General features: G+C 68.1%; 45 protein-coding genes (1 of these 45 running past the window's edge). 12 read left to right on the top strand and 33 right to left on the bottom strand.

Annotated elements, in window-relative coordinates:
* Positions 1-1,191: 1,191 nt before the first annotated feature.
* A complete protein-coding gene (locus HMPREF3014_RS27085) occupies positions 1,192-1,614 on the bottom strand; it encodes a hypothetical protein (protein ID WP_023087108.1) in 423 nt (140 codons plus the stop codon).
* Positions 1,615-1,712: 98 nt separating this feature from the next.
* Positions 1,713-2,243 carry a cytochrome b gene (locus HMPREF3014_RS27080; protein WP_003092155.1) on the bottom strand — a complete coding sequence of 177 codons (531 nt, stop codon included), beginning with the start codon at positions 2,241-2,243 and terminating at the stop codon, positions 1,713-1,715.
* 182 nt (positions 2,244-2,425) lie between these two features.
* Between HMPREF3014_RS27080 and HMPREF3014_RS27075 the strand changes: the two genes are divergently transcribed.
* The gene (locus HMPREF3014_RS27075; RefSeq protein WP_003092153.1) at positions 2,426-2,623 is read left to right on the top strand and encodes a heavy-metal-associated domain-containing protein; all 198 of its coding nucleotides are present in this window, start codon (positions 2,426-2,428) and stop codon (positions 2,621-2,623) included.
* On the opposite strand, the gene nalD is transcribed toward HMPREF3014_RS27075, so the two are convergent.
* On the bottom strand, positions 2,602-3,240 hold the full coding sequence (nalD, locus tag HMPREF3014_RS27070; protein WP_003092152.1) for an efflux system transcriptional repressor NalD: 639 nt from the start codon (positions 3,238-3,240) through the stop codon (positions 2,602-2,604). The genes HMPREF3014_RS27075 and nalD overlap by 22 nt on opposite strands.
* Positions 3,241-3,605: 365 nt before the next feature.
* On the opposite strand from nalD, the gene HMPREF3014_RS27065 reads away from it, so the two are divergent.
* Positions 3,606-4,784 carry a multidrug effflux MFS transporter gene (locus HMPREF3014_RS27065; protein WP_003092150.1) on the top strand — a complete coding sequence of 393 codons (1,179 nt, stop codon included), beginning with the start codon at positions 3,606-3,608 and terminating at the stop codon, positions 4,782-4,784.
* Between the two features lie 7 nt (positions 4,785-4,791).
* Here HMPREF3014_RS27065 and HMPREF3014_RS27060 read toward each other — a convergent pair whose 3' ends face one another.
* Both HMPREF3014_RS27060 and mmsR read right to left on the bottom strand, forming a co-directional pair.
* A complete protein-coding gene (locus HMPREF3014_RS27060; RefSeq protein WP_003104346.1) occupies positions 4,792-4,968 on the bottom strand; it encodes a hypothetical protein in 177 nt (58 codons plus the stop codon).
* A gap of 126 nt (positions 4,969-5,094) precedes the next feature.
* On the bottom strand, positions 5,095-6,018 hold the full coding sequence (gene mmsR, locus HMPREF3014_RS27055; RefSeq protein ID WP_003122160.1) for an MmsAB operon transcriptional regulator MmsR: 924 nt from the start codon (positions 6,016-6,018) through the stop codon (positions 5,095-5,097).
* A gap of 131 nt (positions 6,019-6,149) precedes the next feature.
* Between mmsR and mmsA the strand changes: the two genes are divergently transcribed.
* The 3 genes from mmsA to HMPREF3014_RS27040 all read left to right on the top strand — a co-directional run bounded on the left by mmsA (position 6,150) and on the right by HMPREF3014_RS27040 (position 10,543).
* On the top strand, positions 6,150-7,643 hold the full coding sequence (mmsA, locus tag HMPREF3014_RS27050) for a CoA-acylating methylmalonate-semialdehyde dehydrogenase (protein WP_009876901.1): 1,494 nt from the start codon (positions 6,150-6,152) through the stop codon (positions 7,641-7,643).
* A gap of 15 nt (positions 7,644-7,658) precedes the next feature.
* Entirely contained in the window at positions 7,659-8,555 is an 897-nt protein-coding gene (gene mmsB / locus HMPREF3014_RS27045; RefSeq protein WP_003113890.1) for a 3-hydroxyisobutyrate dehydrogenase, read from the top strand.
* Positions 8,556-8,656: 101 nt separating this feature from the next.
* Complete coding sequence (locus HMPREF3014_RS27040; RefSeq protein ID WP_003104354.1) at positions 8,657-10,543, top strand: propionyl-CoA synthetase; 1,887 nt, start codon at positions 8,657-8,659, stop codon at positions 10,541-10,543.
* A gap of 57 nt (positions 10,544-10,600) precedes the next feature.
* Here HMPREF3014_RS27040 and HMPREF3014_RS27035 read toward each other — a convergent pair whose 3' ends face one another.
* Together HMPREF3014_RS27035 and HMPREF3014_RS27030 are read right to left on the bottom strand one after the other, a co-directional pair.
* Positions 10,601-11,614: a zinc-binding alcohol dehydrogenase family protein gene (locus tag HMPREF3014_RS27035; protein ID WP_003104356.1), complete on the bottom strand. Its 1,014-nt coding sequence runs from the start codon at positions 11,612-11,614 to the stop codon at positions 10,601-10,603.
* A gap of 21 nt (positions 11,615-11,635) precedes the next feature.
* Complete coding sequence (locus tag HMPREF3014_RS27030) at positions 11,636-11,929, bottom strand: putative quinol monooxygenase (protein WP_003104358.1); 294 nt, start codon at positions 11,927-11,929, stop codon at positions 11,636-11,638.
* A gap of 95 nt (positions 11,930-12,024) precedes the next feature.
* On the opposite strand from HMPREF3014_RS27030, the gene HMPREF3014_RS27025 reads away from it, so the two are divergent.
* Both HMPREF3014_RS27025 and HMPREF3014_RS27020 read left to right on the top strand, forming a co-directional pair.
* Entirely contained in the window at positions 12,025-12,945 is a 921-nt protein-coding gene (locus HMPREF3014_RS27025; protein ID WP_003092132.1) for a LysR family transcriptional regulator, read from the top strand.
* A complete protein-coding gene (locus tag HMPREF3014_RS27020; RefSeq protein ID WP_003111769.1) occupies positions 12,930-13,232 on the top strand; it encodes a barstar family protein in 303 nt (100 codons plus the stop codon). Before HMPREF3014_RS27025 ends, HMPREF3014_RS27020 begins: the two co-directional genes overlap by 16 nt.
* Here the strand turns inward: HMPREF3014_RS27020 and HMPREF3014_RS27015 are convergent, their stop codons facing one another.
* Positions 13,233-14,012, bottom strand: coding sequence for a TatD family hydrolase (locus tag HMPREF3014_RS27015; protein WP_003104370.1), 780 nt, complete (start codon positions 14,010-14,012; stop codon positions 13,233-13,235).
* Positions 14,013-14,022: 10 nt separating this feature from the next.
* Positions 14,023-15,012 carry a catabolite repressor/activator gene (gene cra / locus HMPREF3014_RS27010; protein WP_003104372.1) on the bottom strand — a complete coding sequence of 330 codons (990 nt, stop codon included), beginning with the start codon at positions 15,010-15,012 and terminating at the stop codon, positions 14,023-14,025.
* Positions 15,013-15,339: 327 nt separating this feature from the next.
* Here cra and ptsP point away from each other — a divergent pair, with 327 nt between their 5' ends.
* Genes ptsP through HMPREF3014_RS26995 form a run of 3 tightly spaced genes read left to right on the top strand, consistent with a single transcriptional unit; the run spans position 15,340 to position 20,913 of the window.
* Positions 15,340-18,210, top strand: coding sequence for a phosphoenolpyruvate--protein phosphotransferase (gene ptsP, locus HMPREF3014_RS27005; protein ID WP_014602624.1), 2,871 nt, complete (start codon positions 15,340-15,342; stop codon positions 18,208-18,210).
* Positions 18,210-19,154 carry a 1-phosphofructokinase gene (gene pfkB / locus HMPREF3014_RS27000; protein WP_012613743.1) on the top strand — a complete coding sequence of 315 codons (945 nt, stop codon included), beginning with the start codon at positions 18,210-18,212 and terminating at the stop codon, positions 19,152-19,154. The genes ptsP and pfkB overlap by 1 nt, the downstream gene beginning before the upstream one ends.
* A 1-nt stretch (position 19,155) precedes the next feature.
* Complete coding sequence (locus HMPREF3014_RS26995; RefSeq protein ID WP_023081535.1) at positions 19,156-20,913, top strand: PTS fructose-like transporter subunit IIB; 1,758 nt, start codon at positions 19,156-19,158, stop codon at positions 20,911-20,913.
* Positions 20,914-21,066: 153 nt separating this feature from the next.
* Here the strand turns inward: HMPREF3014_RS26995 and HMPREF3014_RS26990 are convergent, their stop codons facing one another.
* The 23 genes from HMPREF3014_RS26990 to argF form a co-directional block, all read right to left on the bottom strand.
* Positions 21,067-22,461: a UDP-glucose 6-dehydrogenase gene (locus tag HMPREF3014_RS26990; protein WP_003110473.1), complete on the bottom strand. Its 1,395-nt coding sequence runs from the start codon at positions 22,459-22,461 to the stop codon at positions 21,067-21,069.
* Positions 22,458-22,871 carry a 4-amino-4-deoxy-L-arabinose-phosphoundecaprenol flippase subunit ArnF gene (arnF, locus tag HMPREF3014_RS26985; protein ID WP_003110472.1) on the bottom strand — a complete coding sequence of 138 codons (414 nt, stop codon included), beginning with the start codon at positions 22,869-22,871 and terminating at the stop codon, positions 22,458-22,460. Before arnF ends, HMPREF3014_RS26990 begins: the two co-directional genes overlap by 4 nt.
* Positions 22,868-23,215 carry an EamA family transporter gene (locus tag HMPREF3014_RS26980; protein WP_003112876.1) on the bottom strand — a complete coding sequence of 116 codons (348 nt, stop codon included), beginning with the start codon at positions 23,213-23,215 and terminating at the stop codon, positions 22,868-22,870. Before HMPREF3014_RS26980 ends, arnF begins: the two co-directional genes overlap by 4 nt.
* On the bottom strand, positions 23,212-24,861 hold the full coding sequence (arnT, locus tag HMPREF3014_RS26975) for a lipid IV(A) 4-amino-4-deoxy-L-arabinosyltransferase (protein ID WP_023087109.1): 1,650 nt from the start codon (positions 24,859-24,861) through the stop codon (positions 23,212-23,214). Before arnT ends, HMPREF3014_RS26980 begins: the two co-directional genes overlap by 4 nt.
* Entirely contained in the window at positions 24,858-25,745 is an 888-nt protein-coding gene (gene arnD, locus HMPREF3014_RS26970) for a 4-deoxy-4-formamido-L-arabinose-phosphoundecaprenol deformylase (protein ID WP_003112878.1), read from the bottom strand. Before arnD ends, arnT begins: the two co-directional genes overlap by 4 nt.
* A complete protein-coding gene (gene arnA, locus HMPREF3014_RS26965) occupies positions 25,742-27,730 on the bottom strand; it encodes a bifunctional UDP-4-amino-4-deoxy-L-arabinose formyltransferase/UDP-glucuronic acid oxidase ArnA (protein WP_003119539.1) in 1,989 nt (662 codons plus the stop codon). Before arnA ends, arnD begins: the two co-directional genes overlap by 4 nt.
* The gene (gene arnC / locus HMPREF3014_RS26960) at positions 27,727-28,746 is read right to left on the bottom strand and encodes an undecaprenyl-phosphate 4-deoxy-4-formamido-L-arabinose transferase (protein ID WP_003112880.1); all 1,020 of its coding nucleotides are present in this window, start codon (positions 28,744-28,746) and stop codon (positions 27,727-27,729) included. The genes arnA and arnC overlap by 4 nt, the downstream gene beginning before the upstream one ends.
* Positions 28,743-29,891, bottom strand: coding sequence for a UDP-4-amino-4-deoxy-L-arabinose aminotransferase (arnB, locus tag HMPREF3014_RS26955; protein ID WP_003110468.1), 1,149 nt, complete (start codon positions 29,889-29,891; stop codon positions 28,743-28,745). The genes arnC and arnB overlap by 4 nt, the downstream gene beginning before the upstream one ends.
* 387 nt (positions 29,892-30,278) lie before the next feature.
* Positions 30,279-31,724, bottom strand: a complete 1,446-nt coding sequence (locus HMPREF3014_RS26950) for a mannose-1-phosphate guanylyltransferase/mannose-6-phosphate isomerase (RefSeq protein WP_003092113.1) — start codon at positions 31,722-31,724, stop codon at positions 30,279-30,281.
* A 196-nt stretch (positions 31,725-31,920) separates the two neighbouring features.
* Entirely contained in the window at positions 31,921-32,571 is a 651-nt protein-coding gene (gene algF / locus HMPREF3014_RS26945; protein ID WP_003092112.1) for an alginate O-acetyltransferase AlgF, read from the bottom strand.
* A 72-nt stretch (positions 32,572-32,643) separates the two neighbouring features.
* Positions 32,644-33,819 carry an alginate O-acetyltransferase gene (algJ, locus tag HMPREF3014_RS26940; protein ID WP_003092111.1) on the bottom strand — a complete coding sequence of 392 codons (1,176 nt, stop codon included), beginning with the start codon at positions 33,817-33,819 and terminating at the stop codon, positions 32,644-32,646.
* 14 nt (positions 33,820-33,833) lie between these two features.
* Positions 33,834-35,396 carry an MBOAT family O-acyltransferase gene (locus HMPREF3014_RS26935; protein ID WP_003110467.1) on the bottom strand — a complete coding sequence of 521 codons (1,563 nt, stop codon included), beginning with the start codon at positions 35,394-35,396 and terminating at the stop codon, positions 33,834-33,836.
* A 229-nt stretch (positions 35,397-35,625) separates the two neighbouring features.
* Positions 35,626-36,729: an alginate biosynthesis protein AlgL gene (gene algL / locus HMPREF3014_RS26930; RefSeq protein WP_003092108.1), complete on the bottom strand. Its 1,104-nt coding sequence runs from the start codon at positions 36,727-36,729 to the stop codon at positions 35,626-35,628.
* 3 nt (positions 36,730-36,732) lie between these two features.
* Positions 36,733-38,157: an alginate biosynthesis protein AlgX gene (gene algX, locus HMPREF3014_RS26925; RefSeq protein WP_003092107.1), complete on the bottom strand. Its 1,425-nt coding sequence runs from the start codon at positions 38,155-38,157 to the stop codon at positions 36,733-36,735.
* A 12-nt stretch (positions 38,158-38,169) separates the two neighbouring features.
* Positions 38,170-39,801 (bottom strand): mannuronan 5-epimerase AlgG, encoded by a 1,632-nt coding sequence (gene algG / locus HMPREF3014_RS26920; RefSeq protein ID WP_003110465.1) that lies wholly within the window; start codon positions 39,799-39,801, stop codon positions 38,170-38,172.
* A 20-nt stretch (positions 39,802-39,821) separates the two neighbouring features.
* Positions 39,822-41,294 carry an outer membrane porin AlgE gene (gene algE / locus HMPREF3014_RS26915; protein WP_003092105.1) on the bottom strand — a complete coding sequence of 491 codons (1,473 nt, stop codon included), beginning with the start codon at positions 41,292-41,294 and terminating at the stop codon, positions 39,822-39,824.
* Entirely contained in the window at positions 41,291-42,718 is a 1,428-nt protein-coding gene (algK, locus tag HMPREF3014_RS26910) for an alginate biosynthesis TPR repeat lipoprotein AlgK (RefSeq protein ID WP_016263184.1), read from the bottom strand. Before algK ends, algE begins: the two co-directional genes overlap by 4 nt.
* Positions 42,719-42,731: 13 nt before the next feature.
* The gene (gene alg44, locus HMPREF3014_RS26905; protein ID WP_003092101.1) at positions 42,732-43,901 is read right to left on the bottom strand and encodes an alginate biosynthesis protein Alg44; all 1,170 of its coding nucleotides are present in this window, start codon (positions 43,899-43,901) and stop codon (positions 42,732-42,734) included.
* A gap of 82 nt (positions 43,902-43,983) precedes the next feature.
* Positions 43,984-45,468, bottom strand: a complete 1,485-nt coding sequence (gene alg8, locus HMPREF3014_RS26900) for a mannuronan synthase (protein WP_003119545.1) — start codon at positions 45,466-45,468, stop codon at positions 43,984-43,986.
* A 139-nt stretch (positions 45,469-45,607) separates the two neighbouring features.
* Positions 45,608-46,918 carry a GDP-mannose 6-dehydrogenase gene (gene algD / locus HMPREF3014_RS26895; protein WP_003110461.1) on the bottom strand — a complete coding sequence of 437 codons (1,311 nt, stop codon included), beginning with the start codon at positions 46,916-46,918 and terminating at the stop codon, positions 45,608-45,610.
* A gap of 901 nt (positions 46,919-47,819) precedes the next feature.
* Positions 47,820-48,599 carry a peroxide stress protein YaaA gene (yaaA, locus tag HMPREF3014_RS26890; protein WP_003092094.1) on the bottom strand — a complete coding sequence of 260 codons (780 nt, stop codon included), beginning with the start codon at positions 48,597-48,599 and terminating at the stop codon, positions 47,820-47,822.
* Between the two features lie 106 nt (positions 48,600-48,705).
* Positions 48,706-49,788, bottom strand: coding sequence for an ABC transporter ATP-binding protein (locus HMPREF3014_RS26885; RefSeq protein ID WP_003092092.1), 1,083 nt, complete (start codon positions 49,786-49,788; stop codon positions 48,706-48,708).
* 4 nt (positions 49,789-49,792) lie between these two features.
* The gene (gene argF / locus HMPREF3014_RS26880) at positions 49,793-50,710 is read right to left on the bottom strand and encodes an ornithine carbamoyltransferase (RefSeq protein ID WP_003092090.1); all 918 of its coding nucleotides are present in this window, start codon (positions 50,708-50,710) and stop codon (positions 49,793-49,795) included.
* A 314-nt stretch (positions 50,711-51,024) separates the two neighbouring features.
* Between argF and HMPREF3014_RS26875 the strand changes: the two genes are divergently transcribed.
* Positions 51,025-51,456 (top strand): hypothetical protein, encoded by a 432-nt coding sequence (locus HMPREF3014_RS26875; protein WP_003104261.1) that lies wholly within the window; start codon positions 51,025-51,027, stop codon positions 51,454-51,456.
* Positions 51,457-51,849: 393 nt separating this feature from the next.
* Here the strand turns inward: HMPREF3014_RS26875 and HMPREF3014_RS26870 are convergent, their stop codons facing one another.
* Positions 51,850-54,837 carry an autotransporter serine peptidase EprS gene (locus tag HMPREF3014_RS26870; RefSeq protein ID WP_023087110.1) on the bottom strand — a complete coding sequence of 996 codons (2,988 nt, stop codon included), beginning with the start codon at positions 54,835-54,837 and terminating at the stop codon, positions 51,850-51,852.
* A gap of 298 nt (positions 54,838-55,135) precedes the next feature.
* On the opposite strand from HMPREF3014_RS26870, the gene HMPREF3014_RS26865 reads away from it, so the two are divergent.
* On the top strand, positions 55,136-55,444 hold the 5' portion of the coding sequence (locus HMPREF3014_RS26865) for a molybdopterin oxidoreductase family protein (RefSeq protein ID WP_003104264.1). The gene runs 1,800 nt beyond the window's last position; 309 of the gene's 2,109 nt are visible here — the first part of the coding sequence; it begins with the start codon at positions 55,136-55,138; the stop codon falls past the right edge of the window.

The following is a 55,444-nucleotide window of genomic DNA, read 5'->3' as shown; positions in this document are numbered from 1 at the left end:
CACTGCCGTATAGGCAGCTAAGAAATGCAGCGACTGCACCTTGGCTTGCTGCCGGTCGTTCACTGCCGTATAGGCAGCTAAGAAACTCAAGAAAGAGCAGAACGGCCAGCCTGCGCCGTTCATTGCCGTGTAGTCCCGTAGGGCGAATGCCGCCATAGGCGGTATCCGCCCTACGGATCGGGTTCCTGGCATGCACGAAGTGAGGCTTGCCCTCCGAGTGGTGGGGCGGCAAACCCGCCCCGTCAGGAGGCCGAGCGGAATCGTTGCGGAGGGGGACGAGTGGCAGGATGCCGCGAGAGCCGCCTCGGTCCACGAAGGACCGTGGCGGCGTGCCGCCGGGAGCAACGATGCAGCGAGGGCACCCCAGCCGAGAAGCGGCTGGGGCCGGATGCCGGGGCGAGTCTTTTGGTTCCTTTTGGACGCTTGCAAAAGGAACTCGCCTGGGAAGGCGAAACAAGAGACCAAGGCAGGCACAAAGAACAGCTTGACCACCAAACATGACGTCCGCTCAAGCGCTAAGCAACAGCGTCCCCCCTCACTGCCGTGTAGCTAAGAAGTCGCGAGCGATATAGTCCCGTAGGGCGAATACCGCCACAGGCGGTATCCGCCGATGCCCCGGAGAGCCGGCGGATAACCGCAAGCGGTCATTCGCCCTACGGATCGGGCTCCTGGCATGCCCTCCGAGTGGCAGGGCGAGTCTTTTGGACGCTTGCAGAAGGAGCTCGCCTGGAAAGTTGAAACAAGAGGCCAAGGCAAGCACGACAAGCAGCTTGAGCAGCAAACATGAAGCCCGCTCGAACGTCCCGTAGGGCGAATACCGCCACAGGCGGTATCCGCCGATGCCCCGGAGAGCCGGCGGATAACCGCAAGCGGTCATTCGCCCTACGGATCGGGCTCCTGGCTTGCCCTCCGAGTGGTGGGCGAGTCTTTTGGACGCTTGCAGAAGGAACTCGCCTGGAAAGGCGAAACAAGATGCCAAGGCAAGCACGACAAGCAGCTTGACCGGCAACCATGACGCCCGCTCAAGCGCTAAGCAACAGCTTCCCCCCTTAGTGCCGTGCAGGTAGCGACGGGAGCTGGGGGCCAGTGCACGCATTTACGGCCCGCCAGGCAGTCCCCGTGCACCCGGTGCCGAAACGCCACCTTCGTGCCCTGAGTCATGGCCAATGCCCCACGGCAAGTCGCTACCCCTCAGTACCCATCCGCCACCGGCGCCAGGTAGAGCCCGACCGCACCAAGGGCAATGCGCAGGTTGCGGATCTCCCCGGCGCGCAGGGTCAGGGTCTGTCCGGCGAGGATGGTCATGCCGTTCCGGCAGGCGTCGCCAGGACCGTTCGGCGCAAGACGCACGTCCACCGCGCCGGGTTGCAGGTTCAGGGCCAGGCTGGCGCCCGGTTGCAGGTTGCCGACCAGTTCGTCGTGGACGTACAGGCCGACATCGCAGGCAGTGCCGGACTCGACCCGCTCGCGGGAAACGTTCAGCACCGCATAGCCGATCGGCGCCGGGTCGGGTTGCGCCCAGCCACCGCTGGCCGGTTGCGGGTCCGCGGCGAGCGCCGGGAGGGCGCAGGCCAGGGCGGCGGTATGGAGCAGCGGGCGAAGAATGGGGAACATGGCGGGCCTCGGCGGCGGGGGCGTAGGGAAAAGCTTGGCCGAAGCCGGGGCCCGGGACAAGTCGGGACGGGCATCCGCGTGCCCGTCCGTCGCTGGGGTCAGGCGCCGCGTTGCGGCAGCATGGCGCGCAGTACGTCGTCCTTCTGCACGCGGTGGTGCCAGATGGCAGCGGCGGCGTGGCCGAGGATCAGCGCGAAAAGCAGGTACTGGACGGTGACGTGGGTGCCGCCGGCGAACGCCTTGAAGGCTTCCGGCAGGTCGAACGGGCCGATCTGCACCAGCCAGAACAGGTCCAGCGGACGCTTGCCGGCGAGCATGCCGGAGAGCGGCATGACGATCAGCACCGCGTACAGCAGGAAATGCCCGGCCTTGGCGGCCGCGCGCTGCCAGTCCGGGTTCCCCTCCAGGGTATCCGGGACACCCTGGACGCGGCGCAGCGCCAGGCGTGTCAGGGTCAGCAGGAGTACCGCCACGCCCAGCGACTTGTGCAGGGTGAAGACGTTGCCCTTGCCGCCGAGCAGGCCGGCGAAGAAGTCGGCGCCGTAGGGCAGGGCGATGATCAGCAGGACCGCGACGGCGCTGAGCCAGTGCAGGGCGATCTGTGACGGGGAATAGCGGCGGATGGACATGGTTCTACCTCGTGAAGAACAAGGTGAACATGTTAACCATGTGCTTTGTAGGGTTTAAGCCTCTTTACTCCGCCTTTACCCGTTCTTGACGCTTTGTCGGTTACCGGATATTTCGAGGATTGACCTTGACACCATGTCAAGGTCGAAAATCGCCCCATCGATGACCAACAGGAGGCAATACCATGCAAGTCTTCAAGGTTCAGGGCATGACCTGCGGCCACTGCGTACGGGCGATCACCCATGCGGTGCAGGCGAAGGATTCGGCGGCGGACGTCCAGGTGGATCTTGGCGCCGGCGAAGTCCGGGTCGCCAGCCGGCTCGACAGCACCCAGGTACTCGAGGCGATCCGCGAGGAGGGCTACGGCGCCGAGCTGGCCTGACCCCAGTCGCGCACCAGGCCACGGAACATCGGCTCCAGCAGGTGTTCCGCGTCCGTATCCGGATCGAACAGGCGCGGGTCGCGCAACCAGTCGTTGAACAGGCCCAGGATCAGCGCGTGCAAGGCGCGCGAGGCGATCCTCGGGGTCATGCCCGGATGCAGCCGCACACGGCATTCGTCGCGGGCGAACAACTGCTCGCAGAGTTCGATGAACATCTGCACGAAGGCGTTGTTGCGTTCCTGCGCCTCGCGCAGTTCCTCGGTGAATTCGCAACGTTGCATCAGGATGGTCAGGATGCGGCGCTTCTTCTCCTGCGTCAGCAACGATTGCACGGCCTCCAGGCAGAGGTCGTAGAGCGAGCGCAGCGGGTCGCTGCCATCGCAGCCGGACAGGCGCTCGGTGAGTTGCTCCGGCGGCAGGCGTACCTGGTTGAGCATCTCGTTGAACAGGTGGGCCTTGTTCTGGAAGTGCCAGTAGACGGCGCCACGGGTCACCCCGGCGGCCCTGGCGATCTGTTCCAGGCTGGTATGGGACACGCCCTTTTCCAGGAACAGTTCCTCGGCGGCCAGGAGGATGGCCGTACGGGTTTTTTCAGAATCTTCCTTTGTGCGTCGCATGCTGTGCTGGGTAGTCGAATCGGTCTCGGCAACGGGGCGGGGAGTGTACCGATTTTAGCCGCGCTCGGGCGGACTCGAAGTATTTCGACACCACCTTTGTCTAATGCTGCTCATTCATGAGTCGTGGATTCCGCGGTTCCACGGTCTCCGGCCATGATCGGCGGGCGTCTTCGGTGTTATGCTGCGCGCTGCTTTTTCGGCGACTCCCCGGCTGTCCGTAGCATCTTCCCGCCAGTACCGGCCTTCAGGCCTGGAGCCGCCCGCCCTCACAGACGATTCAATGATAGGCGTCGTCGTCCCGCTTGCCGGGAGCCGCGCAGGGAAGTGCCTTGCCTGCCACCGACGCGCCCCGTGCCGAGCGATCCATGAACCTGCGCATCCTGCTGATACTGGGAGCCCTGAGCGCCTTCGGGCCACTGGCCATCGATTTCTACCTGCCGAGCTTCCCGACCCTGGCCAAGGCCTTCGCCACCGACGTCGAGCACGTCCAGCTGAGCCTGGCCGCCTACTTCGCCGGCCTGTCCATCGGCCAGTTGCTCTATGGCCCGGTGGCCGACCGCTATGGCCGGCGCCTGCCGCTGCTGGTGGGGGTGAGTATCTTCACCCTGGCCTCGGCCGCCTGCGCCCTGGCGCCGAGCCTGGAGTGGCTGATCGCCGCGCGCTTCGTCCAGGCCCTCGGCGGCTGCGCCGGGATGGTCATCTCGCGGGCAGTGGTGCGTGACCTGTGCGATCCGATCGGCGCCGCCAAGGCGTTTTCCCAGTTGATGCTGGTGATGGGCCTGGCGCCGATCCTCGCCCCCGTGGCCGGCGGCCTGCTGCTGGACTGGCAGGGCTGGCAATCGATCTTCGTCTGCCTGACCCTGTTCGCCGCCCTGGCCGGCCTCGGCGTGGCGTTGTGGCTGCCGGAAACCATCCCGGCCGACGGCGAGCGACCGCCGCTGTCCGGCGCGCTGGGGCAGTACCGGCGGCTGTTCGCCGACCGCCTGTTTCTCGCCTATGGCCTTTCCGGCGGGGTGGCGATGGCCGGGATGTTCGCCTACATCGCCGGTTCGCCCTACGTGTTCATCCAGCTCTACGGGATTCCCGCCGAGCACTATGGCTGGCTGTTCGGCAGCAATGCCGCGGGCTTCATCGTCATGGCACAGGTCAACGCGCGGCTGCTGCGCTATCGCGGGCCGGCGTTCTGGCTGCGGCGGATCATCTGGGGCTACCTGGCGTGCGGCCTGGCCCTGCTGGGCATCGCTTCGCTGCAACCGGCCACGCTGTGGCCGCTGCTGGTTCCGCTGTTCGGATGCGTGGCCAGCCTCGGCTGCATCATTCCCAACGCTTCCGCCTGCGCCATGGCCGGACAGGGACAGCACGCCGGCAGCGCCTCGGCGCTGATGGGCAGCCTGCAGTTCAGCGTGGCGGCGGGCGCTTCGGCGCTGGTCGGCGTGCTCCACGACGGCACGGCGATCCCCATGACTCTGGTGATCGCCGTCTGCGGCGCGGTCGCGACCCTGCTCGCCTGGCAGACCGGGCGCCTGGAGCGCCAGGCCGCCTGAGCGCGGATCAGGCCGTTCGCTGTTTCAGTTCGGGCAGCACATGGGGCGCGCGCAGGCGCGCCTCGAGGCGGTCGACGAAACGCCGGGCCTCGCTTTCGCTACGGAAGTTGACGGCCTGCTGGTCGAGGCAGACTTGCCAGCATTGGCCTTTCGGGGTTTGCGACGGGCGGACGAGGATGTTCATGGCGATTCATCCATCGGGGCTGGAAAGGGAGCTTCAGTCTAGTCCTGTCGGCCCGGAAAACACTGACCGGGATCAGTTTGCCGACAACTGGTCGCCGCTTCGTTTACAGCCCCGCCGCAGAGCGCTTCAGGCTCCTCCCTCGCCCTGCCTTACCCGCTGCCGGTAGGCGCTCGGCGACAAACCCATGACCTTGCTGAACAGGCGCGAGAAGTAGTAGCTGTCGTCGTAGCCGACCGCCTGGCCGACCCGAGCCACGCTCTGGTCGCTGCTGTCCAGCAACTGGCAGGCGTACTCGATCTTCAGGTGCAGGAAGTGCTGGATAGGCGTACGGCCGGTGATCGCCTTGTAGCGACTGACGAAATGGAACTTCGACAGGTTGCAGAAGGCCGCCAGGCGTTCCAGTTCGAGGCGCGCATGCAGGTGTTCGCGCATGTAGGCGTGCAGCCCGTCGAGGTCCAGGCTGCCCTCGCGCAGCGGGCGCAGCAGCGGTAGCTGGCAGAGCAGGCTGCGCAGGCGGCTGGCGGCGAGCAGGAAGTGCTGGAAGCGGTAGCCGCTGTGGCGCACCTCCAGCAGTTGCTCGAAGCCGCCGAGCAGGGCGTGTTGCAGGCCCCAATGGCGCAGCGGGGTGTCGCGGTAGCCGGCGCTGTGTTGCAGCCAGGTGGCGCTGTCGCCGCGCAGGTGGGTCCAAAAGATGGTCCAGGGTTGGCGGTCGTCGGCGGCGTAGTCGTGGGCCATGCCCGGCGGCAGCCAGAGCAGGTCGCCGCTGCCGACCCGGTATTCGCGCCAGGCCTCGCCCTCGCGCACGCGCAACAGGCCCTGGCCTTCGCTGCAATAGATCAGCAGGTGCTCGTCATGGCGCTCGCGGCTCATGCGGTGGTCGCGGGCGCGCCGGTAGTGGCCCAGGGAGGTGGGGTAGAGGTCGCGGCTGAGCGGGTGGACCGCCAGTTTCTCCAGCAGCGCCGCCGGGATCGGCAAGCGCAGGCTGTCGGCCGGCAGGGGCCAGTCGGAGGTGTGCGACATGTCGGTAGCCGGCTCCGCAATATAGTCCATGAACAACACAATTTAGTCGATCTCGCGACCTTCCGCCCAGTGATAGCTTCTTGGCCAAAGCGAGGTCCGAATCGACCTCGTACCAGTCCGCCACAACAATAAAAGCCGGCCTGGCCGGTGCAGGAGGGTTCATGTCAGTCCCAGTCCGCCACCTCATCGCGGGAGCCTTCGTCGAAGGTCTCGGCGCCCAGCGCATCCCGGTCAGCAATCCCCTCGACAACAGCACCCTGGCGGAGATCGCCTGCGCCAGCGCGGAGCAGGTCGAGCAGGCGGTGGCCAGTGCCCGCGAAACCTTCGCCAGCTGGAAGGAAACCCCGGTTTCCGAGCGCGCGCGGGTGATGCTGCGTTACCAGGCGTTGCTCAAGGAACACCACGACGAACTGGCGAAGATCGTCTCCAGCGAGCTGGGCAAGACTTTCGAGGACGCCAAGGGCGACGTCTGGCGCGGTATCGAGGTGGTCGAGCACGCCTGCAACGTGCCCTCGCTGCTGATGGGCGAGACGGTGGAGAACGTCGCCCGCAACATCGACACCTACAGCATCACCCAGCCGCTGGGCGTGTGCGTTGGCATCACCCCGTTCAACTTCCCGGCGATGATCCCGCTGTGGATGTTCCCGCTGGCCATCTCCTGCGGCAACGCCTTCATCCTCAAGCCTTCCGAGCAGGTGCCGCTGACCAGCGTGCGGCTCGCCGAGCTGTTCCTCGAGGCCGGTGCGCCGAAGGGCGTGCTGCAGGTGGTGCATGGCGGCAAGGAACAGGTCGACCAGTTGCTCAAGCACCCGCAGGTGAAGGCGGTGTCCTTCGTCGGCTCGGTCGCCGTCGGCCAGTACGTCTACCACACCGGCACCGCGCACAATAAGCGCGTGCAGAGCTTCGCCGGGGCGAAGAACCACATGGTGATCATGCCCGACGCGGACAAGGCACAGGTCATCAGCAACCTGGTCGGTGCCTCGGTGGGCGCGGCCGGGCAGCGCTGCATGGCGATCTCGGTGGCGGTGCTGGTGGGGGCCGCCCGCGAGTGGATTCCGGAAATCCGCGACGCGCTGGCCAAGGTCCGCCCCGGCCCATGGGATGACAGCGGCGCCAGCTACGGCCCGGTGATCAACCCGCAGGCCAAGGCGCGCATCGAGCGCCTGATCGGCCAGGGCGTGGAGGAGGGCGCGCAACTGCTGCTGGATGGCCGCGGCTACAAGGTCGAGGGATACCCGGACGGCAACTGGGTCGGCCCGACGCTGTTCGCCGGGGTGCGCCCGGACATGGCGATCTACCGCGAAGAGGTGTTCGGCCCGGTGCTCTGCCTGGCCGAGGTCGACAGCCTGGAGCAGGCGATCCGCCTGATCAACGAAAGCCCCTACGGCAACGGCACCTCGATCTTCACCAGCTCCGGCGCCGCGGCGCGGACCTTCCAGCACCACATCGAGGTCGGCCAGGTGGGCATCAACATCCCGATTCCGGTACCGCTGCCGTTCTTCTCCTTCACCGGTTGGAAGGGCTCGTTCTACGGCGACCTGCACGCCTACGGCAAGCAGGGCGTGCGCTTCTACACCGAGACCAAGACCGTGACCGCGCGCTGGTTCGACAGCGACAGCGTGGCCGGGACCAACTTCTCGATCCAGATGCGCTGAAAGGGAGACGGACCGATGACCGACATCGCATTCCTCGGCCTGGGCAACATGGGTGGGCCGATGGCCGCCAACCTGCTCAAGGCCGGCCACCGGGTGAATGTCTTCGACTTGCAGCCCAAGGCCGTGCTGGGCCTGGTCGAGCAGGGCGCGCAGGGCGCCGATAGCGCCTTGCAGTGCTGCGAAGGCGCCGAAGTGGTGATCAGCATGCTGCCGGCCGGGCAGCACGTGGAAAGCCTGTATCTCGGCGACGACGGCCTGCTCGCGCGGGTCGCCGGCAAGCCCCTGCTGATCGACTGCTCGACCATCGCCCCGGAGACCGCGCGCAAGGTCGCCGAGGCCGCCGCGGCGAAGGGCCTGACCCTGCTCGACGCGCCGGTTTCCGGCGGCGTCGGCGGCGCCCGCGCCGGCACCCTGAGCTTCATCGTCGGCGGCCCCGCCGAAGGCTTCGCGCGGGCCCGGCCGGTCCTCGAGAACATGGGCCGGAACATCTTCCACGCCGGCGATCACGGCGCCGGCCAGGTGGCGAAGATCTGCAACAACATGCTCCTCGGCATCCTCATGGCCGGCACCGCCGAGGCCCTGGCGCTGGGGGTGAAGAACGGCCTCGACCCGGCGGTGCTGTCCGAGGTGATGAAGCAGAGTTCCGGCGGCAACTGGGCGCTGAACCTCTACAACCCCTGGCCCGGGGTGATGCCGCAGGCGCCGGCGAGCAACGGCTATGCCGGCGGTTTCCAGGTGCGCCTGATGAACAAGGACCTCGGCCTGGCGCTGGCCAACGCCCAGGCGGTGCAGGCCTCGACGCCGCTCGGCGCGCTGGCGCGCAACCTGTTCAGCCTGCACGCCCAGGCCGATGCCGAGCACGAGGGGCTGGACTTCTCCAGCATCCAGAAGCTCTACCGCGGCAAGGACTGACCCCTACGACCAAAGGTTGATGGCGGGTGCCCGGCACCCGCCCATACTCCAAGGCTCACTCACTGCTTCATCCCTAATAAGAACAATCAGAGGGCTGGAACATGACGTACCTGCAGCAGCACGCCCGCTCGATCGCCGAGCCGGCCGCGTTCTGGGCCGAACAGGCCCGTTCCCTGGCCTGGTACCAGGCGCCCGCGAACATCCTCGAAAGCCTGCCCGACGGCACCCATCGCTGGTTCGCCGATGGCCGTCTGAACAGCGCCTACCTGGCCCTCGACCGGCAGATCGAGGAGGGGCGCGGCGAACAGACCGCGCTGATCTACGACTCGCCGGTGACCGGCACCCAGGACCGCTACAGCTACCTGCGGCTGCGCGACGAAGTGGCGCGCCTGGCCGGCGCCCTGCGGGCCCTCGGGGTCGGCAAGGGCGACCGGGTGATCATCTACATGCCGATGGTGCCGCAGGCGGCCATGGCGATGCTCGCCTGCGCGCGCCTGGGCGCGGTGCATTCGGTGGTGTTCGGTGGCTTCGCTCCCTACGAGCTGGCCCTGCGCATCGACGACGCCACGCCGAAGCTGGTGCTCACCGCTTCCTGCGGGCTGGAGTTCGATCGGGTGATCGAATACAAGCCGCTGGTGGACAAGGCCCTCGAACTGGCGATCCACCAGCCTGCCCACGTCATGGTCTGGCAACGCCCGCAGGCGCCCGCGCGCCTGCACCCGGGCCGCGACCTGGACTGGCAGGACTGCCTCGCCGCCGCCGAGCCGGCCGATCCGCTGCCGGTGGCCAGCGGCGATCCGCTGTACATCATGTACACCTCGGGCACCACCGGTAAGCCCAAGGGTATCGTCCGCGACAACGGTGGCCACGCGGTCGCGGTGCGCTACGCGGTCCGCACTATCTACGGCATGCAGGCCGGCGACGTCTGGTGGGGGATCTCCGACGTCGGCTGGGTGGTCGGCCACTCGCTGATCGTCTACGGCCCGCTGATGTGCGGCTGTACCACGGTGTTCTACGAAGGCAAGCCGGTGCGCACGCCGGACGCCGGCGCCTACTGGCGGGTGATCGAAGAGCACAGGGTGAACAGCCTGTTCTGCGCGCCGACGGCGATCCGCGCGATCCGCAAGGAAGACCCGCATGGCGAACGGGTGAAGCGCTACGACCTGGGTTCGCTGCGCCACCTGTTCCTGGCCGGCGAGAAGCTCGACAGCAGCACCCAGCACTGGCTGGAGGAGCACACCGGGCGGCCGGTCCACGACCATTGGTGGCAGACCGAGACCGGCTGGCCGGTGACCGCGCCCTGCATCGGGATCGCCGGCCACGACCTGCGGGCCGGCTCGACCAACCGCGCGGTGCCCGGCTACCACGTGCAGGTGCTGGACGACGAAGGCCGGCCGCTGGGAGCGAACCGCCAGGGCGCGATCGTCATCGCCCTGCCGTTGCCGCCGGGCTGCGCGCAGACCCTCTGGGGCGACCACCCGCGCTACCTGCAGGCCTACCTGGGCAACTATCCCGGCTACTACCACACCGGCGACGGCGGTTATCTCGACGAGGACGGCTTCGTCTACATCATGGGGCGCACCGACGACGTGATAAACGTTTCCGGGCATCGCCTCTCCACCGGCGAGATGGAGGAACGCGTGGCGCAGCACCAGGCGGTTGCCGAGTGCGCGGTGATCGGCGTGCGGGACGAACTCAAGGGCCACGTGCCGCTGGGCCTGGTGGTGCTCAAGGACGATGCCGGGATCGCCGCCGAGCAACTGCAGCGCGAGCTGGTGGCGCTGGTCCGCGAACAGATCGGCGCGCTGGCCTGCTTCCAGCGGGTGGTGGTGGTCAAGCGGCTGCCGAAGACCCGCTCCGGGAAGATCCTCCGCGCGGTGCTGCGCAAGATCGCCGATGGCGAGGACTACGCGGCGCCATCGACCATCGACGACCCGACGATCCTTGGCGAGATCGAGGCTGCGCTGAGGGTGCGCAAGGCGGGATAGCAAAGGCCAGGGGCACGGCGGTAGGGTGGAAAACGCCGCGCCCCGTGGTCCTGCCGTTCAGAACCCTTCGAGAACGATCTTGCCCTTGGCCCGGCCGCTCTCCAGCAGCGCGTGGGCGCGGCGCAGGTTGGCCGCGTCGATGCGGCCGAAATGCTCGCCGACGGTGGTCTTCAACACGCCTTCGTCGATCAGCCCGGCGACCCGCTCCAGCAGCCGGTGCTGCTCGATCATGTCGTCGGTCTGGAACATCGAGCGGGTGTACATGAACTCCCAGTGCAGCGACAGGCTCTTCTGCTTCAGCTTGCCGATGTCCAGCGACGCCGGGTCGTCGATCAGCGCCAGGCGGCCTTGCGGGCGCAGCGCGGCGACGATCTGTTCGAGGTGCTGGTCGGTGTGGGTCAGGCTGGCGACGTGGCTGACCTCGGCGACACCGATCCGCTTCAGCTCTTCGGCCAGCGGCTTGCCGTGGTCGATCACATGGTGCGCGCCGAGGTCGCGGACCCAGGCCTGGGTCTCTGCGCGCGAAGCGGTGCCGATCACGTTCAGGCCGGTCAGTTGCCGGGCCAGTTGGACCAGGATCGAACCGACCCCGCCGGCGGCACCGACCACCAGCAGGCTCTGGCCCTGGTCGGCCTTGCCTTCGGCGATCTGCAAGCGCTCGAAGAGCAGTTCCCAGGCAGTGATGGTGGTCAGCGGCAGGGCCGCGGCCTGGGCGAAGTCGAGGCTTTTCGGCAGGTGCCCGGCAATGCGCTCGTCGACCCGATGCAGCTCGCTGTTGCTACCGGGGCGGGTGATGTCCCCGGCGTACCAGACCCGATCGCCAGGACGGAACAGGCTGACCTCGCTGCCGACCGCGCGCACCACGCCCGCCGCGTCCCAGCCCAGCACCTTGGCCTGGCCGGCTTCCGGCTGGGCGCGCTGGCGGACCTTGGTATCCACCGGGTTGACCGAGATGGCGCGGACCTCCACCAGCAGGTCGCGCGGGCCCGGCGTGGGCTCGGGCAGTTCGAGGTCGAGCAGGGCGTCGGGATGGTCGATGGGCAGGGATTGGTAGTAACCGACAGCTTTCATGGGAACTCCGGGAAACGGGCCTCAGGCGAGGCGATAGAGTTGGTCGATCTTCACGTTCTGCAGCAGGGCTTCGTTGCCGCGGCTGAAGCGCAGGAAGTGTTCGGTGTTCTGGTGCCGCTCCAGGGCGGCGTCGTCGCGCCACTGCTCGATCATGTAGAACAGGTGGGAGTCGTGGCGGTCCTGGTGCAGGTCGTACTGCAGGCAACCAGCCTCGGCGCGCGACGGGGCGACCAGGGCGCGCAATTCGCGTTCCAGGGCCTCGGCGTGGCCGGGGGCGGCGGTGATGGTGGCGATCAGGGTGAGGGGTGTGCTCATGGTGGGTTCCTTCGATGGGGCGGAGTCAGGATGGGCTATTTCAAATCGCTGAAAAACAGGCTATCAGGGAAGACTCTTTCAAAGGAATCTTGAAAATGCTGCGTTACGACGACCTCCAGGTGTTCGTCCACACCAGCGACAGCGGCTCGTTGTCCGCCGCCGCGCGCCAGTTGGAGATTTCCCCGGCGGTGGCCAGCGCGGCGCTGAAGCGCCTGGAAAGCGAGCTGGAGGTACGCCTGTTCGCCCGCTCCACCCGCAGCCTGCGCCTGACTCCCGAGGGCGACGCGTTCCTCCTGCATGCCCGCGCCTCGTTGCGCAGCCTGGAGGAGGGGCGCCGGTTGCTGCAGGGCGGCAAGGACCAGATCGCCGGGGTACTGCAGCTTTCCGCGCCCTCCGACTTCGGCCGCAACCTGCTGCTGCCATGGCTCGACGAGTTCCAGGCGCGCTATCCGCAACTGAGCCTGCGCCTGCTGCTCGGCGACCGGGTGACCGATCTCTACCGGCAACCGGTGGACGTGGCGATCCGCTACGGCGCACCGGCCGACTCCAGCCTGGTCGCCCTGCCGCTGGCGCCGGACAACCGGCGAGTGCTCTGCGCCGCGCCGGGCTACCTGGCGGAGCGCGGCGAGCCGCGCCAGCCGGACGACCTGCGCGAGCACAATTGCCTGCTCTACCAACTCGGCGGCCGGGTACACGACCGCTGGGCGTTCCAGCGGGGCCGCCGCAGCCTGACCCTGACGGTCGCCGGCGACCGGGTCTGCGACGACGCCGACGTGGTGCGGCGCTGGGCCCTGGCCGGCAAGGGGCTGGTCTACAAGTCCTGGCTGGACGTGGCCGAGGACGTGCGCGCCGGGCGCCTGCGCCTGCTGCTGCCGGAGTGGCAGGGCGAAGCGACGCCGATGAACCTCTTGTGTACCCACCGCGCCCAGTTGACCCGTCCGGTGACCCTCTTGCGCGCGTTCGTGCGCGAGCGTTGCGACGCATTGCTGGCGGAGGCTCCATGGACGAGGAACTGAACCGGGCGGCGAGCCTGGCCATCGAGCTGGCGGACGTGGACAGCGCCGCGCGCTTGCACGAACGCCTGCGCGAGGCCCTGGCGTTGCCGCCGTGGTACGGATGCAACTGGGATGCCTTCTGGGACGCCATCAGCGGCCTGGTGCCGATGCCCCGGCGATTGCGTCTGCAAGGCTGGAGCGACTTCGCCCGGCGCCTGCCGGAGGAAGCGGCGCAGCTTTCGGCCTGCCTGGAGGCGTTGCGCGAGACGTACCCGCAACTGGCGCCGGAAGTCCTGCGCGACGCTTGATCAGTCCCAGCCGAACAGCTCGGCGGCGTTGCGGCTGCTGCTCGCCGCCAGTTCCTCGGCGTCGACCCCGCGCAGCTCGGCGAGGGCGCGGCAGATGTCCGGCAGGTGCTCCGGACTGTTGCGCTGGCCGGGATGCATCGATGGCGCCATGTCCGGCGCATCGGTTTCCAGCACGATGGCCTCGGCCGGCAGCTCCGCCGCCACCTTGCGCAGGCGGTTGGCCTGCGGCCAGGTCGGCGCGCCGCCGAGGCCGAGGCGGAAGCCGAGCTTGAGGTACTCGCGGGCTTCCTCGCGGCTGCCGGCGAAGGCATGGATGATGCCACGGCGCTCCAGGCGGATGCGCTTGAGGGTGGCGATGGTCGCCGCGTGGGCGCGGCGCACGTGGATCAGCGCCGGCAGGCGGAATTCCGCGGCCAGCCGCAGTTGGGCCTCGAACAGCGCCTGCTGGGCGTCGCGGTCGAGGTGTTCCAGGTAGTAGTCCAGGCCGATCTCGCCGACCGCGCAGAGCTTCGTCTCGCCGCGCAGGCGTTGCAGCCACTGGCGCAGGTCGTCCAGGTGCTGCGGGCGGTGCCGCGCCAGGTAGACGGGGTGCAGGCCGAGCGCCGCGTACAGGCCATCCTCGGCCTGCGCCAGGTCCCAGACCCGTTGCCAGTTCTCGCGGTAGACGCCGAGCACCACCTGGCGCTCGACCCCCAGCGCGCGGCTGCGTTGCAGCAGCGCGGCGCGGTCGGCGTCGAAGTCCGGGAAGTCGAGGTGGTTGTGGGTGTCGACCAGGCGCATGGCGGCCGGCTCAGTCGCGCAGCTTGAGTTGCCGGGGGACGGCGTGCAGGCCCGGCCGGTAGTCGTTCTCCTCGACCGCGCGGAGCGCCAGTTCGAGGGCGTTGGCGGCGATCAGCGCGTGCTGCTGGTAGATCGAGTTGACCTTCAGCGGCACGAAGTCGAGCAACTGGGTGTCGCCGAAGGTCGCCACCCGCAAGCCTTCGGGCCAACCGTCGGCGCGCGCCTGGAACACATCGAAGACGCCTTCGAGGAGTACATAGGCAGTGGTCACCAGGGCGTCGGGCAGGTAGCCCAGGCGCTCGAGCAATTGCTCCATCAGGCGGCGTCCGCACTCGCGGCTGAACACCTCGGCATGCTCGACGATGACCTCGCCGCGGAAGTCCTTCAGCGCCTGGCGGAAGCCGGCGGCGCGGTCGTGGCTGATGATCAGGTCCGCCCGCGCGCCGAGCAGGGCGATATGGCGCGGCGCCGGTTGCAACAGGGTTTCGGTGAGGCGGCGCGCGGCGTCCTGGTCGTCGCTGATCACCGAGGCGAAGCGCTGCGGGTCGAGCTGGCGGTCGATGGCCACCACCGGCAGGCCTTCGGCGACCAGCCGGGCATGGGTATCATCCCCGGCCGGCAGGCAACTGGCGACGATCAGCGCGTCGCAGCGGCGCGCGCGGAACAGGTTGACCACCTGGCGCTCGGTCTCCGGCTCGTCGTCGGAGCAGGCGATCAGCAACTGGTAGCCGCGCGCCCGGGCGCCTTGTTCGAGTTGCTTGGCGAGGCGGGCGTAGCTGGGGTTTTCCAGGTCCGGGAGGATGAAGCCGAGGGTGCGGGTCTGCCCGCGGCGCAGGCCGGCGGCCTGCTGGTCCGGCTGGTAGCCGTGTTCCTCGACCACGGCAAGCACGCGCTCGACGGTGGCGGCGCTGATGCGCCGCTGGGCGGCCTTGCCATTGATGACGTAGCTGGCGGTGGTCACCGAGACCCCGGCCAGGCGGGCGATATCACTGAGTTTCAAACCGATCTCTACTGGAGGCGACGACAAGTTGGGCTTCAAGGATCAATCATTATCGGGTAACGTGCCAATTTAATTAAGTGAATCGATTCAGCAAAAGATTCCGGCGAAGCCGGCGCCCCCTGCCCCAGGCTGCCTCGCGCAGCCCGAACGCGGCGCCGCCTACGCTATGGCAGGTCAATGACAACAAGCGGATCACCGCCCCTGGCTGTACGGAAGGCTCCCGCGAGCCGCTTTCCGCTACCGCCGGCACATCCCGCGCCCGCGCCTCGGCGCGGCGGGACGATCCGGACGTGAGACGGGGAGCCGTTCGCTCCTGAGGAGGTTTCCATGCTCGAACTCGATACCCGGCAGATCCGCATGGGCCAGCGCGCCGCGGACAAGGCCGAAGCCCTGCGCCTGCTCGGCGCGGCGCTGGTCGCCGACGGCCTGGCCGCGCCCGGCTATGCCGAGGGCCTGAAGGCGCGCGAGGCACAAGGCTCCACCTACCTCGGCCAGGGCATCGCCATACCCCATGGGACCCCGGATACCCGCGAGCTGGTCTTCAGCACCGGTGTGCGCCTGCTGCAATTCCCCGAGGGAGTGGACTGGGGCGATGGCCAGCAGGTCTACCTGGCCATCGGCATCGCGGCGAAGTCCGACGAACACCTGCAGCTCCTGCAATTGCTCACCCGCGCCCTCGGCGAGGCCGACCTGGGACCGGCGCTGAGCGCGGCCGCCAGCGCCGAGGAAGTCCTCGGCCTGTTGCAGGGCGCGCCGCAGGAACTGGCGCTGGACGCACAACTGGTCGGCCTCGGCCAGAACGCCGAGGACCTCGACGAACTGGCCTGGCTCGGCGCGCGCCTGTTGAAGAAGGCCGGCTGCGTGGAGAACGGCTTCGCCGCCGTGCTCCAGCAGACCGAACCGTTGCCGCTGGGCGACGGGCTGTGCTGGTTGCACAGCGAACAATTGGTGAAGCGCCCCGGGCTGGCCTTCGTCACTCCGGCGCAACCGTTGCAGCACCAGGGGCAACTGGTCACCGGGCTGTTCTGCCTGGCCAGCCTGGGCGAAGCGCACCAGGCGCTGCTCGAACGCCTGTGCGACCTGTTGCTGGAAGGGCGTGGCGCCGAGCTGGTGCGCGCCACCAGCAGCCGCAGCGTACTCGCGGCGCTCGGTGGCGAGCTGCCGCCGGACTGGCCCAGCGCGCGAGCGGTCCTGGCCAACCCGCATGGCCTGCATGCCCGCCCGGCGCAGGCGCTGGCGCAGCTGGCCAAGGGTTTCGCCGGCGAGATCCGGGTACGCCTGGCCGACAGTGAGGCGGCCCCCGTCTCGGCGAAGAGCCTGAGCAAGCTGCTCGCCCTCGGCGCGCGACGCGGCCAGACGCTGGAGTTCAGCGCCGAGCCGGCGATCGCCGAGGACGCGCTGCCAGCCTTGCTGGCCGCGGTGCGCGAGGGGCTCGGCGAGGAGCTCGAAGCGCTGGCGGAGGAGGCCTTGCCCGATGCCGTCGGCGAGGCGGAAGAGGATGCCCGGCCGGCGCCGCTGCGCGCCGGCGAGCGCCTGCAGGCAATCGCCGCGTCGCCGGGCATCGCCAGTGGTCCGGCGCATGTCCAGGTGGCGCAGCGCTTCGAGTTCCAGCCGCGCGGCGAGTCGCCGGCCCATGAACGCGAGCGCCTGCTGCGGGCCAAGCGGGCGGTGGACGAGGAGATCGTCGGCCTGGTCGAACGCAGCACGGTGAAGGCGATCCGCGAGATTTTCGTCACCCACCGGGAGATGCTCGACGATCCGGAACTGGCCGAGCAGGTGCAACTGCGCCTGAATCGCGGCGAAAGCGCCGAAGCGGCCTGGAGTCGGGTGGTGGAAGACAGCGCGGCGCAACAGGAGGCGCTGCACGACGCGCTGCTCGCCGAGCGCGCCGCCGACCTCCGCGACCTCGGCCGGCGGGTGCTGGCCAGGCTCTGCGGGGTGGAGGCGCCGCGCGAGCCGGAGCAGCCGTACATCCTGGTGATGGACGAGGTCGGCCCCTCCGATGTCGCCCGCCTCGACGCCCAGCGGGTCGCCGGCATCCTCACGGCGCGCGGCGGCGCCACTTCGCACAGCGCGATCATCGCCCGCGCCCTCGGCATTCCGGCATTGGTCGGCGCCGGCGCGGCGGTGCTCGGCCTGGAGCCTGGCACGGCACTGCTGCTGGATGGCGAGCACGGCTGGCTGCAGGTGGCGCCGAGCACCGAACAGTTGCAGCAGGCCGCCGCCGAGCGCGACGCCCGCCAGCAGCGCCAGGCCCGCGCCGACGCGCAGCGGCTGGAGCCTGCGCGGACCCGCGATGGCCACGCGGTGGAAGTCTGCGCCAACCTTGGCGACACCGCCGGCGCCGCGCGCGCGGTGGAGCTGGGCGCCGAGGGCGTTGGCCTGCTGCGCACCGAGTTCGTCTTCATGAACAACGCCCGCGCGCCGGACCTGGCGACCCAGGAAGCGGAATACCGTCGGGTGCTCGACGCCCTCGACGGACGTCCGCTGGTGGCGCGGACCCTGGATGTCGGCGGGGACAAGCCGCTGCCGTACTGGCCGATTCCCCACGAAGAGAATCCCTATCTGGGCCTGCGCGGTATCCGCTTGACCCTGCAGCGACCGCAGATCCTCGAGACCCAGTTGCGCGCGCTGTTCCGCGCCGCCGGGGAGCGGCCGCTGCGGGTGATGTTCCCGATGGTCGGCAGCCTCGACGAATGGCGCCAGGCGCGTGACCTGGCGCTGCGCCTGCGCGAGGAAATCCCGCTGGCCGACCTGCAACTGGGGATCATGGTCGAGGTGCCCTCGGCGGCGTTGCTCGCGCCGGTGCTGGCCCGCGAGGTGGACTTCTTCAGCGTCGGCACCAACGACCTGACCCAGTACACCCTGGCTATCGATCGCGGCCACCCGAGTCTTTCGGCCCAGGCCGACGGCCTGCATCCGGCGGTGCTGCAACTGATCGACATGACCGTCCGCGCCGCCCACGCCGAGGGCAAGTGGGTCGGCGTCTGCGGCGAACTGGCGGCCGACCCGCTGGCGTTGCCGCTGCTGGTCGGCCTGGGAGTGGACGAGCTGAGCGTCTCGGCGCGCAGCATCGCCCTGGTCAAGGCCGGCGTGCGCGAACTGCAGCTGGTCGCTGCGCGCGGCCTGGCCCGCAAAGCCCTGGGCCTGGCGAGCGCCGCCGAGGTCCGGGCCCTGGTGGAAGCGGAGGTGCAGTAATGGCGCGGATCCTGACGATTACCCTGAACCCTGCGCTGGACCTCACCGTGCGCCTGCGCCAGCTGGAACTGGGGGCGGTTAACCGCAGCGAGGCGGTGCTGACCCAGGCCGCCGGCAAGGGTCTGAACGTCGCCCAGGTGCTTGCCGACCTCGGCCATCGGTTGACGGTCAGCGGCTTCCTCGGCGAAGACAACCAGCCGCCGTTCACCGCCATGTTCCAGCGTCGTGGCTTCGCCGATGCGTTCGTCCGGGTGCCGGGCGAAACCCGCAGCAACATCAAGCTGGCCGAGCGCGGCGGGCGCGTCAGCGACCTCAACGGGCCGGGCCCGGAGGCCGACGAGCGAGCCCAGGCGGCGTTGCTCGAACGCCTCGACCGGCTTGCCGGGGAGCACGAGCTGGCGGTGGTCGCCGGCAGCCTGCCGCGCGGGGTCGAGCCGGAATGGCTGGGCGAACTGCTGCGGCGCTTGCGGCGCCTCGGCCTGAAGGTCGCCTTCGACAGCAGCGGCGCGGCCCTGCGCGAAGGTGTGAAGGCTGCGCCGTGGATGATCAAGCCGAACGTCGAGGAACTGGCCGACCTCTGCTCGGCGCCGATGGACGACCTGGCCGCACAGCGCCAGGCGGCCGAACGCCTGCGCCAGGACGGGGTAGGCCAGGTGGTGATTTCCCAGGGCGCCGCGGGGGTCAACTGGTTCGCCGCCGAGGGTGCCTGGCAGGCGCGGCCGCCGGCGGTGGAAGTGGCCAGCACGGTGGGCGCCGGCGATTCCCTGCTGGCCGGCATGCTGCACGGGCTGGCCAGCGGCTGGCCGGCCGAGCGGGTGCTGCGTCAGGCCACCGCCATCGCCAGCCTGGCGGTGACCCAGTTCGAGTTCGGCATCGGCGATCCGCAGCGCCTGGCGCGGATCGAAGCGGGCGTCGTGGTGCAGCCATTGGTCGAGGAGGCCTGAGATGAAACTAGCGATCGTCACCGCCTGCCCTGGCGGACAGGTCACCAGCGTGCTCGCCGCGCGCCTGCTGCGGGGCGCCGCCGAGCGCCTGGGCTGGGAAACCTGCGTCGAGGCGAATGCCGGGTCGAGGCCCGAGGGCGAACTGAGCGCCGAACAGATCGCCGAAGCCGACTGGGTCCTGCTGGTCGGCGTCGAGCCGCTGGCGGCGGCGCGTTTCGTCGGCAAGCCGGTGTATCGCGCGCGTCCCGCCGAGGCGCTGGCCGATCCGCGCGCCTTCCTCCAGCGGGCCGCCGCCCTGGCGAGCGTGGAGGTCGCCGGGGACGAGGTCGGCCTGGTTGCGCCGGAGGCCGGAGCGGCACCGCGGATCGTCGCGGTGACCGCCTGTCCGACCGGCGTGGCGCACACCTTCATGGCCGCCGAGGCGTTGCAGCTCGCGGCGGGGCAACTGGGCTTCGCGTTGCAGGTCGAGACCCAGGGCTCGGTCGGCGCGCGCAACCCGCTCGACCCGGCGGACATCGCCGCCGCCGACGTGGTCCTGCTGGCCGCCGACATCGACGTGGACACGGCCCGTTTCGCTGGCAAGAGGATCTACCGTTGCGGCACCGGCGTGGCCCTCAAGCAGGCCCGCGCGACGCTCGAGCGGGCGCTGGCGGAAGGGCAGGTCGAGAGCGCGGGCGCAGCCAGCGCGGTGGTCGCCAGGGACGAGAAGCGCGGGGTGTACAAGCACCTGCTGACCGGGGTGTCGTTCATGTTGCCGATGGTGGTCGCGGGCGGCCTGCTGATCGCCCTGTCGCTGGCCTTCGGCATCGATGCCTACAAGCAGCCGGGCAGCCTGGCGGCGGTGCTGAGGACGGTCGGCGACACGGCTTTCGTCCTGATGGTGCCGATGCTCGCCGGCTACATCGCCTATTCCATCGCCGACCGCCCGGGCCTGGCGCCGGGCATGCTCGGCGGCCTGCTCGCCGGGACCCTCGGCGCCGGGTTCATCGGCGGGATAGTCGCCGGCTTCATCGCCGGCTATGCGGCGCGGGCCATCAGCCACGGGCTGAGGCTGCCGGCGAGCCTGGAAGCGCTGAAGCCGATCCTGGTCATCCCGTTGCTGGCCAGCCTGGTCACCGGCCTGCTGATGCTCTACGTGGTCGGCAAGCCGGTGGCCGGGATGCTCGCGGCACTGACCGGGTTCCTCGACGGCATGGGTACCTCCAATGCCATCCTCCTCGGCCTGCTGCTCGGCGGGATGATGTGCGTCGACCTCGGCGGACCGGTCAACAAGGCCGCCTACGCCTTTTCCGTCGGCCTGCTCTCGTCGCACAGCTACGCGCCGATGGCAGCGGTGATGGCGGCGGGCATGGTGCCGCCGATCGGCATGGGCCTGGCGACCCTGCTGGCGCGGCGCAAGTTCGCCGAGAGCGAGCGGCAGGCCGGCAAGGCAGCCTCGGTGCTGGGGCTGTGCTTCATCTCCGAAGGCGCCATCCCGTTCGCCGCCAAGGACCCGTTGCGGGTGATCCCGGCGAGCATCGCCGGCGGCGCGCTGACCGGCGCCCTGTCGATGTATTTCGGCTGCAAGTTGCAGGCGCCTCACGGCGGGTTGTTCGTGATGCTGGTGCCCAACGCGATCAACCACGCCCTGGCGTACCTGCTGGCGATCGTCGCCGGCAGCCTGCTTACCGGGCTGCTCTACGCCGTGCTCAAGCGCGGCGCCGAGCCGGGACTGGCGTTGGGGACCTCGTCCTCGCGGGAGCCGGCGGCTGGCGGATAGCCGCGAGGCGGTCATGCGCCCTACGCCACCTGAGCTACGTGGCAGGGGGTAGGGCGAATAACGCCGCAGGCGTTATCCGCCGAGACTCCGGAGAACCGGCGGATAACCGCAAGCGGTTATTCGCCCCAGCGGTCGATCCGACCTGGGGCGGCCTCAGGCCTGGCGCAACAGGCGCACGCCATCTTCCTGTGCGAGGCTGGCCTCGTTGATCGGCAACGAGCAGGACTGCCCGCGTCCCATCGGGTAGTAGTGGAAGCCGTGGCGGGCCATGCGCTCGGGGTCGTAGAGGTTGCGCCCGTCGAAGATCACCGGGGCCTTCAGGCGCTCCTTGAGCAGCTCGAAATCCGGTGCCTTGAATTGCTGCCACTCGGTGCAGATGACCAGCGCATCGGCGCCTCCCAGGGTCGCCTCGGGGGTGCCCATCAGGCTCAGGCGTTCGTCGTGGCCATAGAGCCGCTGGGTTTCCTGCATGGCTTCGGGATCGTAGGCGCGCACCTGCGCGCCGTGGCGCCAGAGCGCTTCCATCAGTTCGCGGCTGGGCGCGTCGCGCATGTCGTCGGTGTTCGGCTTGAAGGCCAGGCCCCAGAGGGCGAAGGTCTTGCCGCGCAGGTCGCCGTCGTAGAACACCCGGATGCGTTCGAACAGCTTGTGCTTCTGCCGCCGGTTGATCGCTTCCACTGCCTGCAACAGGTCGCTGGAGCAATGCGCCTGCTCGGCGCTGTGGATCAGCGCGCGCATGTCCTTGGGGAAGCAGGAGCCGCCGTAGCCGCAGCCGGGGTAGATGAAGTGGTAGCCGATCCGCGGGTCGGCGCCGATGCCCTGGCGCACCGCCTCGATGTCGGCGCCGAGGTGTTCGGCCAGTTCGGCGATCTGGTTGATGAAGCTGATCTTGGTCGCCAGCATGCCGTTCGCCGCGTACTTGGTCAGTTCGGCGCTGCGCAGGCCCATGAACAGCATGCGGTCGTGGTTGCGGTTGAACGGCTCGTAGAGTTCGCGCATCACCTGGCGCACCTCTTCGTTGTCGCAGCCGACCACGATGCGGTCCGGGCGTCGGCAGTCGACGACGGCGGAGCCTTCCTTGAGGAATTCCGGGTTGGAGACGATCTCGAATTCCAGTTCGCGTCCGTCGGCTTCCAGGCGCCGCTCGATGTGCGCGCGCAGGCGGTCGCCGGTGCCTACCGGGACGGTCGATTTCTCCACCACGATGACGGGCTTGCGGCGATGCTCGGCGATGGCATCGGCCACCGCGAAGACCGCGCCGAGATCGGCCGCGCCGTCCTCGCCAGGCGGGGTGCCGACCGCGATGAACTGCACCCGGCCGTGCTCCACGGCCAGGCGCGCATCGCTGCTGAAACGCAGGCGGCCGCTGTCCAGGCCTTCGCGCAGCAAGGCGTCGAGCCCGGGTTCGTAGATGCTGGCGAGGCCCTGCGCGAGGCGTTCGACCTTGTTCCGGTCGATGTCCATGCACAGTACATCGTGGCCCACTTCGGCGAGGACGGCGGCCTGCACCAGTCCTACATAGCCACTGCCGAATACGCTGATCTTCATGGTGCTTTCCTCGACGGATGATGCGCGGGCGCGGCAGCGGTGCGGCGGGCGTTGACGGTCAACACGCCGAGCACCACCAGGCCTACGCCCAGGGTCTTGCTGGTACTGAAGGTTTCATCGAACGCCGGCAGGCTCGCCGCCAGCAGGTAGACCAGCGCGTAGCTGGCGCTCAACAGGCTGTAGGCGCGGCCCAGCGGCAGGTGGCGCAGGGCGGCCAGCCAGCACAGCAGGGAGGCGGCGTAGGCCGCCACCGCCAGGGCTACCGCGAGCAGCGCGGCGCGCTCCGGCGTTTGCCCGGCCCAGGCTTCCGGCAGCGGCAGGCGGCTCATGCCCCAGCGCATGCCGAGCTGGGCGGCGCTGGCCAGCAGCACGCTGCCCAGGGCCGCCAGCCAGCCGCGTAGCGCGTTCATGCGCTCCTCCCGAGCAGGGCCACGCCGGCGACGATCAGCAACAGGCCGGCGAGGTGGCGGCGATCCACCGGCTCATCGAAGACGAAGCGTGCCGCCAGGGTGACCAGGACGAAGTTCAGCGCCAGCATCGGATAGGCGCTGCCGACTTCCACCCGTTGCAGGAGCAGCAGCCAGCAGAGCAGGCCGAGCCCGAGGGCGAGCAGCGCCAGCCACGGCCACGGACTGCGCAGGCGCGCCGTCCAGCCGTCGGCGGCGACCAGGCGCCAGTGCTCCACGGTGAGCTTCTGCGCAACCTGGCCGAGGCCGGTCATGAGCAGGGTGGCGAGCAGCAGCGCGGCGCTCATGGGCGCACCTGCGGCAGGATCGCCAGGACCAGGTTGCCGTTCCGGTAGCGTTCGCCGTCGCCCGGCAACAGCGCCAGTTGGTAGCGGTCGCTGGCGCTGTTGATCCGCAGCAGCACGGCAACCGAGCCGTCCTGGCGTGCCCGCCAGAGCCACTGGCGGATGTCTGCCAAGGGCACGCTGCGCTGGCTGTGCTCGGGGTAGGAGAGGCCGTACTTCAGCTCGCCGCGCGTGTCGTAGAGCGTCACGTCGCTACGGCGCAGGCGCCAGGCGAGGGCCGAGGCGGCGCCGAGGTCGTTGCTCAGCAGATGGCGGGCGCCGGCCAGTTCGTCGAGGTGTTCGGCGACGAACAGGTCGGGGGTCTTGTTCTGCACCACATGGTTGGGCATCGCTGCCGGCAGCAGCGCGATCAGCACCCAGCTCGCCAGCAGCGGCGCGGCCCAGGCGCGTAGCGGGTAGCGCCACTGGGCGAGGCCGGCGGCGGCCCAGGCGCCGATCACCAGCAGGACCAGGAACAGCTCGAAGGGTTCTTCCTGGTACACCGGCTTGCGCAGTTGCAGGTAGGCCAGGGCCGCCAGCGCGAGGAGCGCCAGGCCCAGGTTGAGCAGCCCGTTGCCGCGCAGCGCGACGCTGTTCCCCAGGCGCAGCCGCTGCACCAGGGCGTGGCCCATGAGCAGTGCCAGCGGCAGCAGGCAGGGCATGATGTAGGTCGGCAGCTTGCCCCGGCTCAGGCTGAAGAACGCCAGCGGCAACAGCAGCCATAGCGCCAGGAAGACCACCGGCGCCTGGCGCCGCTCGTGCCAGGCCTGGCGCAGAGCGCTCGGCAGCAGGCCGCTCCAGGGCAGGCAGGCGACCGCCAGCAACGGCAGGTAGAACCACCACGGGCGAGAGTGCTGGGCGTCTTCGCCGGCGAAGCGGCGGATGTGTTCGTGCCAGAAGAAGAACCGCCAGTAGTCCGCTTCCCGCGCATGCACGGCGAGCGCCCAGGGCAGGCAGACGAGCAGCGCCGCCAGCACCGCCAGCGCGCCGTAGCCAAGCAGCTCGCGCCAGCGCCGCTGCCAGAGCATGTAGGGCAGGGCGACCAGCACCGGCAGCAGCCAGGCGAGGAAGCCCTTGGTCAGGAAGCCTATGCCGCAGGCGAGGCCGAGCAGGGTCCAGCCGAGCAGGCGCGCGCGGCGGCTCCCCGCGTCGAGGGCGTACCACAGCGCCACCAGGCTCAGGTTGACCCAGAAGGTGAATTGCGGGTCGAGGTTGGCATAGCCGGACTGCCCGGCGATCAAGCCGAAGCTGGCGTAGAGCAGCGCGCACGCCAGGCTGGTGCGCGGGTCGCGCCACAGGCGGCGGGCCAGCAGGTAGGCGAGCAGGACGCTGAGGGCGGTGGCGACGACCGAGGCGATGCGCACGCCGAACAGGTTTTCGCCGAAGACCGCCTGGCCGAGGGCGATCATCCAGTAGCCGGCGACCGGCTTCTCGAAGTAGCGCAGGCCGAGGAAGTGCGGCGACACCCAGTCGCCGCCCAGCAGCATCGCCTGGCTGATCTGCGCGTAGCGGGTCTCGTCGGGAATCCACAGGCCATGGTTGCTCAGTGGAACCAGGTAGAACAGGCCGAAGGCGATCAGCAGCAGCGACCAGGTCTGGCGGCGGCTCATGGCTGGCGCACTCCCAGCCAGCCCTCGCGGCCGGCCAGGCGGCCGCGCACCAGTTCGGCCAGCGGCAGGCTGCGCGGATCGTCCGGCAGCAGTTCGCCCAACGGGCGGAAGCGGATGCCGCGCCGTTCGGCGCGCCGCAGCAGTTCGCGGAACGCCGGGGCGAGGAGCAGCCCCTCGACCTCGGCGTGGATGGTGTAGACGTTGTCGCGGCCAGCGGCGAAGCGTTCCAGGATGAAGTCGTTGTAGGCCTCGCGCGGCAGGCCGGGACCGACCACCTCGTCGAAGGTCGGCAGGTTCACCGGCACCTGCGGGATGCCGGGGCTGCCGTCGGCCAGGCGCGGGCGGAACGCGCCGCGTCCGCGGCAGTCGCTGTTGTAGCGGAAGCCGAAGGGCTGCTTGGCCTCGACCACCCGGCCGTCGGCGCGCCAGCCGGCGGCGGCGGAACAACGCACCGGCTGGCCGAGGATGTCCGCCAGGCAATCGCTGCCGCGGCGGATCTGCTCGCCGAGCTGCTGCACGCTCCAGACGCCGGCGTGGGTCTGCCAGGCATGGTGGTCCCAGGCGTGCAGGCCGACCTCGTGGCCGGCGGCCTGGGTCCGCCGCATCAGCGGGCCGAGTTCGCGGCCGATCGGCTTGCCCGGCCAGGCGGTGCCGGCCAGCAGGATGTCCCAGCCATACAGGCTGGCGGCGCGCGAGCGGAGCATCTTCCAGAAGAACGCCGGGCGCGCCAGGCGCCAGAGGTGGCGGCCCATGTTGTCCGGGCCGACGCTGAAGAAGAAGGTCGCCTTCAGCCCGGCTTCGTCGAGCAGCTCGAGCAGCCGCGGCACCCCGTCGCGGGTGCCGCGGAAGGTGTCGACGTCGATGCGCAGGCCGGCCTGGATCACGCCTGTGCCTCGCGCTCGCGGAGCGCTTCGTGGAGGAAGAAGTCGAGGGTCTTGCCGATGGTCTCGCGCAGTTCGATGGTGGGCTGCCAGTCGAGCAGGCGCCGGGCGTTGTCGATGCTCGGCTTGCGGTGGGCCACGTCCTGGTAGCCGTCGCCGTAGAAGCTGCGGCTCTCCACCTCGCGGAAGCCGGCGAAGGGCGGGAACTGCGCGCGCAGCGGGTGGGCCTCGAACTGGCGCAGCAGTTCCTCGCCGAGCTGGCGGATGCTCGCCTCGTTGTCCGGGTTGCCGATGTTGACGATCTGCCCGTCGCAGCGGCCGTCGCGGTTGTCGATGATCCGCGCGAGGGCCTCGATGCCGTCGTCGACGTCGGTGAAGCAGCGCTTCTGCGCGCCGCCGTCGACCAGGCGGATCGGCGTGCCTTCGACCAGGTGCAGGATGAGCTGGGTGATCGCCCGCGAGCTGCCGATCCGCGCCGAATCCAGGCGGTCCAGGCGCGGGCCCATCCAGTTGAACGGACGGAACAGGGTGAAGCGCAGGCCCTGCTGGCCGTAGGCCCAGATCACCCGGTCGAGCAACTGCTTGGACACCGAGTAGATCCAGCGCTGCTTGTTGATCGGCCCGACCACCAGGTTCGAGCGGTCTTCGTCGAAGTCCGGGTCCTGGCACATGCCGTAGACCTCGGAGGTGGAAGGGAACACCACGCGTTTGCCGTATTTCACGCAGTAGCGGACGATCCGCAGGTTTTCCTCGAAGTCCAGTTCGAACACCCGCAGCGGGTTGCGCGTGTACTCGATGGGCGTGGCGATGGCCACCAGCGGCAGGATCACGTCGCATTTCTTCACATGGTATTCGAGCCACTCCGAATGGATGCCGATGTCGCCTTCGACGAAGTGGAAATGCGGGTCGGCCTTGAGCCGTTCGATGGCGTCGGAGCCGATGTCCATGCCGTGGACCTCGTAGCGCCCGTCGCGCAGCAGGCGTTCGGACAGGTGGTTGCCGATGAAGCCGTTGACCCCGAGGATCAGCACCCGCGTGCGGCGCTGCGGGCCGGACGCCGCGCCACGCAGGCGCGCGCCCTCGACCAGGCCCAGCTCGGTGGCCAGTTGCGTGCCGGCCAGGTACAGGCCGCGCTCGCCGCGCTGGCCGAAGCGCAGCACCAGCGAGTCCTCGCCGCAGGCGATCCGCAGCGGGTCGCAGGACAGTACGCTGCCCGGCTCGCGACCGTGGTTGCCGGCGACCACCTCGGCGCTCCAGACGATCAGCTTCTGTTCGCCGACCTGGCAGAAGGCGCCAGGGTAGGGCTGGGTCACCGCGCGCACCAGGTCGTACAACTGCCGTGCCGGCCTGTGCCAGTCGAGCAGGCCGTCCGCCGGGGTGCGCCGGCCGAAGTGGCTGGCCTGGCTCTCGTCCTGCTCGACTTCCGGCAGCACGCCGAGGGCGAGCAGCGGCAGGCTGTCGCGCAGCAGGGCACCGGCGGCCTTGCGCAGCTTGCCGTGCAGGCTCAGGGCGGTGTCCTCGGGGTCGATGGCGACGGCCTGCTGGGCGAGGATCGGCCCGGCGTCGGCGCGCTCGATCATGCGATGCAGGGTCACCCCGGTCTGCGTTTCGCCGTTGACCAGCACCCAGTTCGCCGGGGCGCGTCCGCGGTAGCGCGGCAGCAGCGAACCGTGCAGGTTGTAGGCGCCGCGTGCGGCGCAGGCGAGCAGCTCGGCGCCGAGCAGGCGGCGGTAGTAGAAGGAGAACAGGAAGTCCGGGCGCAGTTGGCGGATGCGCTCCAGCCACAGCGGATGGTTCACGTCCTCGGGCGCGTGCAGCGGAATGCCGCGCTCGGCACAGAGGCGCGCGACCGAGGCGTAGAAGGTGTTTTCCCGTGGGTCGTCGGCATGGGTGAAGACGGCGGCGATCTCGTAGCCGGCATTGAGCAGGGCTTCGATACCGGTGCAACCGATGTCGTGGTAGGCGAAGACGACGGCTTTCGAGGTCATGGCGTGGAAGGCTCGCTGGATGAAGAGGTGAAACCGGCCCGCTGCAGGGCCGAGGGAAGCGCGGAGGGCGTTGCGCGGACCACGCGCTCGATGAAGAAGCGCGGCCGCGCGCGCACGTCGCTGTACATGCGCCCGAGGTACTCGCCGAGCAGGCCCATGCCGAGCAACTGCACGCCGCTGAACATGAACAGCACGGCGAACAGCACGAACAGGCCGTTGCCGGCCCAGGCGGCGCCGAAGGCCAGGCGCAGCACGAGGAGGAACAGGGCGAAGAGGAAGCCGGCCAGGGCCATGCCGCCGCCGACCAGGCTGAGCAGGCGCAGCGGCGTGGTGGTCATGCAGGTGACCAGGTCGAACATCAGGTTGAGCAGGCGCATCGCGCTGTATTTCGATTCGCCGTGGGCGCGCTCGGCGTGGGCGACGCGGATCTCGCAGGTATGCCGGGCGAAGCCGTTGGCCAGGATCGGGATGAAGGTACTGCGTTCGCGGCAGGCCAGCATCGCTTCGACGATGCTGCGCCGGTAGGCGCGCAGCATGCAGCCGTAGTCGTGCATGGCGACCCCGGTGGAGCGCTGCACCGCCAGGTTCACCAGGCGCGAAGGCCAGCGCCGCCAGGCCGAGTCCTGGCGCTCGGCGCGGATGCTGCCGACCACGTCGTAGCCCTGCGCGGCGCGCTCCACCAGGCGCGGGATTTCCTCCGGCGGGTTCTGCAGGTCGGCATCGAGGGTGATCACCAGGTCGCCACGGGACTGTTCGAAGCCGGCGAGGATCGCCGCGTGCTGGCCGTAGTTGCGGTTGAGGATCACCGCCACCACGGCGCTGCCGTCGCGTTCGGCGGCGGCCTGCAAGAGTTCCGCGGAGCGGTCGCGGCTGCCGTCGTCGACCAGCACGATCTCGAAGGCGCGGCCCAGCTCCAGGCAGGCGGCCTCGGTGCGGCGCAGCAGTTCGGGCAGGCTGGCTTCCTCGTTGTAGACCGGGATCACCACCGAGACCAGGTCGATCGGATAGGGCTTCATCGACGTTTCTCCAGGATGTCCTCGATGGCGCGGGCGACGCGCTCGATGTCGTCGTCGCGCATGTCGGGGAACAGCGGGATGGAGCACAGGCGGGCCGAGTTCCACTCGCTGTTGGGCAGGCTCAGGCGCGGCTGGCGCTGGCGGTAGTAGTGGTGCAGGTGACTGGCGATGAAATGGATGCCGCTACCGATGCCGCGCGCCTTCAGGGCTTCCATGAAGGCGTCGCGGCCCAGGCCGCAGGCCTCGGCGTCGATGCGCAGGATGAACAGGTGCCAGGCGTGGCGCTGCTCGTGCGCGGGCAGGCCGAGCGGCGCCAGCGGCAGGCCGGCGAGGCGTTCCAGGTAGCGTTCGGCGAGGGCCTGGCGGCGCGCGTTGAGCGCGTCCAGGCGCTTGAGCTGGACCAGCGCGAGGGCGGCATTGAGGTCGGCCAGGTTGTATTTGAAACCGGGCTCGATCACTTCCGCCTGCGGCTTGCGTCCATGGCTCAGGCGGTCGTAGGCATCGACCCCGAGGCCGTGGAACTTGAGGCGGCGGACCCGTTCGGCGAGGGCGCTGTCGTCGCTGACGAACATCGCGCCTTCGGCGCAGGTCAGGTTCTTGATCGCGTGGAAGGAAAAGATCGCCGTGCCGCGGGAGCCTACCGGGCGCCCGCGGTATTCGCTGCCGACCGCGTGGGCGGCGTCCTCGACCAGGGCGATGCCGTGGCGCCCGGCGACCGTGCGCAGGCCTTCGAGATCCAGGGTGGAGCCGGCGTAGTGAACCGGCACGATGGCGCGGGTGCGCGGGCCGATGGCGGCTTCCACTGCCTGCGCCGAACACATCAGGGTGTCGCGGTCGACGTCGACGAACACCGGGGTGGCGCCGAGCAGGGTGATGACGTTGGCGGTGGAGACCCAGGTCAGCGACGGCGTGATCACTTCGTCGCCGGGGCCGATGCCCAGCGCCAGCAGGGTGACGTGCAGGGCGCCGGTGGCCGAGGATAGCGCCACCGCGTGGCGGCAGCCGAGGCGTTCGGCGAAGCGCTGTTCGAGCTCCTGGTTCTTCGGCCCGGTGGTGATCCAGCCGGAACGCAGGACCTGCTCCACGGCGGCGATTTCGTCCTCGCCGATGCTTGGCCGGGAGAATGGCAGAAAGTCCAGTGACATGTAATGAAGCCTCGGTACTGGGAGGGCGGTACGAAGAGGTTATTTATATGTCGCTGAATGCTGCCTGAACGTTTGTTAAGACTCGCTTAACAACGGCTGAATGAAGACTGAACGAACTCGAAGAAACTGGAGGATAAAGCCGGAAGCCTAGTTTTCAGGGGCTTGCAGGGTTGGTTGGAAAGGATCTCGGGTGTTTTCTGAGTGGCTTTTATTAATAACCCGAGTCCTGTTTCTTTAAGGGTTCATTAATACTTGATGTCCGCTCCCCGTGAATATTCCGGAAACTTCATGGAAACATGGGGAGGGCCAGGGAAAGTCAATCCCGTAGGTTGTCGGAAAAAAACAACCCCCTGGCGGATCGCTCCGCCAGGGGGCCGGGTCGACGCTTCAGCGGCTGCCGGCGACCACTTGCAGGGCCGGTTCGGCGGTGCGCCCGTAGACGTCTTCCAGGCGCTCGATGTCGTCCTCGCCGAGGTAGCTGCCGGACTGCACCTCGATGATCTCCAGCGGGATCTTGCCGGGGTTGGCCAGGCGGTGCACGGAGGCGATCGGGATGTAGGTCGACTGGTTCTCGGTGAGCAGGAAGGTCTTGTCGTCGCAGGTCACCTGGGCGGTCCCGGAAACCACGATCCAGTGCTCGGCGCGGTGGTGGTGCATCTGCAGCGAGAGGCGCGCGCCGGGCTTCACGGTGATGTGCTTGACCTGGAAGCGGCCGCCCATGTCCACCGAGTCGTAGGAGCCCCACGGGCGGTAGACCTCGCAGTGGTTCTGGGTCTCGCTACGGCCCTGGGCGTCGAGGTCCTTGACCACGTGCTTGACGTCCTGCACCCGGTCCTTGTGGGCGATCATCATGGCGTCCTTGGTTTCCACCACCACGATGTCCTCCAGGCCGATCACCGAGACCAGCTTGCCGTTGCCGTGCACCAGGCAGTTGTGGCTGTCGTGGACCAGCACGTCGCCCTTGGTGACGTTGCCGTTGGCGTCCTTGGCGTGCACGTCCCAGATCGACGACCAGCTGCCGACATCGTTCCAGCCGGCGGACAGCGGCACCACGCAGGCGCGTGAGGTCTTCTCCATCACCGCGTAGTCGATGGAGTTGTCCGGGCAGCATTCGAAGGTGGCGGCGTCGATGTTCACCAGGTCGCCGTCGTGCTGGCTGCGCTCCAGGGCCAGCAGGCAGGTGTCGTAGATGTCGGCGTCGTGCTTCTTCAGTTCTTCCAGGTAGCGGCTGGCGCGGAACAGGAACATGCCGCTGTTCCAGTAGTAGCCGCCGGCGGCGACGAACTCGCGGGCGCGGGCTTCGTCGGGCTTCTCGACGAAGCTCTGCACCCGGCTGACGCCTTCCGGCAGTTGCGCATCGGCGCTCGCGCGGATGTAGCCGTAGCCGGTCTCGGGGCGGCTGGCGGGAATGCCGAAGAGCACCATCTCGCCCTTTTCGGCGGCGTTGGTGGCCAGCGCCAGGGCCTGCTGGAAGGCGCGCTGGTCCTCGATCACGTGGTCGGCGGGAAGGATCAGCAGCAGTTCGTCGCGGCCTTCGGCGACCAGTTTCATCGCGGCGATGGCCACCGCCGGCGCCGTGTTGCGGCCGAAGGGTTCGAGGAGGATCGCCTGGCTCGCCAGGTTCTGTGCCTCCAGCTGTTCCTGGACGATGAAGCGGTGCTCCTTGTTGCACACCAGCAGCGGTGCCTGCATGCCGTCGAAGGCCAGGCGCTTGATGGTCTGCTGGAACAGGGTGTCGTCGCCGGTGAGGGCGAGGAACTGCTTGGGGTACTGCTTGCGGGAAAGAGGCCAGAGTCGCGAGCCGCTGCCACCGGAAAGGATTACTGGGATCATGTTGTTTCTCCTTGAAGCGATGCGTCTGTCTAGGGATCCCGCCGCGCGGCGGGATATCTCGTTACCGGGCTCCACGGAGCCCCGGGTGACCTCTCCAGTGCGCTCCTTCTGCGGGAGCGCTGACGGTTGGTGCGCCGGTGTCGGGCCGGTCTTGTTGTGTGGAATGCCGGGAGGGGCGAGCCCCTCCCGGTCGGTCTCAGTCCGCCTTCACCGGGCGCTTGACCCAGACCGGCGCGAGCTTGCCGCCGCTGCCGGTGACGTACAGGCAGACCACCTCGCCGCGGGCCAGGGTGACCGGCTTCAGGTCGCTGACCTTCTTGCTGCCGTCGAACAGCGCCAGGTTCACCTTCACCGGGTTGATCTCGCGGTCGCCGTGGCTTTGCGGGCCGACGTCCTTGACCACGTCGGTCTTGCCGTCGGCGGTCTTCAGGGTCAGCTTCGAGCCGCTGAGGTTCTGCACCCGTACCAGCGCCTTCTGCTTGTTCTTGAACGGCGGCTCGGCCACCAGCTGCGGCTTGCCGCCGGGCTGGCTGACCAGGGTGTAGTAGCTGTCCGGGTCGAGCTTGACCGGCAGGCTCTGCTGGCCGACCTGGGCGGTGTAGCTGCCGGGGGGGAGGAACTTGAAGTCGCTGGAACCGAGCGGCGCGACGTCGTTCAGGCTGGTGCTGCCGACCGACACGTCGAGTTCGCTGTTGCCGGCGTTGTAGGCGCGGACGAAGGCCGAGCCCTTGGGTGCCTGGGGCCCGTACAGGGCGCCCTCGTCGGCCTGCGCGGCGAATGCGGCGACGCCGAGGGAAAGTGCGCAGGCCAGGCGGGTCCAGGTGTGGCGGCGGGTCATCGGGTTCATGGGTATTCCTCCGTTGCTTCTTCTTCAGCGGGGCGCTCGGCCCCGTGGGTAAACAGCCTTGGCTGTGTTCGTTCAATCGTTGCGGCTGGCGGCCAGGCGCTCATCGCGGCCGCCGCTGGCCTTCAGCTGGGCGACCCAGTCGGCGTCGAACTGGCTGAGGTCGCTGGCCATCGGCAGGTAGCGCTCGGGAAACTCCCAGACCAGCAGTTGCGGCGGGTCCTTGCGGAAGCCTTCGTCCTGCAGCAGTTCCAGCATCGGTTCGAGGGGGCCCTTGCCTTCCTTCGCGTAATTGATCAGGTCGGCGGACAGCGCCTGTTTCAGCGCGCCCTCGAAGTTCCACCTGGGGTTGGCGCTGTAGCTGGTGCCGACCAGCGCCAGGCGCGGTTGCTGGCTATCGCCGAAGAGGTCGTCGCCCGCGCCGGACTGCTGGCCGCCCGGCAGTGCCGGCGCGGCTTCGGTGGTGCGTTGCTGCAACTGCTCCGGACGCGGCAGCAGTTCGTCGAACAGCGGGTCGAGCGGCAGGAAGCTGAGCAGGTCGCCCTTGTGCGTGCGTTCTTCGCCGACGCGGGTGACGAAGTTCTGCGCCGGCACATCCAGCAGGTGCGTCTCGCGGATCTCCGCGCCGAGGCGCTGGGCCACGGTTTCCGCGCCGAGCGGCGACCAGTGGGTGTCGGTGCGCAGGAACACCGCGCCGTTGTCCTTGGCCTGGCGCAGGCTGCCGAGCAGGTCGGGACTGTCGATGCCGGCGGCGCGGGCGCGGGCCAGGAAGTCCTGGTAGAGGCTGTCGTGCAGCGCGGCCGGCTGCTCGCGGCCGATGTGCTCGGGATACAGGCGGGCCTTGGCCGGGATCACCGCGAGCACCAGCTTGACGCCGCGCCGGTTCAGCTCCCGCTGCACGCCGCGTACCAATGCCCAGTTGTCTTCCAGTTGCTGGCCGCTCGGTGCCGGCTTGAACTCTTCGTCGGTGAACAGCCAGCCGTCCTTGCCGATCACCACGCCGGGGCGGCCTTCGTGGAACAGCGTGTAGTCGAGTGCGGCCCAGAGGTTGGTGCCCAGGCGCTTGATCGGGAATTCCTTGTCGTAGTGGGCTTCGAAGGCGTGCGCCAGCTTGCCGTTGAGCAGTGGCGTATCGGCCGCGGCGGAGAAGCCCGGCACGCTCTTCAGCGACCATCCGGCGAGCCCCAGCAGCAGCCCGCCGAAGGCGGCGATATAGGCGTATTGCAGGGGGCGGGAAATGCTCTGTGTCATGGCGTGGGCCTCGCTCAGAACTGGAAGTAGAGGAATGGCGAGTAGCTCTGCGCGGAGAGCTTCAGCACCGAGGCGGCGAACAGCAGGAGCAGCGCCAGGCGGGTGGCCAGGACGGGCAACTGGCTGAGCCAGCTCGGCTGGTAGACCAGCGCGCCGCTCGGCGAGTAGGCGATCGCCGCCGGGTCGCCGGCGGCCTCGCGCGGGGCGCGCGGCTGGGCACTGGCCGGGCCGTCGGCGGCCACTTCGTCGCTGTTCGCCGCGGCCTTGGGCGCCTTGGTCTGCAATGGCTGGTTGTAGAACTGGCGCAGGCCGAAGAACGCCAGCACCAGGTAGGCCAGGACCAGGGTGCCGACCTGCAGGCCGGTGAGGCTGGCGCGGTTCAGTTCGGAGAGCTGCCAGGTGCCGAAGCTGAACATGGCTTCGTACATGCGCCAGGCGACCTGCAGGTTCTCGGCGCGGAAGATCACCCAGCCGATCACCACCAGGAGGAAGGTGAACGCCCACTTCAAAGGGTTGAGCACGCGCGGCGCGGCGTTCACTCCGAGGGCCCGCTCGATCGCCAGCCACATGCCGTGCCAGGCGCCCCAGATGATGTAGGTGAAGTTGGCGCCGTGCCACAGGCCGCCGAGGAGCATGGTCAGGAACAGGTTGCGGTAGGTCTGGAAGGTGCTGCCGCGGTTGCCGCCCAGGCTGATGTAGAGGTAGTCGCGCAGCCAGGTCGACAGGCTGATGTGCCAGCGCCGCCAGAACTCGGTGATCGACTGGCTGATGTAGGGCTGGTTGAAGTTCTCCATGAAGCGGAAGCCCATCATCAGGCCGAGGCCGATGGCCATGTCGCTGTAGCCGGAGAAGTCGAAGTAGAGCTGCGCGGTGTAGGCCAGGGCGCCGAGCCAGGCGTCGCCGGTGGTCGGGTTCTGCAGGGCGAAGCAGTGGTCGGCGAGGGCGGCCAGGGTGTCGGCGATGAACACCTTCTTGACGAAGCCCTGCATGAAGCGGGTGCAGCCTTCGGCGAACTTGTCGACGGTGTGGGTGCGGTGGTTGAACTGGTCGACCAGGTCCTTGAAGCGCAGCACCGGGCCGGCGATCAGGTGCGGGAAGATCGCGACGAAGGCGGCGAAGTCGATCAGGTTGTGGGTCGCCGGGGTATCGCCGCGGTAGACGTCGATGATGTAGCTGATCGACTCGAAGGTGTAGAAGGAGATGCCGATCGGCAGCAGGATGTGGGTCAGCACGAACGGCTGCATGCCGAACGAGGTGATGATCTCGTTGAGGCTGTCGACGCCGAAGTTGGCGTACTTGAAGTACCCGAGCACGCAGAGGTCGACCACCACGCCGAGGATCAGCCAGCGTTGCGCGGCCCTGGTGCGTACGCCGGCGGCGCCGATGCGCAGGCCGATCCAGTAGTTGAAGACGGTGACCCCGGCGAACAGCAGGAGGAAGTCCACCCGCCACCAGGCGTAGAACACGTAGCTGGCGATCAGCAGCAGCAGGTTCCGGTAACGTTCGCCGCTCAGGTAGTACAGGCCGAGAAAGACCGGCAGGAACAGGAACAGGAACACGTTTGAAGAAAAGACCATGCCGTCTCTCTCTCTAGAGCGTCAACCATTCAGGTCGGCCCTGCCTTTCCGCGCCCTGGAGCGCTCGAGGAAAGGCGGGACGACCCGCCGTTTTCCTCCCCGTGGTGTTGCCTAAGGTGTTGCGCCCGCCCGCGTCTGTCGCGCATGGGTCGGGGTGTGGCGCCTGGTCGGCGAGCGGGGTAGAGGGGCGCGTGGCCCCCGGCCTGTGCGCCCGCTTCCCGCCACGCCCTCAACTTCCCCCTTCGCGGCTGAACACCCGCGTCACTTCGCCGCCGAGGCGGAAACTGTTGAACGGCTCGCGGTCCTTCTTCGCCTCGAGCATCTTCGGCTCGCAGCGGTAGAGGGCGCAGTAGGGCTCCAGCCAGGCGTACTTGTTGTCGACCTTGAGGTCGGTCATGTCCTGGTCCTCGCCGGTCTTCTCCTCGAAGGTTTCCTCGTCGTCGACTCCCTTCATCACCCGCTCGGCCAGGCGCTGCAGGGCGCCGTGGTTCTCCTGGCGCAGGTCGACGCCGTTGACCTGGGCGAACGCGGCGATCATCGCCAGCGGTGGCAGCGCATAGTTGTGGTAGGCGAGGGCGCGCTGGCGGCGCTTGAGTTCGTTGGGCAGGAAGCCCTGCTCGTCGACCTGGTTGGCGGCGACCTTGAACTCGCTCACCGCCCAGTCGAAGAGGTCGCGGCGGTTGGTCACCACCGCGGTGGACATCACCGACCAGGCCGCCCAGTAGGAATGGTTGTTGATCTTCTTCAGCGGCAGGCCGCTCCAGTCGCGGACTACCTGGGTGCCGAGCCGGGCGAACCAGTCCTCGATTTCCCGGCTCTGCTCGGCGTGGGCCGCGAGCGGCCGCGAGCTGGAGAACTTCAGGCGCATGTAGGCGCCGGAGAGGCTGCCCAGCGCCCATTTGCGCATGGACTTGCCGGTGTGGTTGAAGTCGTCGCTCTGCAAGGCGCCGGCGCGGGCCCAGGCGCTCATCCAGTTCAGTGCGCAGGCCAGGTCGCCGTCGCGGCCGCTGCGCATGTACTGGGTGACCAGCTTGGTGGCGCCGCGCTCCATGTCGGTGATGTCCTTGATCTGCGAGCGGAAGGTCTTCTCCGCCTTGACGTTGAGGGTCGCCCGCGCCGAATCGGAGCCTTCGTACTTGCTGGTGAAGACCAGGCTGCCGGTATACGGCGGCGGCACCGCGGGGCAGCTGCCGGCGCTGCCCTTGCGCTCGCCGACCGCCGCGTAGTAGCCGGGCGGGGGTACCAGGTCGGCGGCCTGGCTGACCTGGCTGGCGAGCAATGCCGCGGCGAGGGCACCGGGCAGGGCGATACGGATCAGGTGGGACGTTTTCATCGTTTACCTCCCGGCCACCGACTGGCTGGCCTTGGCGGGCGCCGCCTGGCAGATGCTGGCCTGGACCTCCAGGCCCTGGGGCATGTCCTCCGGCGCTTCGATTTCCAGGGAAAGGAACTGCTGGTCGGCCCAGTCGCTGTCGTTGCGCAGTTGGAAGACGTAGCGGCCGCCGGTATCGACGGCTTTCGACTGCTCGATCTTCAACTGCTCGCGGCGGCCGTTCATGTACCAGATGGTGTTCTTCAACTCGTGTACCGAAGGGTCGCTGTAGGTCACGTCGGCGACGTAGCTGCCGCTACGGATCGGTAGCGCGGCGCTGTTCAGCAGCACCTCGTTGCGGCCCTGGCGCAGCTTGACCTTGCGGCTGAGTACGGTCTTCCGGCCGGAGCAGCCGTTGTCCACCAGCGGCATGGCCTGGCGGTAGAAGCTCTTCTGCGCCATGTCGTAGTGGGTGGCGAATTCCCAGATGAGGATCTTCGGCGGGTTCTTGTGGAATTCCTCGCTGGTCATGTACGCCAGCAGCGAACTGTCGAAGCCGCCGCCGGACACCGCGTTGTTGAGGATGTCGGCGCCGCTGAACTCCTCCAGGAAGCCGGCGAAGTTGTAGGCCGGGCCGCTGTTGGAGGTGCCGACCAGGGCGATCTGCGGGTTGCCGCCGTCGCCGAACAGGTCGCCGCTGTCGCTGGCGCCCACCGGCTCGGTCTCGAAGCGGTCGACGTACTGGGTGGCGTAGCTGTTGCCGCAGAGTTGCGCGGCGGCCTTGTGGAAGGTGCCGAGCTTGGACAGCAGGCCGACGCGCTTGCTTTCGAACTGCTTCTTCGGGATCTCCTCGAAGCCGGGCACCTGCTTCAGCGTCTCGGCCACGATCTTCGCGCTGCGCCGGGCGCCATGGGGAGTCCAGTGGTGGTCGCCCTTGAAGTAGTAGGCGTGCTCCTCCTTCTCGTCGAACAGCGGCGAGAAGTCCGGGGTCCAGATGCCGGCCTGGCGGAAGCGGGCGATGGTCGCCAGGTAGTTCTTCTTCGCCAGCTCGTAGTCGAAGCCGGCCTTTTCCGCCGGGCTGAGCTTCTCGCGGTTCACCAGGCCGCGGGTCGGCTGGTAGACCACCACCAGCTCGATGCCCTTGCGCTTGAGTTCGTCGCGCAGTGCGCGGAGTTCGCGCCAGCCTTCGGCGCTGGTGCCGAAGTCGGTACGCAGGTCGTAGGTGGTGCGGAACAGCCAGTCGTCCTGGGCCTGCACCAGGTGGGTGAAGAAGCCCAGGTACTTGGTGTTGTAGCGCGAGTCGTCGGCGGCGGCCGGGCACAGGTTGCCGGCCGGCAGCGCCTGGTAGCTCGGCGCCGCGCCGGGGTCGGCGGCCAGGGCTGCCTGGGCCAGGCAGAGGCCGGCGGCCAGGGCGCTCAGGCGGAACAGTCGGGAAGTGCGGGTTTTCATGCGTCTGGGTCCTCAGTCCTGGAGTTCGGCCTGGCTTTCCACGGGGTCGATCAGCACCGCCTTGTCCTGGCGCACCAGCAGGTCGAGGATCTGGTCCTGCTTCTCGCCGAGAACGCCGGGTAGGCTGATGCCGGAGGATTTGGTCGGGGCGAGCATCGCCACCCGGTACAGTTCGAGGCTCAGCGGCGAATCCACCGAGAGCGGGCCGGAGCCGTTGCCGGCGAGCTTGCCGCCGACCACGATCAGCGAGACCTTGGTGTCGAATGGGTCGAGGGCGATGTTGCGGTCGGTGTTGGTGAGGTCCTTGATGTGGCCGTACACGCCGATCAGCTGGTTGCCCGCCGCGAGGTTCTCGTAGAGGCGGATGTTCACGCTGTTGCGCACGCGGATGCCGTGGCGGCGGTTGGCCAGGACCTGGTTGCCCCAGAGCAGGTTGTCGCCGCTCTCGTAGAGGGTGATGCCGTCGGAATGGTTGCGATAGACCTCGTTGTAGGCCACCAGGTTGCCCTCGCTGTTACGGTCGAGGACGATCCCGGAAAGCTTGTTCTCGTAGCTGCGGTTGTTGAAGATGAAGCTGTCGTTGACTTCCCGCGAGACGATGATGCCGTGCTTCTTCCTGGTCCCGTGGACGGTGTTGTCGGCGATGATCAGGCGGTGCGAACGGTCGTGCGGGTCGATGCCGTAGACGATGTTGTCGCGGTAGGTGTTGCCCTTCACCACCAGGTCGTCGGCCTCGTAGCAATAGAAGCCGTACCAGCTGTCGACGATGGTCGAGTCGATCACCCAGCCCTTGGGGCGCGGGCGCTTCATCTGCTTGTCCATGCCCGGGCTGTACTGCGAGATGGAGATGCCGTAGGCCTTGGAGGCGTTGTAGCCGAAGCTGGTGAAGGTGCTGTTGCTCAGGTACACCTCGGCGCCGCCCCAGGAGATCAGGAACGGACGGAACTCGTTGGGCGTCTTGAACCAGGCCGGCTCCTTCTTCGATTCGCTCCAGCCGGTGACCTTGCTGTCGCGGACGAACAGCATGCCGTCGTTGACCAGGAACGCGCCGCGCTCCTGGGACAGGCGCAGTTCCTTGACCTGCTTGTCGATGTCGAGGGTCGCGCCCTGGCTGACCACGATCGGCAGGCGGGCGACGAACACCCCCGGCTCGACCTGTTCCAGCGCGCTGGCGGGAAGCTTGCCGGCGAGCTGGGCGAGGTTCACGTAGCCGCCTTCGATGAAGATCGCCTGGGGCATCTGGCGCTGGCGCTTGACCCATTCGGCGAGGCGGTTGCTGCCACCGGTGAACTCCTTCAGCGGCTGCTGCTGGACCATGCGCTGCACGCTGGCGCGGCCACCCGGCTTGCGCACGATCTTGGCTTCCACCGCGGCGGCGGTGTAGCCGGAGAGGTCGGGCAGTTTCGGCGGGTCCAGGTGCAACGGTTCGGCCGGCGCGGTGGTCACCGTGTAGTTGCCGGTTTCCTTCAGGCCCTGGGTCAGGCCCGGCTCGTTGCCGGCCTGCGCCGGGACCGGCTGCGGTTTCTCCACCGGCTGCGCCGCCCACGCCTGGCCGTGCAGCAGCACCGCGCCGAGCACTGCCGCGGCCAGCGGGCGCAGGCGCGGGAGCCGGCGGCGGGGGATCGAAAGGGAAATGTCGGGCATGTCCGGTTTCCTCGCGGGGCTCAGAAGCGCCAGATGAAGTCGACGAAGGCGCGGTGCATGGTCGAGTCGGTGCCCGGCCCGTAGGCGTCGCCCGGCTTGAACAGGCCGCCGCGGAAGCGGATCAGCGCCGAGGGCTCGTCGACGTACTGGCTCATCGAGGCCGGCAGCAGACCTTGCTTGAAGTACTTGGTCACCACCAGGTCGAGTTCCTGGCCGATGTCCTTCTCGCCCGGTTGCAGGGCGGCGTTGATGCCGCTGGTACCGATGTCGGAGTCGTCGTCGACGCGCCAGAACTTGTGGTAGACCAGGCTCGCGTCGTAGTCCTCGCGCAGTTGCCAGGAGCCGAACAGGGTGGCTGCCTGGAGGTTGCTCAGTTCGCCGCGGAAGGCTTCGCCGAAGCGGTGCACGCGCGAGCGGGTGCCGGTGAAGTTGGAGCGATTGCTCTCCAGCCCGGTCTGCTGGAACTGCTCCTCGCCGTCCTTGCCACCGCCGCTGCCGCGGGCGTAGCCGACGCCGGCCTTCCATTGCTCGTCGATGTTCCAGCGCAGGCCGAGGTCGACGCCGAAGGCATTGACGTCGCCGCTCTGCTTGCCGGTGGCGATGCGCCGGTCGTCGACCGTGGTGGTGGTCAGGTTGTCGCGGTCGCCGGTCAGCCAGGTGGCGCTGGCCCAGTAGTTCAGCGGCATGCTCGAACGATAGTTGTAGGCATCGCCGGTAGCCTCGATGCCGAGCCAGGTGAGCTGGCCGGTATAGGTCTTGTCGAGGTTGTCGACTTCCTCGCCGGGGCGGCGCAGGTGGCCGCTGTCGTCGGCGTGGTGGATGCGCACGCCTATGCGGTGGTGCGGCGCCCACTGGGTGGAAATGTCGCCGAACACATGGGTGCGGTCCTTGTCCTCCGGAGCCAGTTCGTCGAGGTCGGTGCGGTATTCGCTGAAACGCTGGGCGACTCCGGCGTGGGCGTTGAGCAGGGTGGTCTCGAAGCTCCAGTTCAGCGCCTCGATGTTGGTGTCCTGCCACTGGCCGCTGTCTTCCCGCAGGCGCTGGCGGCCGAAGCGCAGGTGCTCGCCGGGGTAGGCGGTGAGGCCGGCGTAGTCGACCCAGAATTCGCGTGCGGCGAGGTAGCTCTTGTCCGGCTCGCGACCGTCGTTGCGGCTGTTGTTGCCGTCGTCGGTGTCCGATTGCAGGGTGTCGGTCTCGATGGTGTCGGTGGCGGCCACCGCCTGGCCCATGAAGTAGGCGCTCCAGTCGCCCCACTGGCCGAAGGCCCAGGGCCGCAGGTCGATACCGATGTCGTTGAGGGTGCCGCCGGGAGCGGTGCCGAGGTCGCGATCGTTTTCCGATTCGCCGGTGATCTTCACGTCCAGGCCGAAGTTCTTCGGTGCCTCGCCGCTGTTGGCGGCGAACGCCGGCGCGCCGAGCAGCAGGGCGATGGCCAGGGACAGGGCGCGCGGCGCGAAGGACGGCCGCGGGTTGACGGAACGGGAGCTGTTCATAGGCTTTCTGGCTCTTCTTCGTTGATCGGCGAGTCCTGGCTCTGCAGCAGGCTGACGGTGGCCTGCCAGTTGTTGCCGCGGCTCTGTTGTTCGCGCTTGAGCAATTGCTGCGCCTGGCTGCGTTCGGCCGGCGGCAGTTGCGCTTCGATCTGCCCGAGCAGGTCGCTGGCCTGCGGTACCTGCTGCTGCACGGCGAGCTGGCCGAAGACGTAGGCGTTGACCCGGTTCGGCTGGATGCCGCGGCCCTGCGACCAGAGCTGGGCCAGGGCCATGTCGGCGCTGGCCTGGCCGGCGCGGGCGGCGAGGATCAGGTGGTCGACGGCCTTCTGCGGATAGACCTTGCCGAGGAAGCCGCGGCGGTAGATCTGCCCCAGGTAGTAGTTGGCCTGGGGTTCGCTGGCGGCGGCCTTGAGCAGGTGCCGCTCGGCCTTGCGCGGGTCCTGCGGCGCCCACTTGCCGTCGTAGTAGAGGCGCCCGAGGAGCAGTTCGGCGCGTGGCTGGGCGGCGTCCTGGGCGTTCTTCAGGTAGCCGAGCATCTTTTCCAGGTCGCCCTGGTCGGGATAGTCGTAGAGCAGCTTGGCCAGGCTGACCCAGGCCGCGGGGTAGCTCGGCGCGATCTCTTCCAGCAGCGCCTGGGCGGTCTGCGGGTCGGGCTGGCCGAGTTCGCCGTCGGCGAGCACCCCGGCCACCGAGTCGACCCGCTCGCCGGGCACCCGGCCGGCCTTGTAGGCGGCGCGCAGCTGTTCGAGCAGGTCCCTCTGCTTTTCCGCGTTGCCCTGCATCTGGTAGACCGTGGCCAGTTCGTACCAGCACACATCCATGCGCCGCAGCCAGCGCTGGCAGACCTGCTCGATCTCGCCCAGGTGCTGGGCGTAGGTGCCCTGGGTGCGGTAGAGAATGATCTGCGCCAGGTCGGCCTGCGGCAGTCCGCGCGCGCGCCACTGGTCGATGCGCTGCTGCGGGTCGATTTCCGGCCAGGACTGCGGGTACTGCAGGTAGAGCACGATGAGCGGCACCAGGGCACTGTCCTCGCCCTGTTCGAAGGCCTGGCTGAGCAGGCGCTCGGCCTCGCGGTGCTCGGCGTCGCTGGCGCCGGGCTTGGCCGCCAGCCACTTGCCAAGGCGCGCGCGGGCCCGCGGCGAGGTCTGCGCGGCCTCGCGGTAGAGCTTTTCGGCCTTGGCCTGCTGGGCGCTGTCGCCGCTGGCGACCTGCATGTCGGCGAGGCCGACCTGGGCGTCGGCGTAACCCATCGCGGCCAGGGCCTGGTAGTTGCTCTGGGCGGTGGCGAGGTCGCCGCGCTCCAGGGCCTCCTGGGCCAGGCGCTGGTCGGGCAGTCCGGCGCAGCCGGCGGCCAGGGCGATGGCCGAGGCCAGCAGCAGGTGCCGGGACGCCAGGGGCAGGGGAGGGAGGATGGGCATCTTCATGGTCGGGTACCGGTCAGCGAGCGGTGGCCAGGGTCACGGCCTTGTTCAGCAGGGTGCGGCCGGGCAGGCCGCCGATGCTGACCTCGGCCGGGCGGCCGGCGTACTGGGCGTCGAGCGGCTGGTCGGGCTGGATCTGCACGCGGATTTCCGAGGACAGGTCGCCGTCCACCGGCGCGGTGTTGACGATGCGGCCGCTGCGGTTGACGCCGTCGCCGGCGACCTGGAAGTTCACCCGGGTGCCCGGCGCCAGCTCGGCGGCGTTGCGGTAGGGGAAGCGTGCCTCGATGCTGGCCACGCTGTCGCGCGGCGCGAGGGTGAAGATCACCTGGCCCTTGTTGGCGTATTGCCCGTCGGCTACCAGTTGCTGGACCACGCGGCAGTCGCAGGGGCTGGTCAGGGTCCCTTTCATCTGGTGGCCGAAGAGCTTCTCGATGTTGCCCGGGTTGAGCTGCTCCTCGGTCAGGTTGCCCTTGAGCATGTCCAGCAGGTTGGCCGAGAAGGTAGCGATCGGCGCGCCTTTGGCGACTTCCGCGTTGGGCCCGAGAAGGCTCTGCACGGTGCCCTCGCGGGGCATGGTGATCTGCTGGTTGGGGACGCTGACCACGCCGGAATCGGCATGGGTGACGAAGTACAGGTTGTACATCTGGTTGAGGATGAAGGCGAAGGCGCCGACTCCGACGACGAAGATCGCGGTGCTCAGGGTCACCGCCCGGACCCGGCCGAAGAAGCCCATCCCGCCGTTGCCGCCGCCCTGCTTGCGGGCCTTGGTGAAGTTCTCGCGCTGGAGGGTATTGAGCATGTCGCCGACGCCGATCACCTCGCCGGCCAGGTAGGAGGTGATCAGGTAGCGCAGGGCCGCCACCTCGCGCGGCTTGAGGTTCTGGAACTCGCAGCCGACGCGGCGGCTGGCGGGGTCCACCGAGCGCACCTGGAACTCCACTTCGAGGGAAAAGCTGATGCTGTCGACCTGGAACAGCAGCTTGCCCTTGTACAGGTCGCCGGGCTGGATCGGCGCGCCGCTCGCGGTGAAGGCGAAGCCGCCGGCGGAGAGATCCAGCAGGCGTGCGTCGACGCCTTCGCGGTTGGCGCCGATGTAGCGGATGCGCGCCGGCAGCTTGACCCGGGCGAACTGGCGCTGGGCTTCGGATTCGTGCACGACGTTGACGTTGACGGCTGTATTCATGGTGTCGGGTCCTGTTCGGTCCAATCTGGGTCGATTTGCGCGCGGGCCGCGGCCCTGGCGTTGTCCGTAGTCGATTCGGTGGTCATACGATGGTCAGCAGCACGGCGACGAAGATGCTGGCGGCAGAGAAGGTCATGGCCCGCGACGACCAGGCGTTGAACCAGCGCTGGAAGCTGGCCAGGCCGCGCTCCAGCTTGGTCGGCTGGCGGGTCCAGGACTGCCGGTCGAGGCGGAAGAACACGTAGATCTTCACCAGCGCGCCGACGATCTGGTTGTAATAGAGGATCAGCGGATAGGCCGGGCCGATGCGGTGCCCGGAGAGCGAGAGGAGCAGGGTCAGCACCAGGCGGGTGAGGCCGATCCAGAGCAGGTACACCAGCAGGAAGGCGATGCTGTACTTGAGGCTGGCGAGGATCGCCACCACCAGGCCGAGCAGGCTGGTCCACATCGAGACGCGCTGGTCGAACAGCACCAGCATGGTGAACCAGCCCAGGCGCCGCGCGCCGAGCTTGAGCGCGCGCGAGTTCTGCCGCAGGTTGTTGCCGTACCAGCGGTACATCAGCTTGCGACTGGCCTTGATGAAGCTCTTCTCCGGCGGGTGCTCGACCGTGTTGATCGCCGCGTCGGGCACGTAGAAGGTGTCGTAGCCCAGGCGCATCAGGCTGAACCAGCTGGACTTGTCGTCGCCGGTGAGGAACTTGAAGCGACCCAGGCGCCAGTGCTCCAGGTGGTCGTTCTCGACGTCGGTGATGAACTCGGGGTTGGTCACCACCCGGGCGCGGAACACCGACATCCGTCCGGTCATGGTCAGCACGCGCTTGGACAGGGCCATCGAGCACATGTTGATGTGGCGCTGGGCGAAGCGCAGCTTGTGCCACTCGCTCATCACGTAGCCGCCCTGCACTTCGCAGAATTCATTGGTGGTGAGGCCGCCGACGTTGGGGAAGAGCTTGAACCAGGGCACGGTCTTCTTCACCACGCCGTGGTCGAGCACGGTGTCGCCGTCGATCACCGCGACCACCGCGTCGTCGTCCGGCAGGTGCCGGGAAATCGCGCGGAAGCCATAGGCCAGGCCGTCGCGCTTGCCGGTGCCGGGAATCCGCACGAAGTCGAGGCTGACCCGGTCCGGCGGGTTCATCTTCTCCCACAGAGAACGGACCAGGACCTCGTCGGACATCTCGACGATGGAGCAGACCACGGTGGTCGGGTAGCCGCTGTCGATGGCTTCGCGGATCACCGAGCGATAGACCATGGCAGTGGTCAGGGCGTCGATGCGGAAACTGGTGACCATCAGGAACACGTGCGACGGGTCGGCCGCGCTGCCCAACTGGCGCACGCGCCGGCGGTAGTACGGGTAGACCACGTGGAGGAACAGCATGCCGCGCAGGAAGTGCACGCCGCCCATGGAGTAGCGCCAGATGCCGACGGCGCCGATAAGCAGGATGAAATCCTTGGAGTCGGCGTCGAACACGGTCTTCGGCACTGCCAGCGCGAGCACCATCAGCAGGCTGAGGAACACCAGCCAGCCGGTGGCTTCGGCGAGGCCACGTTTGTAAGTTTCCATCATCAGTTCCATCGGGCTGGGGACCTTGGCCTCGACGCCGGCGTGCGCTTGTTGTTGTTATGGCGCACGCCGCGGAGACGGCCTTCGGTCCGAGGGCGATAAAGAGGTTCTTTACCGGCTCACGGGGCCAGGGGGCGGCCCGCTACCAGCAGATGCCCTCGGCCTGGGCAGTGGTGGTGTGCGGCATGAAGCCCACCAGGTCGACCAGCTTCTTGCCGCTCGGGGTCTTGTTCACCAGGTCGACGAACAGCTCGTCGCCATTGCCCAGCACCAGCACATCGGAACTCGCCACCACTTCGTCGAGGTCGGAGACCAGCAGTGAGGAGACGTGCGGGATCTTCGACTCGATGTATTCCTTGTTGGCCCCGTGGACACGCGCGTATTCGACGTTGCGGTCGAAGATGCGCAACTCGTAGCCCTTGCCGATGAGCATCTCGGCCAGCTCCACCAGCGGGCTTTCGCGCAAATCGTCGGTGCCGGCCTTGAACGACAGGCCGAGCAGGCCGACCTTGCGGGTGTCGTGGCTGGTGATGAGATCGAAGGCCTTCTGCACCTGGTTGGAGTTGCTGCGCATCAACGAACCGAGCATCGGGTGCTCGACGTCCAGCTGGCTGGCGCGATAGGTGAGGGCGCGTACATCCTTGGGCAGGCAGGAGCCGCCGAAGGCGAAGCCGGGACGCATGTAGTAGCGCGACAGGTTGAGCTTGTGGTCCTGGCAGATCACGTCCATCACCTCGCGGCCGTCGACGCCGACCGCCTTGGCGATGTTGCCGATCTCGTTGGCGAAGGTGACCTTGGCGGCGTGCCAGACGTTGCAGGTGTACTTGATCATCTCGGCGACCTCGACGGTCTTGCGGATGATCGGCGCGTCCAGCTCGCGGTAGATTTCCTCGAGAAGGTCGCCGGTCTGCTTGTCCAGTTCGCCGATCACGGTCATCGGCGGGAAGTCGTAGTCCTTGATCGCGGTGCTCTCGCGGAGGAATTCGGGGTTGGTGCCGACGCCGAAGTCGACCCCGGCCTTCTTGCCCGAGCAGTCCTCGATCAGCGGGATCACCACGTTGTTGACGGTGCCCGGCAGTACGGTGCTGCGCACCACCACGGTGTGGCGTTCGGACTTCTCGCGGATGGCGAAGCCGATCTCGCGGCAGACGGTCTCGATGTAGCCCAGGTCCAGGTCGCCGTTCTTCTTGCTCGGCGTGCCGACGCAGATGAACGATACGTCGGAGTCCAGCACGGCCTTCTTGAAGTCGGTGGTGCCCGACAGCCGTCCGGTCTGCCGGCCTTGCTGCAACAACGCTTCCAGGCCCGGTTCGACGATGGGCGACTTGCCCTGGTTGATCAGGTCGATCTTGGTGCTGGAGACATCCACACCAATGACTTCATGACCGCGTGCCGACAGGCAGCCAGCACATACTGCACCGACATAGCCCAAACCAAAGATGCTGATTCGCATCGCATTCACCTCGATTGTTTGTCGCGCCGTTAATGAGGTGGCCGTATGGCCACTTCCCTATCTGGCGAGCCGTTACTACGAGCCCCGATCCAGAGCCCTTGATCCGCCTTCAGGCAGTTTCGAATAGAGTGCTTAGTTGTTTGGCACTCTAATAGGGCAAGTTATAAGTTCATGCCCTTTAATGTTTCAGGTGGGTTTCAATAACGGTGCATAACCCGACCTTGGATGCTTCGTTTTAGTTCGGTCCATAGAATTCAAGTTTCTAAAGGCCTTTAATTTCAATAGGTTGAGTTTGTTCCTCGGAGCGGAGTCCGATTATTCGAGACGGTTTCAAGTTGCTCTGCCCATAACTATCGATAGGCATCGCGGTGATAGGATGTTTTCTCTGCGAGGGAAGTTCCGGCCGTTTGTCCCGCTCGCGAAATATTTGGAAATATCCGTTTGATATCACTTGATACCAACTTGATGGCCTTTCCGTTAAATGCCTGCCAATGGCCACTAGTTGCAGAATGCATGGCGGCTGAAAGTTCCGCGTCACCGGAATGAAACAGAAGCCGCTTTTACCGCCTTAAGCAAACCTTAAGGATTCCTTAATCTTCGACCCATGCACTTTGCAATCGTAATTTGCATGTAATGGCGGGAGGCTGGTAATGGCCAATGGATTACGCCGGAGATGGCATTTCCGCCTTGAATTGGGGAAAAGTCTGTGGGCTGGGCGTGAAAAAATGTGATGCAGTTCCGCATGACTTGCAGACGAACGGTTGAGTAGGCCTATTCGCCACAAGGGCTTTTCCGGGGAGAAAGGCGACGCAGCAGGGGTGTCGGAGGGACGAACGGTAGCGCCAGGAGGCGTCGGCGTGCCGAAAGAGGAGCGGCCCGCCAGGACGGCGGGCCGGGGAGATCAGTCTTGCGGGGCGTCCCTGAGGAATACCAGCTGATCCGGGCCGGATTGCTCGGCGCTGAAGTAATAGCCGTGGGCATTGAAGTCCTTCAGCCCGGCCGGGTCGCGCAGGCGCTCGCGGATCACGTAGCGAGCCATCATGCCGCGAGCCTTCTTGGCGTAGAAGCTGATGATCTTGTACTGGCCGTTCTTCAGGTCCTTGAACTCGGTGTCGATGACCCGCGCTTGCAGCGCCTTGCGCTTCACCGCGCCGAAGTACTCGTTGGAGGCCAGGTTGAGCAGCACGTCGTCGCCCTGGGCGGCCAGCGCTTCGTTCAGCCACTGGCTGATACGCTCGCCCCAGAAGGCGTAGAGATCCTTGCCACGGGCGTTGGCCAGGCGGGTGCCCATTTCCAGTCGATAGGGCTGCATGAGGTCGAGCGGGCGCAGCACGCCGTAGAGACCGGAGAGCATGCGCAGGTGATCCTGGGCGAAGGCGAAATCGTCCTCGCCGAAGTCTTCCGCGTTGAGGCCGGTGTAGACATCGCCCTTGAAGGCGAGCAACGCCTGCTTGGCGTTCTCCGGGGTGAACTCCGGATGCCAGCTGGCGTAGCGAGCGGCATTCAGGCCGGCGAGCTTGTCGGAAAGCTTCATCAGTTCGCTGATCTGCAGTGGCGTGAGCTGGCGCAGTTGCTGGATCAGTTCCTGGGCGTGGTCCAGGTATTGCGGCTGGGTGAAGCGGTGGGTGACCGGCGGGGTCTCGTAGTCCAGGGTCTTGGCGGGGGAAATCACCATCAGCATCGTTCAGGCTCCTCGAATCGTCGGGCGATTGTAGGGGCTGGAGACGTCCGGCTCCACCTATGCGGTCGATAGGGAAAGGCGCCGCCGACCGAACGGCGCCGAGGTATCAGGCCTGGACGGGAGCGAGGTGCGCGGCGACGCTGCCCCGGGCGGCGAACACCACCAGGTGGTCGGCGGCGACGCGGATACCGACGTCATCGCCCGGCTGGTGGTCGGCATGGCTGGGGAAGATCGATTCCAGCTGGGTACCGGTGGGCAATTGCAGGCGGTACAGGGTGGCGGCGCCGAGGAAGGTCTTGCCGACGATCCGCGCCTTCAGCTCGCCCTGCGGCGCGTGCACCAGGTCGTCCGGGCGCAGCAGGACGTCTACCGCGCTGCCGGAAGGCAGGCTGTAGGCGCGATTGCCGCGGATCACGCCGAGTTCGGTCTGCACCGTATCGGGGCTGAGCAACTGGCCGCGAATGAAGTAGCCCTGGCCGACGAAGCTGGCGACGAAGGGCGTCAGCGGCTCGTGGTAGAGGTTGTAGGGGGTGTCCCACTGTTCCAGGTGACCTTCCTTGAACACGCCGATGTGGTCGCAGACGGCGAAGGCTTCTTCCTGGTCGTGGGTCACCAGGATCGCGCTGGTGCCGCGTGCCTTGAGGATCTCGCGAACCTCCTGGCTGAGGCTGCGGCGCAGTTCCACGTCGAGGTTGGAGAAGGGTTCGTCGAGCAGCAGCAACAGCGGTTCGGGCGCCAGCGCGCGGGCCAGGGCCACCCGTTGTTGCTGGCCGCCGGAGAGTTCGTGGGGGTGGCGCGCGGCGAGGTGGTCGAGCTTGACCAGCTCCAGAAGCTCGCGCACCAGGCGCTCGCGTTGTGGATGCTTGCGGATGCCGAAGCCGACATTGTCGGCCACGCTGAGATGGGGGAACAGCGCGTAGTCCTGGAACACCATGCCGATCCGGCGTTTCTCCGGCGCCAGGGTGAAGCCGGGACGTGAGATGACTTCGCCGCCCAGCTCGATCTGCCCGGCCAGCACCGGTTCGAAGCCGGCGATGGCGCGCAGGGTGGTGGTCTTGCCGCATCCCGAAGGACCCAGCAGGCAGCCGATGTCTCCGGCATTGAGGTGCAGGTCGAGGTCCTGCACCACTTTCTGCGAGGCGTAGCCGCAGGCGAGATCTTTCAGGTTCAGCAGCAGGTCGTGGCTCATGGGCTCAGGCGTAATGGGCGTGTTCGATCAGCAATTCGAGGAGGGCCTTCTGCGCGTGCAGACGGTTCTCTGCCTGGTCCCAGGCTACCGAGCGCGGGTCGTCCAGCAACTCTTCGCTGATTTCCTCGCCGCGGTGGGCCGGCAGGCAGTGCATGAATAGTACATCGTCGGCGGCCCCATCGAGCAACGCGGCGTTCACCTGGTAGGGACGGAACAGGGCGATGCGCGCGGCGGCTTCGTCTTCCTGGCCCATCGAGGCCCACACGTCGGTGCTCACCAGGTGCGCGCCGGCCACCGCCTCGCGCGGGTCGCGGACGACGCGCAGGCGGTCGCCGGCAAGGGCGACGAACTCGGCCTTCGGCTCGTAGCCCTCGGGGCAGGCCACGCGCAGCTGGAAGTCGAACTTCAGCGCCGCTTCTATATAGCTGTTGCACATGTTGTTGCCGTCGCCGATCCAGGCCACGGTCTTGCCCTGGATGCTGCCGCGGTGCTCGTGGAAGGTCTGCATGTCGGCGAGCAACTGGCAGGGGTGCAGGTCGTCGGACAGGCCGTTGATCACCGGCACCTTCGAGTGCGCGGCGAATTCCGTCAGGGTGGCGTGGGCGAAGGTGCGGATCATCACGCCGTCGAGCATCCGCGACATGACCCGGGCGCTGTCGCCGATCGGCTCGCCGCGGCCGAGCTGGGTGTCGCGCGGGGAGAGGAAGATCGCCTGGCCGCCGAGCTGGATCATCCCGGCTTCGAAGGACAGGCGGGTACGGGTCGAAGCCTTCTCGAAGACCATGCCCAGGACCCGGCTCTTCAGCGGCTCGTAGAGCACGCCTCGGTTGCGCAGGTCCTTCAGCTCGCTGCCGCGGCGGATCAGACCGATCAGCTCTTCGGGGCTGTAATCCATAAACGAGAGAAAGTGCCGTACGCTCATCGCTGACTACCTTTTATTTTTACTGCTGGCCGAGGCACTGGCCGGCTTTCGCGAGAGAAAACGGGACTGGACCTGCGGCGGGACCGCAACGTGCGGGAAAATAGGGGAAGGCGCGATCTTATAAGGAAATGTCGCGGAAACACAAGGAGGGGCTTGGAAGGCGCGGGTTACGGGGTTTTTCCCGGGTCTTCGCCGTTGTCCCGCCGCCAAAGTCCCGCCTCGTCGATCTATCGGTTGGGCGGGGCGACGCTTTATGCTGTGCGCGCCCGAATGCCTTCATGGAGGAGGCGGGTTTCGGACCAGGGAGGTCGAACATGCACACGGGAGAAACACTCGCCGCCGCGCCGCCGGCACGGCCATTGCGCCAATCGCGGCTGGGCGGCCTGTCGCTGTTCCTCGCCCTGGCCGGGGTCGCCATCGCGCTGGCGGTGATGGCGCTGGCGCTCGGCGAGCGGATCGACCTCAGCGACGAGAACCATCTGCTCGGCCTGTTCGCCGCCTTGCTGGCGGTCTTCGCGGTATCGACCTGCGGCCTGGTGCTGGGCCTGGCCGGCCTGCTCAGGCGCAGCCGCAAGCGTCACCTGGCCCTGGCCGGCATCGTCCTCAACCTGTCGTGCCTGCTCTGGGGCTGGCATGCGCTGAGCACGGCGGCGGCCGCGATCCTGATGGTCCTGGGGCAAACCGGGTTGTCGTTCCTCAGCGCCCTGGCGGTGCTGTTCGGCATGATCTTCTTCCGCCAGGCCTGACCCGTTCCGCGACTGTGCGCAGGCAGCCTGGGCGCCCGCGGTTCGGCCGCTCGTTCATCGGATTGCCGGATTGCAGCCATTCGTCGCGGATTTGCAGGGGGAGGGGCTCAGCCGGGGAAGGAGGGTGCGAGAGGAGCAAAAGGTGAGCCCCGGAGGTGCGGATCTCCGGGGCTCGTGCGGCACGGTGGTGCGGGCACCGGGTCGCGATCAGCGCTGGAAGGGATAGTACAGCGCTGGATGGACAGTATAGCGCTATGCATTTCGCATGAATCCTTTAGTTAGGTCTTTTTCTCATATTTGCAGCGGTTTCGTGACCGAGGGCAATGAAGTGGCTTTTTCCCCTTGCCGCCCGCCGGAACCCATCCAACGGCTGGCATGCCCTCGTAACCGAAGTCAGAAACGCCAGTCGACGGCCAGTCCGACGCCATGGTCCTTCTCGCGGCTGCCCAGCAGGCCGTTGTAGCCCAGCCGCACGCTCACTTCGCGATTCACCGCGAGGCTGGCGTCGACGCCGAGCAGCGCGGCGTCGCGGGACAGGGCCACGCTTTCCACGCTGAATGGCTGGCTGCCGCTGGCGAACGCCAGGTGCCGTTGCGGGGTGGTGTCGCTCAGGTTGTGGCGCCAGCCGAGGGTGCCGGAGAGCGCCAGGCGGCGTCCGGCATCCAGCTCGAAATGCCGTTTCGCGCGCAGGCCCAGGGTGGTGAAGGCGGCGTCCAGGTTGTCGTCGCCACCCTCCAGGGCCGCGGCGCTACCGCGTTCGCGGAAGTCATCGCTGGCGACGTGCACGTAGGCCAGCCCGGCGAAGGGTTCCAGCTCCAGGCTGCGCCAACCCAGCGCGTAGGCGGCCTCGGCGAACAACTGGCTGCTCTGTGCGTCGAGCTTGGCCTTCTGCTTGCCGGCCACGGCGCCGTATTGCAGGTCGCGCTTGACCTCGGCGCGGTGCCAGGCGTGCGCTGCGCCGAGGCTCAGGCGCCATTGCTGCAATTGCCGGCCGAGGTAGGCGCCGAGGTGGTAGCTGTCGATGCTGGCGGAGGATTGCAGGCTGCTGTCCATGTTCAGCGAGCTGTTGCTGTAGCCGGCCACCAGGCCGAGGCGCGTGTCGCTGGCGACCTGGCTGTCGACGCCGAGCAGGAAGCCGCCGACCGAATGCCGGTAGCCTTCGCTACCGTGGCTGCCATCGGCGCTCTTGCCCCAGGAGCCGAGCGCCTTGAACCAGCCTTCGGGAGCCTCCCCGCCGGCCTCGCCGTCGCTGGTCTGGCGCAGGCGTTCGCCGACGCTGTCGCGCAGATAGCGGCTGTCGTTGAGCAACAGGCCGGCGAGCGCCGGGTAGATTTCCCCGGACAATTGCTGGAAGGCCCGTTGGGCGGTTGCGGCGTTTTCCGACAGGAGCAGGCTTTCGTAGACCGGGTTGCCGGCGCCGAGCGTTTCCACGGCCCCAGCGACCGCCGCCTGGTTGGGCGTCTGCGCGACGCTGGCGAGGGCCGTGCCGTTGCGTCCGATATCCAGGCGGATGGCGTTGGCCGCGTAGTCCAGGGTGCCGCCGAGGAACAGGTAGTTCGGCAATACCGCGTCGAAGCGCCCGTCGATGCCGCCGGCGGCGTCGAGGATGTCGTAGCGGCGGCCGACCAGGCTCTCGACCTGGGACTGGCTGAGCAGGTCGGGGCTGTTTTCCATGGCCAGGGTGACGTTGCCGCCCGCGATGCTCGCCTTGCCGCTGGCGACGATCCGGTCGCTGGCGCTTTCCGAAAGCTCCACCGCGTAGGTCGAGCCGGATTCGAAGCGCAGGTCCCCGGCGACCTCCAGGGTGCCGATGGAGTTGCCCGCGGCCACCGTGCCGCCGGAGCGCGCCAGCAGGCCGCCGATCCTGCCGCTGCCGCCGAGGGTGCCGCCGGCATTGACTTCGACGGCGGACAGCAGCGAACCGTCGACGCTGAGCAGCCCGCCATCGACCAGGGTCGGCCCGCGATAGGTGCTGTCGCCGCTCAGGACCAGGCTGCCGGCACCGGCCTTGACCAGGCTGCCCTGGTACTGGCGCTGGGCGGCGGCCTGGTCGCGGGCCATGCCGATGGCATAGTCGGTGCGTTCCTGCTGGCTGGCACCGGCCGGCAAGCCGTTTTCCCAGCCCTTGTCCTTCAGCGTCCGCTGCCAGGCCGCGTGCTCGGCGGCGTCCTCGGCCTGGCGCTGGAGCAGGGCGCTATCGGAAATCGGGTTGCTCCATTCGTCGCGCAGGCCGGCCGGGAGGTTGGCCTCGAAGCGGCCGAGCAATTGTCCAGGCCCATGCATCGCCCGACCGAGATCCGGCACGCCCCAGCCGACGGTGTCGGTGGGGGCGCCGGTCGGCGTGCCGTCGAGCTGGGTGGCGGTGGTCAGCAGAACCTGCAGCGCCTGCTCGTTGTTCAGGTACGGATAGCGCTGCATGACCAGGGCCAGCGCGCCGGTGGCGTGGGGCGCGGCCATCGAGGTACCGGACTTGTTGGCGTAGCCGCCGCCGGGCATGGTGCTGTTGATCAGGCGGCCGGGCGTGGTGATGCACCAGTACTTGGCGATGCCGCAGCGGTTGTAGCGCTGGCCGTTCTGCTGGTCGAGGCCGGACACGGCCAGCCAGTGGCCTTCCAGGTCCGGCTGGAAGTAGGGCAGGGCGGAGCGCACGCTGGCGTTGGCGTAGCCGCTGTTGCCGGCGCTGAAGACGTTGATCACGCCCTGGCGGGAGACGCCGGCGGCGGCGTCCAGCCAGGTGGAGCGCCCGTAGTGCTGGGCATAGGCGGCGTGCAGGCCGTCGAGGGTCTCGTAGCTGACGTCCTTGGGCTGGCTGCCCCAACTGTTGTTGATCGCCCGCACCCCGGCGTCGGCCAGCGCCTGGTAGGCGGCCTTGAAATAGTTCGGGTCGGGCGTCGGGCCGAACAGGAAGCTGTCGTTCTGGTTGGTGTTGGCGACATATACCTGTGCCGCGTAGGCCACCCCGTGCATGCCGACGCCGTCGCGCGAGGCGCCGAGGGTGCCGCCGACGTGGGTACCGTGGGAGTCGTTGTTGCCGTTCATCGCGCCGCTGACGCTGAACGGCGTGCCGTCGACATAGGTGCCGCTGGCCGTCACCGGCTGGTAGCGCGAGGCGGGAGTATCCGGATGGCTCGGGTCGAAACCGGAGTCCATCTCGCCGATCTTCACGCCCTGGCCGTCGATGCCGGCGGCATAGGCCTGGTCGGCCCGCATCCGTTCCAGGCCCCAGTCCTGCTGGTATTCGGCGGAGCGCCAACTGGCCGGATCGCCGGGCCGACCGGCTTCGACATAGGCGGCCGTGGCCGGCTGTGCGATCCAGGCGCTCAGCAGCAGGGCGGCTGACAACGAGGTGGGGCGAGGGCGGAAGGAGTGGTCGTCGGTCATGCGGTCTCCACGCTTTATTGGTCTTGTCGGACAGGGGTGGACTCGAAGAGACAAGGTTTAGCACCGGCTTTCGCCGCGCCGGAATTCCCAGGTGGATAGTTGACAGCCGGACAAACGGCACGCCTCCCCTCTACCGCGCCCATCGGCCAGCCTGATGCCTGGCGATTCAGCCGACTGACGCTGCTGGCGCGGCGGCGGAAGGCGCCGCATAGTGCCGATTCGACGACTAGACCGGTCGTCTGGTCCTCGCGTACGCGCCGGGCCGCGACGGCCGGCGACGACAATGAAGAGGCGAGCCATGAGCAAGACCCTCCACTACCGTGCGTGCCATCTCTGCGAGGCCATCTGCGGGCTCGCCATCGAGACCGAGAGCGACGAGGGCGGCGTGCCGCGGATCCGCTCGATCAAGGGCGACCCGCAGGACAGCTTCAGCCGCGGCCATGTCTGTCCCAAGGCGGTGGCCCTGCAGGACATCCAGGACGACCCCGACCGCCTGCGCCAGCCGTTGCGCCGGGTCGGCAGCGAGTGGCAGCCGATCGGCTGGGACGAGGCCTTCGCGCTGGTGGCCAGCCGCCTCGGCGAGATCCGCGAGCGCCATGGCAACGAT

The organism is Pseudomonas sp. HMSC065H01 (assembly GCF_001815235.1).
Taxonomy (GTDB): domain Bacteria; phylum Pseudomonadota; class Gammaproteobacteria; order Pseudomonadales; family Pseudomonadaceae; genus Pseudomonas; species Pseudomonas aeruginosa.
Note: the sequence above shows the minus strand (reverse complement) of the source record. Positions and strands in the feature narration are given on the sequence as shown.

Coding starts and splice junctions, on each gene's coding strand:
- HMPREF3014_RS27065 (WP_003092150.1), top strand. CDS start 3,606: ATGAACCTGCGCATCCTGCTGATACTGGGAGCCCTGAGCGCCTTCGGG.
- HMPREF3014_RS27075 (WP_003092153.1), top strand. CDS start 2,426: ATGCAAGTCTTCAAGGTTCAGGGCATGACCTGCGGCCACTGCGTACGG.
- HMPREF3014_RS26980 (WP_003112876.1), bottom strand. CDS start 23,215: ATGAGCGCCGCGCTGCTGCTCGCCACCCTGCTCATGACCGGCCTCGGC.
- alg44 (WP_003092101.1), bottom strand. CDS start 43,901: ATGAATACAGCCGTCAACGTCAACGTCGTGCACGAATCCGAAGCCCAG.
- HMPREF3014_RS27080 (WP_003092155.1), bottom strand. CDS start 2,243: ATGTCCATCCGCCGCTATTCCCCGTCACAGATCGCCCTGCACTGGCTC.
- arnB (WP_003110468.1), bottom strand. CDS start 29,891: ATGTCACTGGACTTTCTGCCATTCTCCCGGCCAAGCATCGGCGAGGAC.
- HMPREF3014_RS26935 (WP_003110467.1), bottom strand. CDS start 35,396: ATGGTCTTTTCTTCAAACGTGTTCCTGTTCCTGTTCCTGCCGGTCTTT.
- ptsP (WP_014602624.1), top strand. CDS start 15,340: ATGCTCGAACTCGATACCCGGCAGATCCGCATGGGCCAGCGCGCCGCG.
- algK (WP_016263184.1), bottom strand. CDS start 42,718: ATGAAGATGCCCATCCTCCCTCCCCTGCCCCTGGCGTCCCGGCACCTG.
- HMPREF3014_RS26870 (WP_023087110.1), bottom strand. CDS start 54,837: ATGACCGACGACCACTCCTTCCGCCCTCGCCCCACCTCGTTGTCAGCC.
- HMPREF3014_RS26995 (WP_023081535.1), top strand. CDS start 19,156: ATGAAACTAGCGATCGTCACCGCCTGCCCTGGCGGACAGGTCACCAGC.
- mmsA (WP_009876901.1), top strand. CDS start 6,150: ATGTCAGTCCCAGTCCGCCACCTCATCGCGGGAGCCTTCGTCGAAGGT.
- HMPREF3014_RS26885 (WP_003092092.1), bottom strand. CDS start 49,788: ATGAGCCACGACCTGCTGCTGAACCTGAAAGATCTCGCCTGCGGCTAC.
- algG (WP_003110465.1), bottom strand. CDS start 39,801: ATGCCCGACATTTCCCTTTCGATCCCCCGCCGCCGGCTCCCGCGCCTG.
- HMPREF3014_RS27085 (WP_023087108.1), bottom strand. CDS start 1,614: ATGTTCCCCATTCTTCGCCCGCTGCTCCATACCGCCGCCCTGGCCTGC.
- algE (WP_003092105.1), bottom strand. CDS start 41,294: ATGAACAGCTCCCGTTCCGTCAACCCGCGGCCGTCCTTCGCGCCGCGC.
- arnT (WP_023087109.1), bottom strand. CDS start 24,861: ATGAGCCGCCGCCAGACCTGGTCGCTGCTGCTGATCGCCTTCGGCCTG.
- HMPREF3014_RS27030 (WP_003104358.1), bottom strand. CDS start 11,929: ATGAGCACACCCCTCACCCTGATCGCCACCATCACCGCCGCCCCCGGC.
- yaaA (WP_003092094.1), bottom strand. CDS start 48,599: ATGCTGATGGTGATTTCCCCCGCCAAGACCCTGGACTACGAGACCCCG.
- HMPREF3014_RS27040 (WP_003104354.1), top strand. CDS start 8,657: ATGACGTACCTGCAGCAGCACGCCCGCTCGATCGCCGAGCCGGCCGCG.
- algL (WP_003092108.1), bottom strand. CDS start 36,729: ATGAAAACGTCCCACCTGATCCGTATCGCCCTGCCCGGTGCCCTCGCC.
- algD (WP_003110461.1), bottom strand. CDS start 46,918: ATGCGAATCAGCATCTTTGGTTTGGGCTATGTCGGTGCAGTATGTGCT.
- pfkB (WP_012613743.1), top strand. CDS start 18,210: ATGGCGCGGATCCTGACGATTACCCTGAACCCTGCGCTGGACCTCACC.
- arnF (WP_003110472.1), bottom strand. CDS start 22,871: ATGAACGCGCTACGCGGCTGGCTGGCGGCCCTGGGCAGCGTGCTGCTG.
- arnA (WP_003119539.1), bottom strand. CDS start 27,730: ATGACCTCGAAAGCCGTCGTCTTCGCCTACCACGACATCGGTTGCACC.
- HMPREF3014_RS27015 (WP_003104370.1), bottom strand. CDS start 14,012: ATGCGCCTGGTCGACACCCACAACCACCTCGACTTCCCGGACTTCGAC.
- argF (WP_003092090.1), bottom strand. CDS start 50,710: ATGAGCGTACGGCACTTTCTCTCGTTTATGGATTACAGCCCCGAAGAG.
- algF (WP_003092112.1), bottom strand. CDS start 32,571: ATGAACCCGATGACCCGCCGCCACACCTGGACCCGCCTGGCCTGCGCA.
- nalD (WP_003092152.1), bottom strand. CDS start 3,240: ATGCGACGCACAAAGGAAGATTCTGAAAAAACCCGTACGGCCATCCTC.
- HMPREF3014_RS27025 (WP_003092132.1), top strand. CDS start 12,025: ATGCTGCGTTACGACGACCTCCAGGTGTTCGTCCACACCAGCGACAGC.
- alg8 (WP_003119545.1), bottom strand. CDS start 45,468: ATGATGGAAACTTACAAACGTGGCCTCGCCGAAGCCACCGGCTGGCTG.
- mmsR (WP_003122160.1), bottom strand. CDS start 6,018: ATGGACTATATTGCGGAGCCGGCTACCGACATGTCGCACACCTCCGAC.
- arnC (WP_003112880.1), bottom strand. CDS start 28,746: ATGAAGCCCTATCCGATCGACCTGGTCTCGGTGGTGATCCCGGTCTAC.
- HMPREF3014_RS27035 (WP_003104356.1), bottom strand. CDS start 11,614: ATGAAAGCTGTCGGTTACTACCAATCCCTGCCCATCGACCATCCCGAC.
- HMPREF3014_RS27020 (WP_003111769.1), top strand. CDS start 12,930: ATGGACGAGGAACTGAACCGGGCGGCGAGCCTGGCCATCGAGCTGGCG.
- HMPREF3014_RS26950 (WP_003092113.1), bottom strand. CDS start 31,724: ATGATCCCAGTAATCCTTTCCGGTGGCAGCGGCTCGCGACTCTGGCCT.
- mmsB (WP_003113890.1), top strand. CDS start 7,659: ATGACCGACATCGCATTCCTCGGCCTGGGCAACATGGGTGGGCCGATG.
- HMPREF3014_RS26875 (WP_003104261.1), top strand. CDS start 51,025: ATGCACACGGGAGAAACACTCGCCGCCGCGCCGCCGGCACGGCCATTG.
- HMPREF3014_RS26990 (WP_003110473.1), bottom strand. CDS start 22,461: ATGAAGATCAGCGTATTCGGCAGTGGCTATGTAGGACTGGTGCAGGCC.
- HMPREF3014_RS27060 (WP_003104346.1), bottom strand. CDS start 4,968: ATGAACATCCTCGTCCGCCCGTCGCAAACCCCGAAAGGCCAATGCTGG.
- algJ (WP_003092111.1), bottom strand. CDS start 33,819: ATGACACAGAGCATTTCCCGCCCCCTGCAATACGCCTATATCGCCGCC.
- algX (WP_003092107.1), bottom strand. CDS start 38,157: ATGAAAACCCGCACTTCCCGACTGTTCCGCCTGAGCGCCCTGGCCGCC.